The following is a 57,671-nucleotide window of genomic DNA, read 5'->3' on the forward strand; positions in this document are numbered from 1 at the left end:
TTCAGCAAGTACAATCTTCGCAACAGCATTCATCATCATTTTAAAGTCCATTATTTTTTAGAACATAGAAAAGTGAAATGAGAATGTAGAACCTTTTACAAAGGGAAAAACACAATAGCCCAATTTTGAAATTCCAAACCATTAAACCCTGACTCGATTTTCTTTATTGATTATTTGCATACAATAGTAGAAAAAATCAAAGGTTCTGGTGCATTTCAACAGAACATCGCTCCATCAAAAAAAAGGACCTAATCGATTAGGTCCTTTTTGACTTTAGTCTATTCGTTTCAATTTGGTGAGCTATAAACTTAACACTGTGATATTGTTTATTTTTATTAACTTGCTTTCATTTCTGAATCTTGTCCTCTTTTAAGATTAGGTAACTTAGAATCTATCGATAGGAATCGACTTCCATTTAAAACTAGATGAAGTGCAATAATCATAAGAACGAGATCCAGTTCGTACCCTGAAGCTTCTCCATTCCCCATAAAACCTGCAGGGAATTTCACATAAACAATTGCACCAGCCATGATGAATACAAGGAGGGCAGATATTATTCTTGTTCCAAGACCTAATATTAAAGCAATTCCTCCAAACAATTCAATAACACCGACTACATAGGCCATAAATCCCGGTATGCCTATACTTTGAAACCATCCTGATGTGTTCTCCAACCCGCCTTGGAATTTTGACAATCCATGTAGCAAAAATGAAATTCCCAACATAACTCTTAATAAAAAGGTACCGATCTCTTGTTTATTCATGTCACATCTCCTTTTTTTATTTTACACTACAAAGTGTAGTGCAATGTGGTAAAAAAATCAAGTGAAAGTCATCAGACAATCACTATAGTCATTCCCAAAAGTATAAGCAAAACATAAATAGAAACAAAAATCGTAGTAGTTTCAGCCCTCAAAGGAATTTTTTTATGGGGATCGATTAATTGCTGAAGTCTATAGTTAACTGATTCATTGGAGAAGTGGACAAGGACGGGCGAGGATTTATCAGTGTAACCATGTTTAATTAACTTCAACAAAGCAGTACTTATGCCTAATTCAGTCCCCATTTTATTTATCGCATTTTCATCGGCTGATAATTCACTTATTATTTTGTAATTTTTATGACACCATTTTGTAAGTGGGACAAACCATAAAGCATCTGATATCAACTGTAAAATAAATATTACCAGCGGATGATATTTTTTTTGGTGAAAGGCTTCATGCTCTACTACCGCTTCTAGCTCATCCTGGTCCAATAATTTAATTAAACCAGAACTAAACACAATGAATGGCCGACAAAAACCAAGCGTAAACGCAAGAGGCTGATCAGCATTCACAACTAAGATATCATTGTTGACCCGGTTGAATGTTTCATTTATAAACCTTGTCTTTTCAAAATTTTTGGAAAGAAAAAGCTTTTGTTTAAACCTTCTGGATAAGAAATATTGCTCTGCAATTTTGAAAAGGGTGCTCAATATGCTATAGGATATTATTATACTGAGCAGGGTGACGACTACAAAATAGTATACTGAATCTTCCTTGAATAGACTAAAGCAAAATTTAAAAAAGTTGGCTTTAATATTCACACCAAAAAAGATATGTACCAAAAACGCTCCCATTTGGCACCATACTACACAGGCAATTAAAAGACTCAGGCTTATCACAAAATAAGACTTACTCTTCCACATTATAATTTATCCTTTTTTAACGATTGAATTTTTTGTTCCAATTTTTCAATTAAACCTTGGTCAGCATCTTTCATGGCATCCAGCATATGGCTTATGACCGCTCCACCAAATTCATCCAGCAAATTCTCAGTCAGTTTCTTTGACTGCTCTTCTAAAAACTCCGCTTTGGATTGAACTGGGCGAAATAATGAGAGCCTTCCTTCAGACCTCTTTTCAAGAATGCCTTTTTCGACTAAACGATTCATGACGGTCATTACCGTGTTGAAATTGATAGGTTTGTCAAGTTCCAATGATTGCTGAACCGCTTTGATGCTCTGTTCATCTTTATCCCATAAATATTCCATGATATTTGCTTCCAATGGACCAAAGAAACGATTCAGTCCAACTTCATCATATTTAAAATTTTTAATATTCATCCTTTACCACCTCCCACTACAAATTGTAGTGGATATCACTGTTACAATCAAGTTTCATCTGGAATTTGAACGTTTATAAATAAAAACAGTAGGCAAACTGGTTTTTCTTCGAGTTTGACTACAGTCTGAAACGAGCCTTTTACAGGCATGTTTCAATAATTAATAGTAATCCTTTGTCCTCCATTTCCTCAAATTTTTTGACCTTGCTGTTTCTTCTGGTTAACCACCTCTATTACACTCCACTACCTTCTGTAGCAATGTTCTTCCGTTCGTTTTTCCTTTTTAGCGTTTTAGATTAAAAAACGAGCCTTTTGCAGGCTCGTTTCACTAGTTAAACCTTTGTGCAAGTTTCTCTATTTCATGAGAATTATAAAAATGATATCCTTTTGCCGTCGTTTGGGCTGCAGCGTACATTGCAGCAGTTACTTTGTTTGCTTCTATTGCACGATATGGACGTAAAGGGCCTACAAAGAAAAATTTCACAAATGTACTTAGCAACCCAGAAATCTTTTCACCTGCCCTGAATTCCTCACGTTCTCCTAGAAGTAAGGAAGGGCGGAATATATGTACAGTATTCATTTCCAAGCGTTGTAGTGTTCCTTCAACATCTCCCTTAACACGACTGTAAAAAAACTTTGATTTGGAATTGGCTCCCATGGCCGTAATGACTAGTAATTTTTCAACATTCGATGTCTTTGCCATTTTAGCTGCTTCGATTATATAGTCATAATCGACTTTACGAAAAGCTTCCTTCGATTTAGCCTTTTTGATCGTTGTACCCAAACAAATGAAAACATCGGTGACGTTGAATAAATAGGCATACTGGGACAAATTATCGAAATCCACAACATGTCCTGTGCACTTGGGCTCCGTGAATTTCATTTCCCTTCTTGTCAGCAAATGGATTTCACTATAGATTTTGCTGTTGCTTAGCTGTTTAACCAACTGGGTGCCTACCACACCTGTAGCGCCTAAAATCAATGCCGTCTTATTAGTCATGATTTCCCACTTTCCTTCATTAGCTGCTGAATAATATAGGACTAAGATAAATGATGCACTTGATTGAAATCATCAATTATCCAAGAATCGACTTCAAATCTTATCGTACTCAAACATGCATTGAATAAGCGCATTTCATTTGATACGATTGACTCGTTTGACATCAAGCGTAAAATAAAATGAATGACTGCACCATGTGCAACAAGTATAACTTTTTTCTCAGGATACTTCTTATGAATTCCCTGAAGCCCATTCATCAGCCTGTTTCGTAAAGATTCCTGATTTTCCTGACCAGGATATTCTTTATCAATGAATGCTGACGCCCTTTCAGCTGCTGTCATTCCTTCGGCAACGCCAAAGTTTTTTTCAATGAATTCCTTTTTTTCAATGACCGGGACTTCAATATAATGCGAAATGATATCTGCCGTTTCCCTTGCCCTTTTTAGAGGGCTCGAAATAATCACATCCCAAGAAGCCTCTTTTGACAAGAATTCACCACATTGCCGTGCCTGTATCTTTCCTAGTTCATTTAAAGGAATATCAGTCTGCCCCTGCAGTTTCCCTAGTGCATTCCAATCTGTTTGACCATGCCGCACTAAACAGATAGTAGTAATTGTCCTCAAACCCTTCTATGTAGATTGTTATTTTTTCACTTCTTCAATGATGGAGTGTCCTTCAGTCTGATCTAGATCTGACCATTTCCATTTTTCATGCAAGCGTATCCTGCCATCTAGCAATAATTCAGGAGTGGAAAGACAGCTGCCTCCTCTAATTTCACCTTTTTCATTGATATGATTATACCTGAATTCCAAGGAACCATCCATATTGACAAGCCCTATTAAAGTTCCTTTAACAATCTCACCACCATGATAACTTGCTGAAAGAATTGAGCCTTCTTGTGAATAGTGGAAGGAAGTATTTCCCGATACTTCTCCATTTTCAGAATTGACTAGAGCTTTGAAAATCCTACCATCATAATTAAACATCATCATTCCTCCATATGAATTAATAAGGATAATGATACCAAATTAATCAAAAAATGAATATTCAAAAATCTTATAGGATTGTTAATTCTGTGTCCAGAAAATGACACAAAAAATACATAATATTCCCCATTGAATTCCCCTATTATGATGTGGTTAGATTATGGAAGATGTTACTTATGGAATGAACAATTCCCAAGGTGAAACGTCTAATCAAACTGGAAGATGTTGGTGAGGTGCTCAAGTGAAAGAAATACTTCTGATTCTACTATTACAACTTATTTATGTTCCGATTTATACGTTGCGAACCATTTTCTTAGTAAAAAATATTACCATACTTGCCTCGATACTGGGTATCGCAGAAATGTTAATATACGTTTTTGGATTATCCTTAGTATTTGGCGGTGACCAAAGCATACTCGCCATGGTTGTATATGCAGTCGGTTTTGGAATCGGAATAATTTTTGGTACGAAAATTGAGCAAAAACTTGCCATCGGTTTTATTAATGTAACCGTTAATACTCAAACCAAAAATGAACTTTTGGTAGATACATTGAGGAATAACGGATTTGGTGTAACTCTTTATACGGGCGAGGGCAGGGATAGCAACCGTTACCGGATGGAAATCTTGACAAAACGCAATCGGGAACAAGAATTGATAGCAACCGTTGAAAAGTTTGAACCTAAGGCTTTCATCATTTCATATGAACCACGTTATTTTAAAGGTGGTTTTTTATTGGACCGGTTGAAAAATAAAGCAAGCTGAACCGAAATGCAAAAGCCCATCTTGTTATGATGGGCTTTTGCATTATTTCGTTTTTGATTTTCTAATTCTCACTGCCCTCGTTACCGGCTGTTTTTTGATCCACTTTAAGTATTTTTTTAGTGCTTCATCATCTTTTAACAAAGGCACGGTATATAGTCGGATGGCCAGCTCTCGGTTTGAATACAGTGCGTGAATCTGTTTGTGACAAGATTTACAGAGATAGGCAATGGGTAAATGGCTGCCACCTAATTCTCTAGGTGTTAAATGATGGATGGTCAGTTCTATCTCACCCCTGTCACAAAGCTCACAAGTACCCTTCATCTCATTGATCGGCCGTTAAGGCTTAACGGATTTTCCTTCTTCAACAATATGAAACATCAAATGGGCAAGATGATGGATTGGTCCATACTCTTCATTGGCATCATCTTCTTCATCTTCCACTTCCACTTCATCCATGCCTTGTAAATAAAGTGCCATGAACTCATAAAAATCATTTTTAGTAAAAGAGTAACAATCACTTGGATCCTGATTATCTTCTTCATACTGTAAAACTAGATGAGATAAATCACCCTCATCATCTTCAGCATCAAAAAATACAAAATATCCGATATTTGTATCCAGTTCAAATAATCTGCGAAAACCTCGTGATGTTGCTTTTTCAAACTCAGCCGCCGACAATTTTTGCACTTGCATGCTGTCTACATTATCTTCTTGATGAAAGCCCACGATAAATGTGTTCATAATCAAACCTCCTGTTGAATATGGATAACCATTAGTATCCCCATTTAACCGAATTTATTCCATTTATAGATTTGTTTCCAAGACGACCGGGCAATGATCGCTGCCCATGACATCGCAGTGAATATTAGCCTCTATTAAAGATTCCGCCAGACGTTTTGAAACAATGAAATAATCGATTCTCCACCCTATATTCCGCTCCCTAACTTTTGCCATATATGACCACCAAGAGTAGGCCCCTTCCTGGTCTGGATAAAAATGGCGAAATGTATCGATAAACCCTGCATCAAGTAATTCAGTCATCTTTCCACGCTCTTCATTAGTGAAACCGGAATTTCCAATATTGGATTTTGGGTTTTTTAAGTCGATTTCCCGATGTGCAACATTGAGGTCCCCACAAAAGATAACCGGCTTCACCAAGTCCAGTTCACTAAGATAATCTATCATCCCATTTTCCCATTCGAGACGGTAATCAAGCCTTGATAAATCCCTTTTAGCATTTGGGGTATAAACGTTCACCATATAGAAATTTTCGAATTCAAGTGTTATGATCCTGCCTTCCGGCTCCTCGTCCAGCTCCCCTACACCATATTTCACGGAAAGCGGTTTTTCCTTCGTGAAAATGGCTGTACCTGAATATCCTTTTTTCAGTGCATAATTCCAATATTGATGGTACCCTTCCAACTCAAGTGTAATTTGTCCTTCTTGAAGCTTAGTTTCTTGCAGACAAAAAATATCTGCATCCACATCTTTAAAGTAATCTAAAAATCCTTTTTTAACACAAGCTCTAATTCCATTCACATTCCAGGAAACCAATTTCATATTCTCTTAAATTCTCCTTATGGCCAATTAATTTCTTTACATTTCAACTATACTATTTATCTGCTATTTTTCCCATTAGAGTACATTCGAAAACAATCTGGCAAATGATTCTTTTGAACGTTCCAGCAACCCCCGATTGTTATACCTAATAGGATCTAGTTTGTCACTATCCATCATATCCTCTTTGTAGTGAGTGATGAGATCTTCAATGGAACGACTGCCCATTAGAAAGACATTCACTTCAAAATTCAGATGAAAACTCCTCATATCCATGTTTGCCGTCCCTATGGAAGCCATATCACCATCTACGATAATAAGTTTCTGATGTAGAAAACCTTTTTTATACGTGTATACCTCTACACCGAATTGAAGCAGCTCCCCGAAATAGGAGCGACTGCCGTATTGGGTTAAAAACCCATCATTTACTGCCGGAACCATAAGCCTAACTTGTATCCCCTTAATTGCAGCATGTTTAATTGCTGCTTTAATCGCTTGATTTGGTACGAAGTATGGACTTGCAATCCAGATTGATTTTGTGGCGCTAGTAATAAGTGAATAGTAAAAATCACTCATGATTCCCTGTTGTGTATCAGGTCCGCTGGCCACCACCTGGACAGCTCCATCCCCTTGTTCCAATATATTGTTGAATTCTGGACGTTCTTCTAATACATCTTCCCCACTGACATATTCCCAATCCAAAAGGAAAACAGTATGAAGCATATATACCGCTTCACCTTTAAGGACCATATGTGTATCTCTCCAAAATCCAATCGTTTTATTTCGCCCTAAGTATTCCTCTCCTACGTTTAAACCTCCAACAAAGCCAACTTCCCCATCAATGATGATTATTTTCCGGTGATTCCTAAAATTAAACTTTTGATTAAAAAAACCATGTTTCAGTGGTGAAAATGGATAAGCCTTTATCCCTGCATTTTTCATCCGTTTAACTTCATTATTTGAAAGGCTTAAACTACCGGCAGCATCAAAAATGAATAAAACTTCAACACCATTTTTCGCTTTTTCAATAAGGATATCTATAATTTCAGTACCAAGCCTGTCGGAACGAAAAATATAATATTCTATATGAATGAACTTTTCAGCTTTTTTTAACTGTTTAATGATTTCGGTAAACGTTTCGTTACCATTTTTCAACACTTCCGTTTGCGATGATGTACTAATGGTGGTCTCTGATGCATTTTTGGCAAAAGCTGCGAATGATTGCTGGTGATTATTCAAGAACGATAGATCAGGCGAAGATACATGTGTAACAAGACTCTTCCATTCTTCGCGATCTTTTTTCCTTTTACTTCGAAATAAATACCCTTTTAAATAGAGCTGACCTGAAAATAGATAAAACACATATCCAAATACCGGGAAAAACAAAAGTACATACATCCATAAAAGGGTCTCGTGTGCAAATCTATTTTCCAGCATGAGTGAAAACATGGTAATAAACATCACAAAAATATATAATCCAATAAAAAATAGCTTCACGTCGAAGCTAACATGAGTGAACAGGATCATAAAAACTGCAGCAATCAAAATAAATAAAAATACAAATTCCATTCTTCTTCTTTTCATCGTTTCATTCTCCTACACAGCAATATTTTATATATCTAAACATATACCCATATTTGATGGTAAAAGAAACAAAACACTTACGAAAACAATATTCGTAAGTGTTTTGTGTATTACCTATCCAATTATCACTTCATGACAGGAATCAAACTTTCATATAGCTCAATATACTTTCTGGAAGATGATGTCCAACTGAAGTCTAACTTCATTGCACTTTCGGCCATTTTCCTCCATCTTTTCGGCTGGAATTTGTACAGGCCAACAGATTGCTCAATTGTATGAAGCATATCGTGTGCATTATAATTCGTAAAACTGAAGCCATTGCCTTCACCAGTAAATTGATTAAACGGGATGACCGTATCACGAAGTCCGCCAGTTTCCCTCACTAAAGGCAGTGTACCATAACGGAGTGCCAATAGCTGGCCAATGCCACATGGTTCGAATTGGGACGGCATCAGGAATATATCAGAACCAGCATATATCTGTCTTGCTAGCCCCTCATCAAAATATGTATTGACTGATACCTGATTTGGATATTGGTCAGCTAAATGGCGAAATGCCGATTCATATTGCTCTTCACCCGTACCTAAAAGGATGAATTGAACTCCTTGATTCATTATTTCATGAAAAACATGGAGAATAAGATCTATTCCTTTTTGATCAACAAGCCTGGTCACCATGGATAGAACCGGGACCCCATCATTGACAGGAAGATCCAGCGTTTCCTGTAGCTGACGTTTATTCTCCATTTTACCGTCATAGGAATCGAATGGAACTGCAAGATGTTCATCTGCCGCAGGATTATATTCCTCATAATCGATTCCGTTAATGATTCCTTTAAGGTCACCATTTCTTTTGCGTAAAAACCCATCAAGATTTTCCCCAAAATAAGCACTCTGAATTTCTTCCGCATAACTTGGGCTTACAGTTGTGACTATGTTAGAGAATGCTAGGCCGGCTTTCAAATAACTGACATTCCCATGGAATTCAAGACCATCGATATTAAAATATAACTCACTCAAATCGAGTAATTCCGCTAAAACAGCTTTAGGATAAACTCCTTGATAACGTAAATTATGTATGGTAAATATCGTTTTAATATCCTGATAGAATGGATGGTTATGATAATGAGCTTTCAGCAAAACGCTGACAAGGCCCGTTTGCCAATCATGACAGTGTATGACATCCGGTTTTACTTCTAAATAAGGTAAAGCCTCTAAAACTGCACGGGAAAAAAAGGCGAACCTTTCGCCATCATCAAAGAAACCATAACTGCCATGTCTTTTGAAATAATATTCATTATCCAGAAAATAATATGTAATTCCGTTAGCAACAAGTTTTTCGATGCCGCAAAATTGCTGGCGCCAACCGACAGGAACTTCAATACTCGTCATATGTTCCAATTCCTGTTTGAATCGGTTAGGTAGATCCCCGTATTTAGGAAGGATGACACTTACATGGACTCCCTGTTTTTTCAGCGCTTTCGGGAGCGCGCCTATAACGTCTCCGAGCCCTCCCGTTTTTATAAAAGGGGCGCATTCTGAAGCAGCAAATACAACATTCATTGCCGCACCTCCTCTATTAAATTACTTCCGCTTTTTTTATTACAGTAGGCTGTTTTAAACCAATAACTGATTTTTCACTAGTAATTCTCACTTCTTTATCAGTTATGGTATTTTCAACGATAGCTCCTTCTTCAATCACGCCTTTTTGCATGATGATGCTATTTCTTATAATGGCACCCTTTTTCACCTTTACCCCACGGAAAAGTATACTGTTTTCCACAGTCCCTTCAATATCACACCCGTTGGCTATCAATGAATTGGTAACCTTCGAAGAACTTGAATATTTGGTCGGTGCCTCATGTTTGATTTTTGTATAAACATCCCAAGTATCCCCGAAGAAAGAACGGATTACCGAAGGATTCAGGAAATTCATATTACTGGAATGAAAGCTTTCAATGGAATGGATGAATGGCATATCTCCAGTAAAATTGTAGCCTTTGACGGTAAAACGATGAAGATTGGCTTTCACTGCGTCTTTCAAAAAGTCATATTCTCCACTGGCAACACAGCTTTTGATCAAGTTCACCAATAGAGTTTTACTTATGATGAATGTTTCCAGGCAAACATGGTCACCAGGTCTAGGGATGGTATAAAAGCTAATGTCAGTAATGTCTTCATCCGAATCTACCGAGCAGGTGTGATAGATTGGTTTCTCAATCAATTCCCCTACATAATCCTTATATACGACCGTGATATCCGCTTTATGTTTTTTGTGATAATCAAGCACTTCATTAAAATCCAATTTGCATACATGGCTTCCAGGGGAGATGATGACAGTATCTGCCTGTGCACGTTCGAAAAAGCTGAGATGATCATAGAATTGCTTCATATCGCCCGTTACTGTTTCATCCGGATGGATAGGGGGCAAGATATATAAGCCTCCTGACCGCCGATCCAAGTTCCATTCTTTACCTGAGCCAAGATGATCCATAACTGAAAGATACTTTTCTTTTGGAAAAACGGCTACTTTTGATACATCTGCATTAATGAGATTCGACATCGTAAAGTCAATCAAACGGTAGCGTCCGCCAAATGGCACAGATGCTACATTACGGTGAGCAGTCAGATCTTTTAAATGTTGTCTTTCATTGATTAAATTAATAATACCCAACACATTTTCCATAGCCATCTTCCCCTTTTTCTAGTTAAGAGTGATCTTTTTTTTGTTTGGATTGATAATGGTCTGATTTTCACCAATTAAGGTAATATCTGATGTAACCGCTGAATTGCCAACTACGGCACCATCTTCAATAACACAATTGCTGGCTATGATGCTTCTTTCTATATGAACATTTTCACCAATCGTAACATTAGGCATGATGACTGAATCTTTTATGGTTGACCCATAGCCCACCTGTACATTATAGGATAAAACCGAATGTTCAATGTTCCCATGAATCATGCACCCTTCATTGATAAGCGACTGACTGACCTTGGCATCCGGTGATATATATTGCGGCGGGTGATTTGCATTTCGGGCAAAAATTTTCCATTGCTGATCATCCAACTGGAAATTTGGCGTATCCTCCAATAAGTCCATATGGGCCTGCCAAAGGCTTTCGACCGTTCCAACATCTTTCCAATAATCATTAAAACGATAGGCATATAGCTTTTTTCGGTCTTCAAGCATCTTTGGAATGATGTTGCTGCCGAAATCGTTGGAAGAATTTTTATCTTTTTCATCATTTATTAAATAACGTCTTAAGGTTTTCCAATTGAAAAGGTAAACTCCCATGGAAGCAAGATTACTCTTTGGATACTTTGGTTTTTCATCGAATTGAGTGACTTTATCATCATCATTGGTATTCATGATTCCGAAACGACTTGCTTCCTGCCACGGTACTTGAATGACAGCTATGGTCGCCTCGGCATTTTTTTCGATGTGATAATCCAGCATCTTACTGTAATCCATCTTGTAGATATGGTCACCAGAGAGAATCAATACATGTTCCGGATCATAGTTATCAATGTATTGGATATTTTGATAAACAGCGTTTGCCGTCCCTTTATACCATTCACCGCCTTCTTTCCCTTGATAAGGAGGAAGTACGGAAACTCCGCCAACATCAAGATCAAGGTCCCAAACTTTCCCATTACCAACATAATCATTTAGAATCAATGGCTGGTATTGGGTCAGTACCCCAACCGTATCAATACCAGAATGAGTGCAGTTACTTAATGGAAAATCGATGATTCTATATTTACCGCCAAAGGGAACAGCTGGTTTTGCCAAACCGATTGTCAATTCACCTAACCTTGAACCCTGGCCTCCTGCCAATAACATTGCTATCCATTTTTTTGCTCCCATTATTCGTTCACTCTCCCCCGTCTTTTTTTTGTTTGCTTCATAAAAATAGAAATGCCTAATGGAGGTACAGTTATTTCCATGCTGTATGGTTGATTATGGTATGGATCCTTTTTGACATTAATGGGTTCTTCATTGATCTGACCCGATCCTCCGAAAGCTGCTGAATCACTGCTGAAAACCTCAATATATTTGCCTTGGGATGGTACACCTATTTGATATTGAGCATGAGCCTGCGCAGAAAAATTACAGACAACAATGCAATAATCGCCTTTCCGTTTACCTTTTCTCATAAAGGTAATGACACTCTGATTACTATTGTTCGGATCTATCCATTCAAAACCCTCCGGGACATGATCCAATCTCCATAGTGAGGAAGTTTGCCGATAAAAATCCTGGAGAGTTCGGAAGTAATGGGCCAGCTTGTCGTGTGATTCATATTCCAAAAGCAGCCAATCCAATTGTTCCTCATCTTTCCATTCTATGAATTGGCCAAATTCACTGCCCATAAATAGAAGCTTCTTGCCAGGATGCGTCATGAAATACCCAAAGAGTAACCGTAAATTTGCGAATTTCTGCCAGTAGTCACCTGGCATCTTATTCAGTAATGACTTCTTGCCATGAACCACTTCATCATGTGAAAAGGGCAAGACGAAATTTTCTGAAAAAGCATAGAAAAATGAAAATGTTAAGAGGTTATGATGATATGGCCTTTCATGTGTTTCAAGTTTCATATAACGAAGGATATCATTAGTCCATCCCATATTCCATTTGTAATTAAAGCCCAGTCCGCCTATATCGGTAGGAGAAGTTATGAGCGGCCGGTCTGTTGCTTCTTCAGCCATCATTAATGCATTTGGATATTTTTTGAATACCACTTCGTTAAGTTTTTGTAAAAATTGTATGGCTTCCAGGTTTTCCTCACCGCCAAACTGGTTTTTCAGCTTGACCGGCAATGGATTATCATGATTTAAATAAACCATTGACGAAACCGCATCGACACGAACCCCATCAATATGGTATACATCCATCCAAAACATTACATTTGATATAAGGAAACTGACTACTTCCGGTTTGGTAAAGTCAAAATTGTATGTCCCCCATAACGGGCGATCTGCTCTAGTATGATCAATTGGTTCATAGAGAGGCGTACCATCGAAACGGGAAAGTCCATGCGCATCTTTACAAAAATGGGCGGGAACCCAGTCAAGGATTACTCCTATGCCCTTTTGGTGACAAAGGTTAATTAGATATTTAAAATCTTCCGGTGAACCGTAACGGCTGGTTACGGAATAATAGCCCGTGACCTGATATCCCCACGATTTATCAAATGGGTGTTCCATTATGGCCATGATTTCAATATGTGTAAAACTATTATCAATCACATAATCAACTAATCTATCAGCCAATTCACGGTACGAATAAAATTCGCCATCTTCTTTTTGTTTCCATGTTCCGGGGTGCACTTCATAAATGGACATGGGCTTATGATAAATATTTTCCTTTTTCCTATCGGCTATCCACTTCGAATCTTGCCATTCAAAATTATCCAGCCTTTTAATGACCGAGGCTGTATTTGGTCTGACTTCCGAATAAAAGGCATATGGATCGGCTTTTAGGATACGTTTATTTCCAGGTGTATGTATTTCGTATTTATAGAGTTCCCCTTCTTGTAGTCCTGGTACGAACAACACCCAGATACCTGAACGCTCGATCCGTTTCATCGCATGATCTTTTCCGTCCCAATTATTAAAATTACCGACAACTGAAACTTGCTTGGCATGGGGGGCCCAAACGGTGAAGCGTACTCCTTCAATACCTAATGATGTTACAATGTGTGCCCCAAGCATTTTATAGCTTTCATAAAGGGTGCCTTCATGAAACAAATATAAATCGAAATCGCTTGGATAATTCTCTTGCAGCTGGTCCATAATTGTACTCAATAAAACCCCTCCATCAGTATTAACTCGATAGTATTTTACCCATCCTTCCCCAGTTATTATATATATTCGGTAAAAATGGTATTAATCCTTCAAATGGAGGTGAATATATTGTAATAAATGCCCGTTTTTTTAATAAATAAAACATCTTTTCGCGAAAAATAGCCATTTATTGTAAAAATATTATTATTCCAATAAAAGCTCTCCCCATTTTTTGGGAAGAGCTTTATGTTATCATGTATGAATTCTTCATTTTATTTGTTCAGTTCGAATCATCTGAGTCTTCGTCAAGAATAAATACGATAATGAGACTGACCATGCCAAAGGAGTATTCCTGTTTGGAATATTACTGCCTCCTATATATAATTCAGGAACTTCCCAATTTTCCGGAATGATCATTTTCGTTTTATCTATATATTCCTTTACTTTGTTCATCATGCCAAGTTCAAGGTAGCATAAGCCCAACCACGGAAGCCCGAAACACCATTCCGCTTCTTGACCGTCATTATAATAAAGGTCCTTTTCATATCTAATGCAACCATTTGTTCTTTCTAGGCGCTCTGTGACATTTTTCAATATTTTTAGTGCTATTTCACGGTCTACCAGCCGATAAGGATAAATCAAGGATAGAAGGGCTAAATCCGTCTCTTTTGAATAACTTTCCCTTGGAAGCAGGAAACGAAGTGTTTCTTCTCCTTTTTTAATCAGTTCTTCCTTGACGTTTACCAGCATTTTGACTGAATTCAAACCAGCAACACATGCACCTATGCTCGAAGCATGGATTTCGATATTCTCTTCCCACATCCCGTTATCTTCCGCTTGCCAATATTGCAGGCATTCCAAGTAACTGACCAACTTTTGAACGATCATTAAATCACGTTGATTTCTTATCACCTTTTTCCCATGCCTATATCCTTCACCGACCCCCCATAAAAAGGCACCTATCGCATCATTTTGGGCATGGCCCCACTCATCGGGCAGTTCTTTAAGCTCAGTGGAATACCGTGCATGGATATGTTCAAATAGAAACTGGGGTTTCTGTTCCGTATGAATATCTATCTTCCACTCATAGGATTGAAATAAGTCAAATAAAGCATGATATGCTTTCTCGTAACGATTGGACGGATCATTTATAAAAGGTAATACTGTATAAACGACATCCCTTATCCAGACATAATTATAATCATCGGAAACACTTGCAGTATATGCGCCATTAGGAAGCCGCATGCGATCAAGAACCTCTAGGGCACCATTTACATTCATTAATTGAACACCTCCATAGTTATTTGCTTATTCCCATTGTTGACAGACTCCCATTTTCTAAACGTTGGTTGTTTCATTTTTCAATTAAAAGCGCTTTCAATTCAGCTAGCCATAACGACTTTTTCAGAAGTTCATTCACCACAGTTTATGTAATCACTGCCGTTTTTGATAATCAAGCTTCCAATGTTCAATAAAAAAGCGTCATTTGCCTACCCGTAATGAAGTTGCTTTTATGAAATATGTTCTTTGGAAAATAAAAAACCAGTAATGGCAATCCATTACTGGATATATCGGCCTATCATTCAAATCTTTAGTAGTTATTAAAAGAATAATCGTATCATCAATGAAAGCATGCCAATCATTAGCGTACTCCATATACTTCTCGTAAACATGGCAACCAGGAAAGCTGGTAAAAGCTGAGGCCAATTTTAAAGCATTACCCATTATTTAAAAAACCTGTTCCGATAATAGAAGTTCTTGAACCAATGACGCCTCCATTACGGCCACCGCACATGCTTTAGCCAATCTATGCCCTTGGAATCTGCATATTACTAATCAGCATCAAATGAACGATTCTAGGTATGAAAGTCACAATCGAAGCCCCAAGGATATACCTGCTTATTTCCATCTGTCAATTACCATCCCCTATCACTGAAGCTATAACCGTTGCAACTATGACGCCAGTACTGCCAGGAAAGAAGAAACCCTAATGCAACAACGATTAATATGCTGCCAAAAAACGACTGCAAGATCTATAAAAAAGTCTTTTTTACTCAATATTCAAAACTAAGAAGGCCGGTAAACAAGGCTGTCAGGCCAGAAACCGCTTTTGCTAGTAACCAATTTATATCGGCTTCAAGATTGTGACCAAGCATACTAAAATCAAACCGTTTCCTCTTCTGTGCCGTTGTGGCCGCCAACTCCAAATGTTTCATCCGTTAGTAAGTCTCCAAGTTATCAGTTTTTGTTTTCCAACCTTGCTGCCTGAATTAAGGAGCTAATGCAGCAATAGATGACGACTGTTAACAAAAATATACGTAAAAATCATGGCCGAGACCGGATGACTTGAGGCCATAATCCATGCCGCCATGAATTGTCCAGACCCTGCATAGAGTAAAAGCGACATAAGTGCCACTTCAATCATACTTAATCCTGACTTTCTTTCGCGACCCCTTCAGCAAAACCGATACTTAGGTATACAATCCTTTACTCCTTGCCAAAAGCCATCCCCATCATCGGAAAAGTCATCGTTTTTCCAATCCACCCTTATATTAATAAGTGCCTTTAATTGCTTTTCAGCTTGCCAAGCAGAATTGGCAACTCACTATATATTTCGATGATCTCATCTATCGGCATTCTAACTAAGCCGCTGGAAGAAGGGGCAACGAATTCCATGGATTGATTCGATGAAGGTTCTTCTTGCAGTCCCCAAGAGATTTTTCGTAATTGACGGTATTCCTGATAAACACCCTTGCCTACAAAACAGACAAGTCTAGGTTCATACTTTTCAATTTTCCTTTTTAATTGCTGCCTTCCTATTATGTACTCTTCTTTAGTGATATCTTGCGCACCTTTTGTAGGCCTGGAAACGATATTGGTAAAACCATAACCTAAATCCAGTAATGATGAGTCTTCGGTTGGAGCATATTTCCTTGGTGTCAGCCCGGACTCGAAGAGGATTTTCCAAAAGCGGTTGTTTGGATTCGCATAATGATGGCCAGTCTCGCCTGAACGGATGCTTGGATTGAAACCTACGAACAAAACATCCAAATTTCCCCTTAAATGATCAGAGATGCCTTCCATTTTAAAACTCCTTTTCAAATTCATATTTAATAATTGTACAAAACTGAAAAATAATTAACTACCTTTTCCGCCATTTTCACAACATATATCCAAAATTTAAACACGTTTCTTGTAGAATGTGGGATGATTGTTTCAAATTAATAACTCTAATATTGATGACATATGATTCCGCTTTAAATTACAAGCATTTTACACGTTCAAAAAGAAACAGCCACCTTATAGATGGCTGCTTCTTCATATATCTTATTGTGCGTGACTAACGCGAACAAAGCTTATTTGACTTAGTGGAATGGTTATGATATCAAGATTGCCTTCATAACCTGGAGAGGTTTCTGTTAATTGACAAGTATCATCTGTTACTTCAAATAACACTCCCTCGAATAAATCACTGCTCGTTGCCACTTCGACCGTGTTCCCAATGTAATGTCTTAATTGTACATAAAAAATACTAGCTAACAATGCATTCTCCTCCTTATATAGGCTCTCTAACAGAATTGATGGAATTGAACGGAACAAATACTACAGTTCCCGCAGCTTCAGTAATTACGATATAATTTTTTTGAATTGAACTCAATATTCCCGTTACCGGGGCAAAATCAGTTGAAGCCGTTACCGTTCTTCCTAGTAATGCTGCTAAAGCACCTCTTAAATCAGGATCTCCTGAAGTGTCAGGTGTTCCTGGTCTTGGTTTACCATTTTCAACAAGCCATTTATAGTAGAGATAGTCGTAACTATTCTTTTTACATGGCTTCTCACTTTGATTCACACTTTGATTCTCACTTTGATTCACACTTTGATTCTCACTTTGCTTCCCACTTTGCTTCCCACTTTGCTTCTCAGTGCTCATTATTTTACCACCTTTATATTGTCTATTTTATTACCTTCGTCATGGTTCTCTTCTTTTTTCCTTCATCCCCATGCTCTCATTTCTTTACCTTCTCCTTTTTGAAACGGTCCCCCCTTCTTATCTTTCATGCAGCACTGAACTCGTTGTCGATCGATAATGTGAATCCTGGTATGGTTCAAACCGAAAATGAATTTTCGACCTTGCTAATATTTTTGCCTTGATTCGATTTCCCCTGAATTCATTGATCCACCAGATACATTTGATTCCTTTGAGGATCTTGACAATTTGCTGCTGCTTCTATATCGCTTCAAAAGTAGTATATTTATGACTGATGTTTTCGGCTTGGACTAATCAACCTTTTTTTAAATTACTTTACTTTTTTTTGAAGGTTTTACGAAATCATGTCCATTTCTCTAATGAATGAATATGATACGGTTGAGGTGATAACTATGACGAACAAACAAAAAAAGGATTACATAGGCATTGTAATCCCTTCATGTCACAAAAAGTCTGCATTAAAAGCAGAACGTATGGAACAAGCAAAATCCCCTTTTTTCAATTGTTCACTTCCTATTAATAAAGGTTTTTCTGAAGCGGACGATACTAATTGTTGTGCATCAATAAATGAGCCAGGTTCCCACATTAAATTGTTACTTTCACCATTAAATTCAAATAAAATTCATCATCATACAGTTACTGGATCTGATGAATTTTCCCAAAGAGGTAAGGCAGCATGAAATCAATAAGAGTCCTGATGGTGTTAGATACAATGGATGTAAGCGGAACGGAAACGCATGTATTGAGTCTTGTGAAGGAATTACAGTCTAAAGGAATATATACAGCAGTTGTTACTGGAAAAGGCAGCATGATTAGCCGGTTACGAGAAACGGGATGTAAAGTTCACCAAATGAATTTCCCTAAAACATTGACGATTAACTCGAATGAGGAATCTCCATTATTGAATAGCTTGGTAGAATTGTTACGAAAAGAACAGATTACACTAGTGCACGGGCACCAAATTATATCCGGCTACCTCTCTGCAAAGGCAGCTAAGCTCTACAATATTCCCTTCGTCTTCACCCTGCATGGGACATACTTCCAGAAATCGGATATAAAAAGTGTGTTACAGTTTACAGATGCTACGGTTGCAGTTAGTGAACCGGTAAAAGAACATATTCAGCCATTTTTCCCTAAGAATATTTCAGTCATTGCAAATGGAATTGATACAGCCGATTTTTCCCCTTCCCCTTCATTGGAATTAAGAAAAAAAATGAATATTCCCCTTGATGCAAAAGTAATTCTATACTGCAGCAGGATAACACGGCATAAAGCAAAAATCTGCATGCTTTTAATCAAAGCTTGCAGGGATTTAAAATTAAAGGATATCCCCAACCTTCATGTAATCATCATCGGTAACGGCAGCCAGCTCAAGGACATTAAGAATGTGGCTGTGAGCATCCAATCTTTATATAAAGAAGAGTTCATTCATTTCACTGGGGAACAAAAGAATGTGAGAGACTATTATGCACTTGCAGACTATGTTGTAGGTACGGGCAGGGTTGCTTTGGAGGCAATGGCATGTGAAAGACCCGTTATTTCATGTGGAAATCTAGGGTATTTTGGGGAAGTGAATAAGAAAAACTTTCAACAAGCCTGGGAATGCTACTTTGGGGATCACGCTGCAAAACAGACTTGCAGCCAAGCCATTCTTTATCGTGACTTACGCAACCTTCATCAATCAAACGCCGGGGTTCAAACAGGCAGGGATTTAAGGAAATTGGTATTGAAACAATTCGATAGTAAAAAAAATATATTACCGCTAATTGAATTATATGAAAGTACAATTCAATCATTTGAACAGCAGCAGGCCATAAATTAATGGTTCTGCTGCTATTCAATCTCTCCCGATGGCCATCAAGGGTTCTATTAATTCTTTATTAGGGGAATAAACTACATAGAAATTGGAGGCATAGATCTCTCGATTAATAACAGCCAATAAATGATTCTAGAAAATGAATGAATCTATTAAATAGAGTTTAGAACCTTATTAAAATTTAAAGGCGCTCCCATTTGTCAAATGGCTTAACTCGTAGGTATTTATGTACCTACGAGTTTTTATGTTACGTATCGCAAATTCGATTCTATCAAACTCGGGGTTCAGGAAACATTCTGCCGTTGTTCGATATGATCATGTTTTCTCGCATTGGACATCTTATTGATGGTAAGAAGTATTCCAGAAAGCCATATAATCACGATGCCTGTATAAATATATATGTGTGCTTCAATCGGAATCCATGTAGCTAATAATGTTCGTACATTAATCAAGATAATGAAACCACCGACTAAAACACCCATTAATTGAGCAGGAAGCATCCGGACTAACCAGGCTGCAATTGGTGCAGCAACCACCCCACCAATTATCAACGCTACGACCCAAAGCCAATTGACTGCTTCCCATCCAAGCGAAATGATAAAACCAAGACTTCCGAAGAAAGCAATGGCAAATTCACTCGTATCAACAGTCCCTACGGCTTTTCTCGCTGTCATTCCTTTTTTTGACAATAAAACAGGCGTTGCAATAGGTCCCCAACCGCCTCCGCCTGTTGCATCACAAAAGCCTGCAAAAAGGCCTAACGGTATGGATTGTTTTGCGGTCAATGGCCTTACGGTTTCAGTGACCTTTGACGGTTTAAAAATAAATAAAAAGCGGAATAAAACGTATACACCAAGGCCAAATAAAAATATGGCAATATACGGTTTAGCTAATTCGGCTGGCAGGTTGCTCAGGAAACATGCACCTACAAATGCACCAACTGAACCTGGAATGATCAAGCGATAGACCATATTTTTATCCACGTTCCCAAACTTTATATGTGAAGCTCCTGAAACTGCTGTGGTCACTACTTCCGATAAATGTACGGATGCTGATGCTACTGCAGGGGCAATTCCGAATGTCAACAATAAGGAGGTGGAACTCACTCCATACCCCATTCCAAGCGAACCATCGATTAATTGGGCTAAAAACCCGATAAAGGCTAAAACGATTAACTTTTTCATGACATTCCCCTTTTTCAACTAAAATAGAACCTAGATAACATCGACCACCGTTTGCCTGTATAGATCAGTTTGATCTTTAAGACACAAAGAGGCACCTAACCAAAATGAAATAACATGTTGGTTAGGTGCCTTCAGTTTTTCTGATCAGCCCATGATTTTTTTATTCAGCTTCTACTGGCATAAGCCTAGCTAAGAAACGATATCTTTCTTTTAGGGAATATTTATAAATATCCTCTATTGAATCTTTCAATAACTTAGATTTTTCTTCTTTTGAAAAGGAACCACTTTTAATGATCATCCTTGCTTCGAAAAGGAATTCAAGATAATCTTCATAAGATTCATCATATACTTTACCTAGGTCATTCCGAATTTTTTTAGCGAGAGTTGGACTTGCTCCATTTGTAGAAACACTAATGGAAAGCATGCCTCTATTCAATGTGGCCGGTATATGAAAGTTACCCAGCTCATGATTGCTGATTACGTTCACCAGCTGACTTTGGGATGCATTCTCGTACACTCGTTCATTAACTTCCGTAGAATTCGTTGCAACAATGATTAAAAACGCATCTTTATAGTCAGTTTCTTCCACTTCTTTAAGTAAGACTCGAATCTTACCTTCTTTCTCCAACAGCTGAAAATCCGTGCATATCTCGGGGCTTACGACGGTCACTTCGGCACCAGCTTCCAATAAGGGGCCCGCTTTAAAGTAACCTATTTTACCACCGCCGATGATGACACACTTTCTGTTCTCAATATTAAGCGTAATTGGATACATAGGCTCCCTCCCCACTCACTTCTTGAATTCGTTCAGATATTGCTTGTTCGATCTTTGGATGATAACCTAGATATCGGCAAAGAATGATTTTTTGCTTCCCCTTTTTTTGGAGCTTTTTTATACTATTTTCAATCGACTGCATTAAGAGACCGGTAAACAATAGGTAAGGAATGATAAATACTTGGTTTGATCGAGATTCCCCTGCTAATTCCAATGCTTCTCCAAAGCTTGGAGTGGCAGCTGTCAAATAACATTCTTGCACTCGGATTTTAGGAAACCTGTTCCTTAGCAAATCGGCCAGTCTAGACAAATCCCTTTTCACGTCGGGATCACTGCTGCCCCTTCCAACCAATAAAACCAAGGAATCCTCCGTAACCCTTACATTTGTTTCCTCCAACCGTTCCACTAAAATGTCAACCATTTTATCACTGACACCAATCGGCCTTCCGTATTTCAATTCAACGGCAGGGTACCGTTCTTTCATTTGGTTCAATATGACTGGAATATCATGTTTTGCATGTACAGCCGTTAGCAATAGAACTGGAATGGCAATGATTCTCGTCGCACCTTTTTGTACGCATCGGTCGTAGGCCTCTTCTATCGTAGGAGTTTCCAATTCCAGGAAGCAATACTCCTGAATGGAATTCGGCTGTGCTTGCATACAAACTTTAATAAAATCAATGGCTTGGGCTGAAGCTTCTTTAACGCGGCTTCCATGGCAAATATATAAAATGGCTTCCATTAAAAGGCCTCATTCGCCAACAAATTTTCGGTTTGTTTTCCTTCAAACCATTTGATTTTTTCCCGTAAATTAACGACATCGCCCACGACTATCATGCAAGGATTGGAAATCTGTTCGTTATTGGCGGTTTCCACTACATTAGCCAACGTACTGACAGCTGTTCTTTGTGTTTTTAATGTCCCCCAATGGATAAGGGCTACCGGAGTCTCTGGATTTTTTCCATGCTCCAAAAGTTTCCCTTGAATATAGGGCAGGTTTTTAACACCCATGTAAATGGCTAATGTATCGATTCCTTTTGCAAGGGATTCCCATTTGATATTATCCTCTTCATCCTTTTTCCGATGGCCGGTAACAATTGCAAAAGATGAAGCGTGGTCCCTGTGTGTAACTGGGATTCCCGCATAAGCTGTAGCGGCGATTCCAGCCGTAATTCCTGGAACGATTTCAAAACTCACGCCACTTTTGGCAAGGGCTTCCGCTTCCTCCCCGCCTCTCCCAAAGACGAATGGATCTCCGCCTTTCAAACGGGTGACCACTTTTCCCTTTTTTGCATATTTGACCAGGAACCGATTGATGGTATCCTGCTGCAATAAATGATAATCCGGCAGTTTACCGCAATTAATCAGCTCTACACCATCTTTTGCATGATTCAAAAGTTCTTTATTGACAAGTCGATCATATAAAATGACATCAGCTTCTTGAATGCATTTTAATCCTTTTAATGTAATTAAATCTGGATCTCCGGGACCGGCTCCTACTAGATATACTTTCCCCATTTATGCAACCTGCCTTCCCTTAGAGAATCGTTTCGAATTCCGATAAAACGAAACCTGCTCCATTTTTAATTTTCCTTTTTTCATATAATGAGATGTCATCCACTTCAGGCATTTTCAAAAAATGTTTTTCCAGCTCGATATCAACAAGGTCAAACGCCTTTTCATCCGAATCGGCAACAATGATGACATGGATTGGTTTTTCCTTGATAGTGACTTCGAAACGGTATAGATTCATGGATTGCTTACCTTCCCCTATTAAACGGCCACTTCCGTTAATATATCATCTAGCTTACTTTGTAACTGGGATATCCCTACCCTTTCCACAAAATCAAGAAAGGTTTCGGATAGAAGTTTTGTTTGTTTGAAAAATAGGATCAGTTCTTTCAGAACATGATAGAGCTGTTCAGCTTCCACTTTCCCTTTAAGCTTTTCATTGAACTTACCGCCTTCATTCAGCGTTCCCCCGACGTATATCTCAAAAGCTTCGACCATCTTTTTGTCCTGGTTTTTCATTTTTATGCCTTGCAGTCCAATTTCGGCGATGGCTCTTTGACCGCAATTATTCGGACAGCCCACCATATGCATCCTTACAGGAACATCGAGATCTATTTCCTTGTCCAATGATTCAGAAATGGTCCTCATTCGTTCTTTTGTTTCAACGAGTGCCAGGTTGCAATACTCGATGCCTGTACAAGAAACGGAATAACCAATGAATTTTTTTGGGTGGTATGGAAACCTTTCAAAGATGGATTCCTGTTTTAATTCCTCAAGTTTTGCATCCGGCACATTTGGAATGATAAGATTTTGAGAATTACAGTTGCGGATTTCACCATTTCCATATTTCTTCGCAAGTTCGGCAAACTCAATCACTTCGTCTGGATTTAGACGACCAACTGGTATATTGACTCCAACATAGTTCAGACCATCTTGTTTTTGTTTATGGATGCCGTAGAAATAACCTGCATTCCATTCCTTCACCGCACTATCACCCTTTTCAGGAAGCGGACCGGTGTACTCCAGCAATTTTTCCTTGAATTGTTCAGGACCCCAATCAGCTACAAGGAATTTCAAACGCGAGCGATGACGTTTTTCACGGTACCCAAAGTCACGGAATATCGTCGTGATGGCGGCCGCTACTTCGACTGTTTTTTCAGGTAAAATGAATAAGTCAAGTTCTTCTGCCAGCATCGGAACGGAGGATAGCCCACCGCCTACTTTTACGTGAAAACCAACTTCCGTTACTCCATCAATTACTTTAGTAGCCGGATTGAATGAAACACAGTTGATTTCAGCATTTGAGGCATTATGGATATTAGCACTTATGGACATTTTATATTTCCTCGGAAGGTTTGAATAGTCTTCGTTAAGGCGGAAATACTCAAATACATCATAAAGTACCTCGCGTGTATCAAAAAGTTCGTCAGGATCGATGCCTGCCAATGCATTACCGATGATATTACGTGTGATATCACCACATGCACCGGCCGTAGTCATTCCGACCTTTTCCAAACGGTTTAATATATCCGGGACTTGTTCGATGGTCAGCCAGTGGAATTGAACGGCTTGACGGGTTGTAATGTCATATACACCCCTCCCATAATCTTTAGCGATGTTAGCAAGAGTTATCTGTTGATCATAAGTCAGGATACCTCCGGGAATAACGACACGCATCATCCAGTAACCTGCTTCTTTTGGCCGTTGCAGGTATAGACCTGCCCACTTGAACATATCCCAATTCTCTTTAGGGATGGAATCAAAACCATTTACAGCGTAATGTGGAATATCATCGAATATCTTCAATCCATCTTTTTCCAATTTCCAGATTTCCGTTTTATTTTTAGCGATTAGTGGATTTTCCGACCAAAATTTCTCGTAAACCATTACATTTCCTCCTTGATTAGATCGCTTTCTTTGCTGTCAAATAGCCGATTACCTGTTCAACGCACTCTTCAATGCTGTATTGGTCGGATTCTAAAGTGATTTCCGGTTGTTCAGGTTCTTCGTATGGAGAGTCGATTCCGGTAAAATCTTTAATGATTCCTTTACGCGCCTTGTCATAAAGACCTTTTGGATCACGCACTTCGCACTCTTCGATCGGACACTTTATGTATACTTCAATAAACTCCCCTTCATCGAGTAAATCACGTACAATCTGCCGATCTGCCCTGAAAGGTGATATGAAGGCGGTCAATACGAACTGCCCACTATCCACGAATAACTTGGAAACCTCACCGATTCGTCTAATATTCTCGGTTCGATCTTCTTCAGAAAAACCTAAATCTTTATTTAATCCGTGGCGGATATTATCACCATCCAAAACATAACTTCGAATATTCCGATTATATAACTCTTTAGCGACCGCGTTCGCAATCGTTGATTTTCCGGAGCCCGAGAGACCAGTGAACCAAAGAACTGTGCTTTCATGGCCGTTTTGCTTCCGGCGGAGCTCCTTGGTCAATGACGTTTCATGCCAAGTGACATTCGTACTTTTACTCATTAATAATCCCCCTCTTCATGTGGTCCTTCAATTTATGTCCGATCAGTTATAAACTTCATTCTTTTTTAGACCTTCGATCAATACCTCGATGACTTCTTTACGGCTAAAGGTAGCTGGAGGAATTTCTCCGTTACGCAGCATTTCCCTTACTTTCGTTCCAGACAGGATGACATGGTCTTCCTTGCCATGAGGACAAGTTTTAGCGGAAGCCATATTGCCACATTCTTTACAATAAAAACTATGTTCAAAGAATAATAGCGTGATCCCTAACTCATCTGCGTTGAAATTCCCAAAGATTTTTTGAGCATCATATGTGCCATAATAATCGCCCACACCCGCATGATCTCGTCCGACGATAAAATGGGTGCAACCATAATTTTTACGGACCATGGCATGGAAAATGGCTTCTCTAGGTCCTGCATAACGCATGGCAGCAGGGAAAACTGCAAGGGAGACGCGATCCTTAGGATAATATTTTTCAAGCAGCACTTTATAGCTTTCCATTCTTACATCTGCCGGAATGTCATCTGATTTAGTGGCACCTACGAGAGGATTTAAGAATAAGCCGTCGACAATCTCCAATGCTGTCTTTTGAATGTATTCATGTGCACGGTGAACAGGGTTCCTCGTTTGGAAGCCGACAACCGTTTCCCAGCCCTTTTCAGCAAAAGCTTTCCTTGTCTCGACCGGGTCCAAATAATTAGCTTGAAACTGCGGACGCTCTATTCTCTTGATCAACTTTATTTCCCCGCCGGCATATACATCACCGCGGTTATATAAATTTTTCACTCCTGGATGCTTCTCATCATCCGTTTGATAAACTAATGTCGCTTCCAATTGCTTATCTGGTGTGTATATATCGGAAACGGAGAGAACCCCGTATGTTTCACCTTCATGAGTCAACGTTACTTCTTCACCTATAGTAAGGGTTTCGGCAGTTTCTTCGGTCAAAGGCAGCGTAATCGGGATGCTCCATACATGACCGCTGCTAAGCCTCATATCCTTGACTACTGTCTCATAGTCACTTTTTGTAAAGAATCCTTTAATTGGACTGTAGGCACCAGTGCCTATCAATTCAAGATCACTTAAAGCAATTTCATCGATTTCGATCGACTTTGTTATTTTACTAATATCATAATTTGGTTCCCAAAGATCGATTAGTGTTCCTCCGTGCGGTAAACTGATTGTCATGCTAATTTCCCCCTATGGTTTCTATTTATTTAAGATAAATGCAATCCGCATTCCGTTTTTTGAGCTCCTTGCCAACGGCCAGAGCGTAAATCATCTGCATTGAAGGCTGGTGCTGTACATGTTTTACATCCAATGCTCGGATATCCATTATCATGCAGGATATTATATGGAAGTCCGTTTTTATGGGCATAGCGCCAAACATCTTTCCATGTCCAATGTATGAGTGGACATATTTTAACTGACTTGAACTTATTATCCTTATTGATATACTCGGTCGAAGCCCTTGTCTCGGATTGCTCCCTCCGCAGTCCCGAAAGCCATGCTGTTGCCGTTGAAAGCACATCGGTAAGCGGAATGATTTTACGGATGTTACAGCACTTATTTGAATCTCTAACCCATAATTCATCCCCAAATTCCGCTGCTTGTTCCTCAAGCGTCAAGGCAGGTTTCTTCATTTCTATCGAAAGCTTTGGATATCGCTTTTTCACTTGCTCGATCAATTGATAAGTTTCCTCAAAATGAACATCTGTATCAAGGAAAACTATTTTGGCAGAAGGATTGACCTTCGCCAATAAATCCGTAAGCACGATGCCTTCAATGCCAAAACTGCAAGCATAAATCAGTTCGTTTCCATAATGGTCATTCGCCCATTGCAGAACTTCCAAAGCACCTTTTGTCTCACTGTCTTCGGGAAATACAGGGAAATCCCCAGTGTTGAAATTTTCATAGTTTATTAATGCAGCCAACTTTGTAGCCCCCTCTAAAACTTGCTGTATCAGGTTAGAGTAACTGTTGATCAATACCCGTTGTAATATTCTCCAGTTTGTTTGACTCTAGAAAAAAAGAGACGAATCTAACCAATACTCTCTTTATATCAGTTAAACCCGCCTCTAGTTTTTCTAGTCAGCAGATACCTTATTTAATTCTTAATTTTTCATTTCTTTCCATTTGAATGATTTTACCATCCTGGACAATAAGTGTAATGGACCCATATTTCATAGAATTAAGCATTTCTTGAAGTCGTTCAAATATTTCTTCAAGCTGATTCTCTTTATCCAAGCCTGTTCCTCCTTTAAGAAAATCCGCGAATTTCTTATTTTCACCGCTGATCAAATGAATTTCTTAGATTTATATAATTCCAAACAACCTTACATTGTTATGGTTTGCCTACAACTTTCCAAAAAACAAAAATCTTTCCATGATGGAAAGATCCCAAGGTAAATATCTTTACCTTATCTTCCAAAATGATCAACATTTTGTTGGAGGTAGCACCTTGCATCGACCATGCAGGTTGCTGGACTTCAAAGGGCCAATTCCCTCCGTCGCTCTGGATAAGTTTTATTATTTTAAATATTAACATATATTTAATCCTTGTCAATGGAGTTTTCTTATAAAATAACTTGGTTTAATATTATGGATGAACTGTTATTTTTATACACACTATTCCGATTATGATTTTATGTTCATGTAAATATGAAAATAGACTCGTCTTTTTAGATAAAGCCTCCAAAAAAATGAGTCTATTTTCATTAACAAGCCTATAATTGGCGCCAGTCATCATCTGAAAAAATAATTTCTCGAATTCCAGTCCTTTTAAACGAAGGGATTACTCGAATTCATTAATTTCTTAACTGTATCGCTTCTACAAATTCTTGAACTTGACTCTGGACCCGATCAATTAAATTCAAATCATTTATCGGTTTTTCTGAATTCTGTTTATCTATTTCCTTATCAACAAAATAAATGCCCTGCAGCGGCTCGCCTTTTAATATTGAAATTAATGGTTTAAGTGCATAGTCAATCGCCAATAGATGCCTGTTACTTCCGCCAATCATGATTGGCAGTACTGGCTTACCCTTAAAAGCACCTTCTGGCAGCAAATCAATCAAGGCCTTCAATACACCTGTATAAGAAGCCTTATAAACCGGTGAACCAATAATGACACCTCTAGCTGCTTGAATTTTCTCTGAAAGCTTTAAGATATCTTCGCTATTATATTTGCCTTTGAATAAATCATCTGCTGAGAAATCCGTGATTGAGAAATAAGCTGTGGTAAATCCTTCGTTTTCGACTAATGATTGAATATGTTTTAGTGAAATGTCCGTTCTGGACGGAATAGCCGGACTTCCTGATAAAATTACGATATCGCTCATTTAATATACCCCTCCAATATTACATGATTGCCAGATAAAATCTTCGTAAAGCATTTCGTACAGTATGTATTTATCGTAATAGTCTGAAAAATATAAGTCAAATCTTACACTCTGGACATCTACTCTGAATGAAAAAAGAAACGGTCATATTTACGGCTTGATGCTCATGCCCTTAAATATGACCGTTTCATTATGTATGTTTTTGTTTGCCATGAATACCATATACCAAAAGTTGAGCAATGCTCTTAATTCGTTCAGAAGTAAAATATGGCTCCTTTTTCTGCTGGTGGATCTCATAATGTGTAGATAATGCCAATGTGAAAGAAATGATCCCTACATTAAATAGGATAATATCAGAGATATATTGTATCTCTCCACTATCTATTCTCTTCTGTATTTCAATATGCCTGGCATTCGGCTTGAAAATCTGATCTACATATTGCTTCGAAATATCTTGATCGAATTGTGTTTCCCTGAATAGTATCGAAAATTGTTCTTTATTATCAAGAATTTTATTTATCATGGTGCAAACATGATTCTCCACTAGATCATCCGTGGATAGATGGCTAGTCCCATCTTCAGTTTCCTCTTTCTCATCAGGGGTAATTGTTGCTAATAGCAAATCTTTTTTGCTGTCAAAGTATTTGTAAATAGTAGCTTCGGAAACATTGCATGCAGAGGCAATTTCATTCGTTCTTGTCATGTCAAAACCTTTAGTGGCAAAAAGAGTCCGGGCTACATTTATGATTCGTTCTTTCGTTTGCTGCCCTTTTTTCAAAAATATCAACCTTCTTTTATGATGATAAGACCGGTGTCACCAATCTATTTTCCATGATATCCCGATGGTATCAATCGGTCAATATTACCTTTGATTCATTAGAATTCAATATTCCCATATATCATAAATAGAAAACATCGTCTAAATTGGGACGAAGTTTTCTTTTACAGAAAATCACTTAAAGGATGCATAGCCATCATCGACCATGACTACACTTCCATTGATCGCATCAGCTTCCTCTAACGATAATAGATAGACGGCATTTGCAACGGCTTCTGGCTTAATTAATTTACCGCGCATTTGACTTGCATTCAATTTATCGATGATTCCCATATCTTTATAGCCTTGAATGATAGGAGTGTCAACCCCGCCTGGCGCAATGCCCACTACCCGTATGCCATAAGCACCCAATTCCAAAGCGGCGGTCTGTGTCATCATTCTTACAGCTCCTTTAGTCGCCTGATAGGCAAAGGTTCCGTGGGAAGCTAAGTAGCCAAACACAGAAGCGGTATTAATAATGACCCCCTTGTTACCTAGCTCCTTCATTTTCCGTCCTGCTGCCATGATTCCAAAGGCAACTCCGTGTTGGTTCACTCCAATCGTTTTGAAGTAACCCTCCATATCTTGATCGAGGATCATACCGCCTGCACCGATGCCGGCATTATTAAACATGATATCGATCCTTCCGAATGTTTCCGCTGCTTTATTGATTAAGGATTCAACATCTTCCTGCTTAGAAACATCCGTTTTTACAAAAATGGCCTCTCCGCCATCCGCTGTTATCTGTTCAACGGTTTCCTGTCCCATTTCTTCATTAAAATCCGCAACAACGACCTTGTCCCCTTTTGCTGCTAATTTCAAGCATGTGGCTCGGCCAATACCGCTTGCTCCTCCTGTAATAACTGCAACTCTTGCTGTCATATACATTCCCCTTTCAACACCAAATTTAGTGAGTGTTTACTTACTTTTTTTATTATAAAAGTAAGGAATATATAATTCAAGCAATATGTATTTATATAGGGTTTTGAGCTTTCAAAAGTAAAGCTGTCCTATTAATAGGACAGCTTCATTTTTTAACAGGTTTTCAATTCGGCCTTACTTATGGATGTCTTCACCATTTCAATGAAAAGCTGCATAAAACGATCATCACCTGTTAATTCTGGATGAAACGCACTAACGAGGACATGGTCTTGTCTCGCAGCCACTACATTCTCTTCATAAACAGCCAATACTTCTACACCTTCTCCAATTCCATCAGCAAATGGCGCCCGGATGAAAACTGCCTTATAAGGAGTTTCCATTCCTTTGATTGATAGTTCAGCCTCGAAACTATCCTTTTGACGTCCAAATCCGTTCCTTTTCACGGAAATGTCCATTAGTCCAAGATAGGCCTTCTCATCGCCAGTCAATTCATTGGCCGCCAATACCATCCCAGCACATGTACCGAAAATTGGCTTTTTATCTTCGAAGAAAGTTTTGACCGGTTCCATAAATCCATAACGATCCATTAGCTTCCTCATCGTCGTGCTTTCTCCGCCCGGAATGATCAAACCATCGATTTCCAGCAACTGCTCCGGCTTTTTTACTATAACTGCTTGTTCGCCGGCAGCTTTGATTTGATTCAAGTGTTCTTCAACCGCTCCCTGTAATCCCAAAACACCGATAGTTATCATATTACCATCCACGTTCCTGCATCCGTTCTGCTGGAGCTAGTTTGGAAATATCAATTCCTTTCATTGCACTTCCTAACTCTTTGGACAACCGGCCAATCAATTCATAATCCGTGAAATATGTAGTCGCTTGAACGATTGCGGAGGCGAATTTTTCTGGAGTTTCAGATTTAAAAATACCAGACCCAACGAAAACGCCATCTGCTCCCAATTCCATCATCAATGCAGCATCTGCTGGAGTGGCAATTCCGCCGGCTGCAAAGTTAACTACAGGCAATTTACCTGTGCGTTTGATTTCTCTTAAAATTTCATAAGGGGCTCCAAGATTTTTTGCCTCTGTCATTAATTCATCATCACTCATGATGCTCACTTTGCGAATTTGTGACTGTACCTTTCTCATATGACGCACAGCTTCCACAATATTACCTGTTCCTGGTTCTCCTTTTGTACGAAGCATTGATGCTCCTTCACCAATACGGCGCGCAGCTTCGCCTAAATCACGGCAGCCACAAACGAAAGGTACTGTGAAATCACTTTTTAGAATATGATATTCTTCATCCGCAGGAGTCAGCACTTCACTTTCATCGATATAATCCACTCCCATTGATTCCAGGACCCTTGATTCAACGATATGGCCAATCCTTGCTTTAGCCATGACCGGGATGGACACTGCATTCATTACTTCCTCGACAATTCGCGGATCTGCCATTCTTGCTACGCCGCCAGCAGCACGGATGTCGGAAGGAACCCTTTCCAATGCCATGACAGCGACAGCACCAGATGCTTCTGCGATTTTTGCTTGTTCTGCGTTAATGACGTCCATGATCACGCCACCCTTTTGCATTTGTGCCATTCCTCTTTTTACTGTGTCAGTTCCTAATAATTTTTCCATTTTTTTCTTCCCCCTAATATTTGCATTTTTTAGATTTGTTAGGCTTAGTATAAAAAAGAGTTGACCGCATTGAAAGTGTCAGTTTTAATAAATTTAATGGGGTCAGTAAAAATTTATCAAAAAGGTGGCAACAAAATGAATATGCTTTCTTGCGATTTAAATCGGTTAAGTGAAGTACCTTTGTACGAACAATTATATTCATATATTAAAAAAGAAATCATTGAAGGCCGTCTTCTTTACGGCACAAAACTGCCTTCCAAACGGAAATTGGCAGAGTTCCTTCAAATAAGTCAAAATACTGTGGAGACTGCATATGAACAATTGACTGCTGAAGGATACGTTGAAGTCATACCAAGAAAAGGGTACTATATTCAAACATTCGAGGATTTAGAGTATACACAACCTAACGAAGTATCAGTGGAACAAATCAATCATAAAGAAGGGGAATTGCTATATCATTTTCATCCCAGCCAAATTGACACGGAACATTTCCCATTTGAAAAATGGAGAAAATACATGAAAAGCAAAATCGATGAATCACATCAAGATCTTCTATTACTTGGGGATTCTCAAGGGGAATATGAATTACGATGTGAAATTGCCCATTATTTGTATCATGCACGTGGTGTACAATGTGTTCCAGAACAGATCATCATTGGTGCAGGAATGGAAATTTTATTACAGCAGCTTGTCCTGCTATTCGATAAAAATGCCATCTATGGTGTTGAAGATCCCGGGTATCACTTGATTCATCGGATTTTACGCAGCTACCCAAATGAAGTCCATCCACTGCAAATTGATGAAGAAGGCGTAAAGGTGAACCAAATTGAAGATTCAAACATCGACGTTGTGTATGTCACTCCCTCACATCACTTCCCTAATGGGACAATCCTATCCGTTAACAGACGGACGCGATTGTTGAACTGGGCTCAAGGGGCAGCAAACCGCTATATTATCGAAGACGATTATGATAGTGAATTTCGTTATAGTGGAAAAACAATTCCTTCCTTACAAAGTATGGATGCTGGTGATAAGGTGATTTATTTAGGGTCATTTTCAAAATCATTGATGCCATCAATTCGGATCAGTTATATGGTTCTTCCCGCTCCATTGTTACAAATGCATCAAAAGGAATTATCTTTTTACCATTCAACCGTTTCACGGATTGATCAGCATGTGTTGACACAGTTCATGAAGGAAGGGGATTTTGAAAAGCATTTAAATCGGATGAGGAAAGTGTACCGTCGGAAGTTGGATAAAGTGATTGATCTATTTAAACCCCATCAACAAATAAAAATCATTGGAGAGCGGTCAGGATTGCATATAGTCCTCATCGTTAAGAACGGCATGGATGAACAGACACTTATTCAAAAGGCAAACGAAGACCATATTAAAATTTATGGATTATCAACATATTCAATCGAGAAAATTGACGAACATCCTCCAAAAATTATATTGGGCTTTGCAGGGATCCCTGAATCCGAATTGGAAAAAGCCATTCACCTTTTATTGAACTCATGGGGTTTATAAAGAAAAAAGAAGCTCACTTTCGTGAGCTTCTTTAAGCTTGTCGATAAAATGGGATTCGGAAAGGTCTCATTCTGGTTCCTTTCATGATTTTAAACAAGACTTTTATTTGGAATGAAACCATAATGGATTGAACACACTCTTGCCGAATGACTGGTTAGCCGCGAGGAGGCTGGGCAGGAAGTTGGCGGAAGGGATCGGTTTCAATATATGGTCCGCAAAATGAAGGCTCGGGGACCGCAAAATGCGTTGACGGTCGAATAATGTGTGGTGTAGGTCGAATATATTGCGTGTAGGTCGAATATATTGCGTGTAGGTCGAATAATGCACTGTGTAGGTTGAATAACTGCGGTGTAGGACGAATATATTGCGTGAACGGTCGAATAAACTGCGGTGTAGGTCGAATATATTGCGTGAACGGTCGAATAACTGCGGTGTAGGTCGAATAAACTACCTGAACGGTCGAATAAACTGCTTTGGCTAAAAAAACTGCAGACAAACTCGCTTTTATTCGAGTTTGTCTACAGTTTGATTAATTAACTCTAGTGAATCTTTAACTTTTAGATAAATACTGGTCCATCATATCCTTTGGTACCATGCTCCCGCCGGTCGCCCAGATGATATGTGTGGTCTGGTTCATTTTATCCACCAGTTTTTGGTCCATGAGATATTTCTTTCCTTCTGCAGCTTTAAAAAGTTGTATCGGACCGAATGCTCCTGCGAGGGCAGATGGCTCTAAATAATGACCTTCCGTCTCTGCCATTCCCCTGAGCAGATCAAATAACCTTTTATCCTCTATGGTATAGCTACCGCTTAACATGGTCGTCATCATACGGGAAACCAATGCTGAAGGCCTTCCGACAGCAAGACCATCCGCTTCCGTCTTATTATCGATGCCAAAGTCCTGCACCGAGATTTTGTCATGAAGGCCTGTCATCAATCCGAGCGTCATGCATGGTGAATGTGTCGGCTCTGCAAAAAAACAATGTACATTATCTTCAAAGGCTAGCTTGAGCCCATATGTAATACCACCGGGCCCGCCGCCGACTCCGCATGGCAAGTACACAAACAAAGGGTGATCTTCGTCTACTGGTATGGACATATCTTTCAGTTGTTTCTTCAGGCGCGTTGCAGCTGTCGCATAACCTAGCAGTAGATCCATTGAATTTTCATCATCAATAAAATGGCAATCGGGATCAAGTGATGCTTCATTACGACCTTCTTCTACAGCTTTACTATAATCATCATCATATTCCTTTACAATGACTCCAAGACTTGTTAATTTATCCTTTTTCCACTTTTTGGCATCTGCCGACATATGGACCGTTACTTTGAATCCCAGCTTAGCGCTTATTATTCCAATACTCATTCCTAAATTGCCGGTTGAACCGACTGCAATCGAATATTTTGAAAAAAGCTCTTTGTATTCATCACTTGCAAGTATCCCATAATTATCAGTCCGTTTTAATCCACCATGCTTCATTGCTATTTCCTCAGCACGTTTTAAGACCTCATAAATACCTCCGCGAGCCTTGATGGAACCTGATATTGGTAAATGACTGTCACATTTTAGCAAAAGATTCCCAGCCATTTTAGTTCCATAGGATTTTTCCAAGTTTTTTTGCATGGAAGGAATCTCGACTAGTGGTGATTCAATGATCCCCTCCAGTGGTTCGGTTTCTGGAAAGGCTTTAATAATATACTCGGCAAATCTATTTAATCTTTCTTCAGCAGATTTAACTTGTTCAGCTTGGACGATTGGGTTTTCTTGCTTGTTACCGTAATTTGGATTCGTCCAGAAGACTTCGTTCATCTTTATCACATTATTAAGTATAGGATCCTTCGCTTTCCAATCCATGATCGATAAGCCTGCGATTTTATGCATCTCCACAGCAGTCCCTCCCGGAAATGTAGTTTTCATCATCTACTATAACTCAACAAACAGCAATAAAGATTACAATTTTCACTTTTTTACGAATAATCAGCTTAGAAAGTCAAATTCACTTTTAATTTCCCACGCACACTATTAATAAACCAAATTTCCTCAGCGTTATTAAGGTCAGCTTTTGAAATGGGTTTTTCCTTGATCTCCTTCTTCCTGATCAGGTCTTGACGAAATGTTCCAGCAAGCAGACCAGCTTCCACCGGAGGGGTATAGAGGTCACCATTTATCTTCACCACTACATTTCCGTTCGTGAATTCCGTTATGAATCCTTCTTCATTCCAAAGCAAAACATCCTGGAAGTCAGGATTATTCATTTGAAAGCCTTCATATACATCACGATTGGTGGTCTTATGAAATAGAAATGGATTTGCGCTTGATATTGGAGTTTCAGCCAAGATGGCCATAAATTCTGAATCAAGGGGCTTGATTGCTTGTCCAGAGACTTCAATTTCACCATTTTCATGAAGTAATACCCTCACCTTTTGTAACGTCCCTTGATTCATATCCGCATACTTTTGGAGTTGATCTCTAAGATTCAATTCAGGGAACCGGTAATCGAAGTAATCAGCGGATTGTTTCATCCGATCGATATGATCAGTCAACAAATAATATTCGCCATCGCTGAGCTTCATCGATTCCAATAGTTTGTAAGCTGGCCTTTCCACCGTCAATAATTTGGCTTTTAAAAACGCTTCGTCATATTCTTCCGATAACTCGGAATCCCAAGTGATTCCCCCGCCTACCCCATACTCGGCTTTTCCAGTTTCGTTATCGATCATGACCGTACGAATCGGCACATTAAAGATTGCTTCGGATTCAGGTGTGATGAACCCGATTGCACCGCAATAAACATCACGTGGTGAATTCTCGATATCAGCGATGATTTCCATCGTTTTAATTTTAGGTGCCCCTGTTATCGATCCACAAGGGAAAAGGGCCTTGAATATATCGATGATTGTTGTTCCTGGATTCGTATCGGCCGTAATCGTGGATGTCATTTGCCAAACAGTCGGATATTTTTCAATTGCCTTTAGCTGTGGAACCTTGACGCTTCCTGGTTCTGCAATCATTCCCAAATCATTTCTGAGCAGGTCAACAATCATGTAGTTTTCAGCTTGATTCTTTTCCGAGGCTGCTAACCATTCAGCATTAAGCTGATCCATTTTCAGTGTCGTTCCCCGCTTTACCGTTCCCTTCATTGGCCGAGTAATCAGCTGACCATCTTCCCAACGGAAAAACAATTCGGGTGAAGCCGATAGGATTCGATGTGTCCCCACATTCAAATATGCACTATAGTTTGAGCGTTGAGCTCTCTTCAAGCGATCAAAGAAAGCGAAGTCATCTCCTTCGAACCTGGATTGTAAACGCATCGTGTAATTGACTTGATATGTATTGCCTTTCTCGATTTCCGATTTGATCCTTTGAAACCCGGAATGATAGTTATGTGAGTCCGTTTCTGATTGCCATTCAGCTAAATTAAAAGCCCCTGTCATTTTTTCAGGTAATTCTTCTTCAGGTTTATCGAAAATCCCGAACCATAATAATGGCATTTTGGCTCCATCTTTTACTTTAAAAGATTTTTCAAAAGCAGGTGCCGCTTCATAGGAAACGTATCCCGCTGCATAATGCCCCTGTTCTATCGCTTCCTGGACTTTTTGGAATTGGGGAATGACATCCTCAATTGTATGGGCGGTGAACACTTTTTTCGGGTTCATAAAATATAGAGGCCTGCTGTCACCTTGTTTATCTGTGAAGTGAAATATTAAGGATAAAGGATCTTCTCGTTTCATTCTTCTCTCCTGACTTTGTTTATGAAGTAAATCGGTATGTATTTTATAAAAAAGCTTGCAGACACGGAATCTGCAAGCTCATTCTTTGACACTTATTTCATTCCAGTAACTTCTGCAATGATTTCATAAGAACGAAGGCGTGCATCCTGATCATAAATGGCAGAGTTTATAATCATTTCGTCCGCCTGTGTTTCATTTAAAAATGCCTGCAACTGCTCTTTTACCTCTTTTGGATTTCCTATGATGGAAGCGTTCAGCTGCTTCATGACAATGGCCTTTTCATATTCTGTCCAAAGGCCTTCCATTGTATCAACTGGAGGAGCAAGTTGACCGGGCGTGTTACGTATTAAATTCAAGAACTGCTGTTGATAAGAAGTAGCAATCCTTTGCGCTTCTTCTGTAGTATCAGCTGCAAATACATTGACACCAACCATGACATAAGGTTTATCAAGAACGTCGGATGGCTGGAAATTATTGCGGTAACGGGCTAAAGCCGGTTGAGTATTTTCAGGGGAAAAATGGCTTGCAAATGAAAATGGCAATCCCAGCTGTGCTGATAATGCTGCACTGAAGCCGCTTGAACCAAGTAGCCAAATCGGAATATCCTGTCCTTCGCCAGGGATGGCGCGAACACGGTTATGTTTGGAATCCGCATCCAAATAACTACGGAGCTGCGCCAATTGTTCAGGAAAATCCTGACCGTTATTACGTACATCACCCCTGAGTGCCATGGCTGTATATTGGTCGCTTCCCGGTGCACGGCCCAGTCCTAAATCTATTCTACCAGGATACATTGCTTCCAATGTACCAAATTGTTCTGCGATAACGAGCGGTGCATGATTCGGCAGCATAATGCCTCCAGAACCGACACGAATTCTTTCCGTCTTTCCTGCCACATAGCCTATAAGCACTGACGTTGCAGAGCTTGCGATTCCTGGCATGCTATGGTGTTCTGCAACCCAGAAACGATTATAATTCCATTGCTCCACATGCTTGGCTAATTCTACTGTATTTTTAAAAGCTCCCGAAACTGTACCACCTTCAACAATAGAAGCTAGGTCCAGAACGGAAAAAGAAATGTCGCTAAGTTTTTTTGCATGTTGATCAGCATTCATATCTTCATCTTCTTTCTTTCAATTATGATAAATTGGACGCAAAGCCATCATATAGAAAATGCACACAAAATGCACACAAAATGCTCGAAGGAGTTAACTGTTAAGAATTTCCTTGGCAATCAAACGAAACGAATTAAGCCTATCCTCCAACTTATGAGTGATGGTTATCAGCATGATTTCATCTGCTTGATATTTCTCCTGAATCTCCAAAAGACGATACCTTACTTGTGAAGGGGTACCAAAAATCAGTTTTTCATGCATGGTTTCCATCAGTGCTTTTTCTTTTTCAGTCCAATCATGGTTCCTTACCTCTTCTATGCTTGGAACCTGCTTTCTTTCACCATGTCCACTTTGAATTTTCCATAGTATGTTGCTAAGGGCGATTTCTTTCGCATGTTCCTCCGTTTCTGCGCAAATGGCCGAAACTGTAACAATAGTTTTAGGTTCTTTAACAAACCCTTTTGTTTGAAAGTGTTCACGGTACTGATGAAAGCTTTGAACTCCATCATTTTCACTCATGAATTCACCAAATGCGTATGCAGTTCCATTCTCAGCCGCAAGTTTTGCACTTTTCCCGCTTGTTCCCAAAATCCATGGTTCAGGCGGCACCTTTGGGATAGGAGCAGCAGAGACATTTGAAAATGGATGTTCATTCGGAAATTCATCTTTTAGAAAATTCAACAGTTCTTGAACTAGTTCAGGCATTTTGTAAACATTCTGCAGAAAATTATCGGATAATGCCATCGTTGCTTCGGCAGATCCACCAGGAGCACGCCCGATTCCCATATCAATCCGGCCAGGAAAAAGAGTAGCTAGCATATTATAAGTCTCTGCTATACGGTATGGCTTATAATGTGGAAGCAGCACTGCCCCTGAACCAATCCGGATATTTTTTGTTTGTGCACCAATATAGCTTATCAAAACCTCTGGAACGGAACATGCCAATCCCGGGAGATCATGATGTTCAGTTAACCAGATTCTGCTATAACCAAGTCTATCTCCTTCTTGTGCGAGTTGCAGTGAAGCTTGCAAGGCTTCTTGTGCTGATTGTCCTGATGCAATTGGTGATTGATCCAAAATGCTAAGTTTCATTTTGTTACCTCCTTTCTTGTCTTTCGTAGCTTAATGGTAAATCATAACTATTCGAAAGTCCCCTGAAATGCTTGCTTTGTTATTTTAGTTTGCAGCCTTTAGCAAAAAATATAAGGAGTTGAATTCAAATTGGGGAGTATGGAGCTATCATATATTCTAACGAGGTGTTTGCTTTAATATATTATTAACGGCTGGTAGATCAAGGACTTATCACTTTATTCTATCGAGGTATTTTTAAGTATATATATGTAAATGAAGAAAAGCCCTTATTAAGGGCCTTTCCCGAGCTATTCACTTTTTTTGAATTGAGATAGTAATTCATCTGCCATGATTTTTGAATCCAAACGAGCCGCTATATATGGAGGCTGGACCCGATTATTGGACTCTACGGGCAGCCCTAGCCAGACAACTCGTTTATCCAAGATGATAAACGAAAAGGAAACAGGTGAACAAATAAATTGATCAGAGTGGATATCAGGGTTTCTTTTTGCTGAAATGATCGTCAATTTCACTGCAGGGTTTCGTTTCATTAAATATTGCTGCCATTCTTCTGACAAACTGTTCAAATCCGGAACAGCAAAAACCATCTCTAGTTTTGTTGATTCAATATCTTCCTGAAAGTCCCCCAATTTACGGGCATGCATCCATTGTAATTTCGGATGCTGATGTTTTACCCATTTTCCAATGTCTTTCTTTGATACAATCTGATCATTTTGAATTTGATGATCGACAAGCTGACGAAGTGTTTTGCTGCGATAAACGTGTTTGTTAACAAATGAAGTGTCACATACATGTACGAACTTACCCTTAGTCCTTGTTATGGCCACGTTAATGAGCCTTTCACTTTCTCTCCCTGTCAATAACATTCCAGCCCTGTTTTGCGGATAACTATCAACTGTGTCAAAAATCATCATCTCCCGTTCACTTCCCTGGAAACGGTGTACAGTTGCAGCGATGATATCCGCCGTTTGCCGTTCTTTGTCATATAAGTCATCCAATAGTTTTTCCATCAAATCTGCCTGGGCACGATATGGGGCGACATAACCGATTGACCTTGCCCCGCCCACATAAGCTTCATGAATCAGTTGAAAAGATAAAAGCAATTGCCATATATTCATTCTCGAGTGGGATGTCCGTTCAGTGATGCAATATTCCCCTGCTAAGCTAGTATCGAGCAGTGCCGCTGCCTTATTGGCAAATGGTTCCGCCAGCATTATTCCCTCCCTGCTGGTCGCAACACTTTTATGATCGCCAACAAAATTGTTATAGACGACACGATTAGTGAATGCTGAAATATCCGGATGCATGCGGCGCTGTTCCTTTAATAGGAATAAATGGGGATGAAGTTCTCCTTCTTCAACAGACTGGGCGACACCAGCGCGATGAAAAATGTCTTCCTTCAGCCAAAGTTTCACTAGGGAATCACGAGCCGAAGCAATAGGTGGCAATTGTTTGAAATCACCACAAACGATAATATGCTTGGCTAACGCTGCAGCAAAAGCCACCTGAGGTACGTATGCCATACTCGCTTCGTCCAAAATGACCAGATCATACTCCTTTTGATAAACCGTTTCATCATTTGCGGCTTTAGCCAAGGTCGTTCCGATGACTTTTGCTTCTTTTACGAATTGAATCTCTTTTTGGCGGATTTTCTCCAAGACTTTGGCCAGCTTTTTCTCTATCTCAATTAATTGATCTGTATCCCTTTTACTGAAGGACCCTGCCAAGTCATGCTTTAACAGACGTTTCTCTTCGCCAAGCTCTTCTTTTTCTTTAACTAATGTCGGTTCATGTTTACCTAATAATTGCCCTGTAACAATATCATCATGGATGGCTAGTGATTCACCGATTTGAGATCCATAGCGAAGCACATCGCCTTCTTTGAAACGATCTTTCTTTTTAATGAATGACGAAATTTCAGCCATCAAAACATCGACAGCCTGGTTGCTATGGGACAAAACCAGAACTTTTTTATCCTGTAAATAATGATTGGCTACTGTACGAGCCAATGTATAGGTTTTTCCTGTTCCAGGGGGTCCCCAAACAAAAGTGACAGGGTTGAATTTCGAGCGGGCATATAATTCTTTTACGCTGCTTTGTTTTTCAATTAAAGGATGTTTTTGCGGCATGGACGGATCCATCAGGCGCTTGATCCTAAGCCTTTTCCTTTTGCTTCTCTTGATTTCATCCAGGCGGATGATCAATTGCTCAAGCAATTCCCAAGGGTCGTGGTATAAAAAGGCTTCATCGATCATATCGCCTAGCGAACGATCAAAAACAATGATTATACTTTTCCCTTCCGATGAGAGGATTCTCCCCTCTTGCTTAATCCCTCCCCATTCCAGTCGAACGAGGGAACCGACAGGGATTTTTATCGATGAACCTGTTTCGAAATAATAGTTGAAAGAATCGCCACCTGTAAGCAGATGGCCGTTCGAAATCAGGTATTTTGTGCTGCCATATTTTTTCAAATGCAGGATTTCAAGTTGAAGCGCCTGCTGCCATTCTTTTATATAATTAACTGTCGAATTCATTTTTCACTTTCCTCACAAAATATGCCATTGAAGTACAAAGAAACTGGCCCATTGGCTAGGCTCCGAAGTAGAAAATAACGCTGTTACCAAGACTTTTTGCGCGATACCTGTTTCTTAAGCATATAAAATAAGGCCCAATCAATAGATTGGGCCTCTCCTACGCCAATGTTTTAACTATAGCATTTTTCATAAAATCATACCATGGGCTCTTTTGGAAGAAATGGTTTAGATTAGCCTTCTGTCAACTCAGTGAATTGGTCGACAAGATTGCTGAAAATCTTCATTGCGTTTTCGATTGGATCAGGTTTAGTTAAATCTACGCCTGTTTTCTTAAGCAGCTCCAATGGGAAATCGGAACTCCCGCTTTTCAAGAAGGTCAAGTAACTTTCAAGTGTTTTTTGGTCCCCTGAGAGGATTTTATCAGCGATGGTGATGGCTGAAACGTAACCAGTAGCATATTTGTAGACATAAAATGGACGATAAAAGTGTGGGATACGTGACCAGCCATACTTCACTTCTTCATCGAAAATTATTTCATCTCCATTATAAGCACGAAATATTGATTCATAGGCTGTATTAAAAACCTCGGCATTTAGAGGTTCATCATTTTCAGCTTTTTCATGTACGACCTTTTCGAACTCCGCAAACATTACCTGTGTGAAGAATGTTCCTTTAAAACTATCTATGAAATGGTTAAGTAAGTGTTTTTTCTTCTGCACGTCTTTTGTAGTCTTAATCAAATGGCGAATCAAAAGGATTTCATTCACAGTGGAAGCAACTTCAGCGACAAAAATGGAATACCCAGCACTTATTTGCGGTTGATATTTTGAACTATAGTATGAATGCATTCCATGTCCAGATTCATGTGCAAGTGTAAACACACTGTCTAAATCATCACGGTGATTTAATAAAATGAAAGGATGAACACCATAAAGTCCTAAATTGTAAGCACCTGACCGTTTTCCAGGTGTTTCCCTTACGTCGATATATCTTTTTTCCTTAAAGGTTTTCAGGATTGTGATATATTCTTCGCCAAGAGGTTTCAGTGCTTCAACCATCAAAGAAAAACCATCATCGTAAGAAATCTCCTCTTTAGCGCCTTCGACTAATGGCACACTTAAATCATAGGCACGCAATTCCTCTACACCAAGCAATTTTTTTCTTAAATGAATATATTTATGCATGGGCCCGATATTTTGTTTAGTAGACATAATCAAATTATCATAAACCTCTTTTGGAACTTGATCTCCAAATAGAGATTTTTCCAAGGCTGATGGATAATTTCTTAGTTTTGAAAGATTCACATTATTCTTGATTGCAGTGGAAAGTGTGGAAGCGATTGTATTCTTCAATTGTACATATGGCTGATAATAGGCGAAATAAGCCTCTTTTCTTTTATCGCGATCATCGTCTTCAATCAATTTGGAATACATTCCCCTTGTCAGCTCTACCCTCTCGCCGTCTTCATTTGTAACTTCCCCAAATTTTATATCAGCATTGTTTATCATCCCGAACGTTTTTTGAGGTGCTGAAAAGGCTTCGCCTATTTGGGAAAGTACCTCTTCTTGTTCTTTCGTTAACACATGGGCTTTATAGCGGAAGGAATCAAGTAAATCCTCCTCAAAATATTTCAAACCCTCGATTTCATTTATGTACCCTTTTAATGTGTGTTCTTCCAGGCTCAAAAGAAACGGCATGAAAAATGCAGAAGCATTACTGATTTTCTGCCCTAACTTACCAGCCCGATCCAATAATGCTTGTGATGAGGTTACCCGAGTATCCAAATCAGCTTGCAGCATGGCAAATACATATAGCTTGTTATAAATGTACCCAAGTTCCTCACTTAATCGTAAATAATCGAACAAATCTTGAGCTGACTGAATCCGACCATCATAAGTTTTTAATTTTTCTGCCATCTTCAGGACTTCTTGATAATCTTTTTCCCAGATAGTTTGATCATCGTAAATATCCTCTAAGTTCCATGTTTCTTCTATTTTTATTTCGTCACGTGATTTAAACGTTTGCATATTATCTGCACTTCCTTTCATCCTTAATAGCTTACCCTTTATTATAATCGACTTTCAGAAAAATCTGCATAGAAAAACCAGTATGCTAAAAATACATACTGGTTTTTCTTTTTACAATTAGAATTTTGCTGCAGTTTCAGCAACTTTCGCCAATCCTTCTGCAACGATATCCTGAGAGCGATCTGGATATTGATTATGTCCCTCGATTACAACTGTTTCTGGGTTTGTTATGCCCCATAAGTTTAAATTCATCGTTACGTATTTCTCTGCCATTTCAGCAGCATCCATTCCAGGCAATGCATAATCTGATCCGCGTGCATTAAGTAACGCCACTTTTTTACCACCAGCTAAACCGACTGGGCCTTCAGCTGTATATTTGAATGTTGTTCCCGCTTGAGCAAGATAAGAGATATAAGTTACCAATGGTGCCGGAACCGTTGCGTTCCATAGCGGGAAGGCAAATACCACTTTGTCGGCAGCAAGGAATTGATTCAAGTATTGTTGCACGATATCGGCAATCTCCACTTCTTCTTCAGTCAATTCCATGCCTTGGTTGCGTTTATATAGGGCAGTGATCGCTGTATTTCCGTAGTAAGGTAAGTTCAGTTTAAATAAATCCAATTCAGTTATTTCATCGTTACTATTTGCTTCCTTATATGTGTTCAAAAACGTTTCATACATTTTGACACTGATTGCTTGATCCGCTGGACGGTCATTTGATTTAACAAATAATACTTTAGACATTTTTGTTCCCCCAATTGTTATTATTGTTTGTTTTTTTAAAAATAGCATTTAATCCATATATCTCGAATTAACTGCAATTGCTACTTTCACATTATAAATCTGAAAATCTTATAAGGCAAGAAATATGTTTTTTATTTTGCGCGCCTTTATTTTTTTATCCCGAGGCTTTCTAAGCAGGACGCGAAAAAAACCGAGAGCAATTTGCCCTCGGTTAAGTTAACTCTTTATGATGGAAGGGGCACTTACCTTTTATCGGTTCTATATCATCCCCTATGAAAAATTGTTTCCATTCATTATGATTTACATCTCCAAAGTGACTGATATCCGGATGTTTAGGAAGGTTATCCCATTTCTCCACTCGTTCACGAACCTTTTCACGTGACATGATTCCCCCTTTTTCCGTTCCCTCCAAGCCCTCAAAGATCATCCGGGGTTGGAATCCAAGTACAAGGCTATTTCCTAAATCACGCGTTTTACGCTGTTTATAAGCAGGTGCATTACCAAAGACAAAGATTGGTTCCCCTGCAAAATGATAGTCCCATAAATAATGCTCGGGATCTTTCGGCTTTTCAATTGGCCAAGGCTTTTCATCCGCTTTATGTAAGTATTGCAGGATATCCCAAAACCTTTTACGGTAAAATTCTATATCACCCTCTATTGATTCAGGCTCCATAAAGACGAAAAGACCGTGCCTGATATATGGTGGTTCCTGAAATAAATCAAGAAAACTTTCCACTGCTTTTGGGAGATTGGACCAATCTTTCTGTGTGATATAAGCATACCGAAGTTCCCCTTTATTTTCAGCTTTCATACCAAAATAACAAGGAAAGGTTTTATCGGTCACTGTATTATGGAATGTTTGATATTCCTTAATTAGCCATTGCGGCACTCGATCGGGATTTGTCATATCTTCTTTTGTTAACAAACTTGAATTAGCAGTCAGCATCATTTTTCTCCTTAAATCGTTTTATTATATGTTACCCGCTTTAAATAAACTAAAACTTCTACGTACCTGTGCACCCTATATAATTACTTCTTTATTTAAGGGATTATGACTTCCTCCAGGTTCATCGGAATTCAATTAAAAACATTCGATCTGCATGTTAATCATTTTCTTTACAATAGGATAACCTAAGAAAAAAATAGGAGTGGTGCTTAATGGCAAGGAGAAGGAAAATTCTAGTATCTGAAGCGAGAAAAGGACTAGATGATTTAAAAGCCAAAGTTGCTGGTACAAAGAATCCCGAAGAAGCAAAGTTTGAAGTGGCAAAGGAAATTGGCGTACCACTGAAAAAAGACTATAACGGTGAACTGACATCCAAGCAGAATGGAAAAATAGGCGGAAAATTAGGCGGAGGCATGGTCAAGGAACTTGTAAAGATGGCACAGGAAAACTTACGGAAAAAACATTAACAAGATTCGATCCCGTTTGTTAGTGCTCCCCTTTAAAAGCTCATATATAGAAACTGGACTTAACACGTTGGATGGCATTAAACCATAAAAAAGCCAACCTTAACGGGCTGGCTTTTTTAAAATTAACTAATTCTCACGGGTGAAACTCTTGAAACTACTGACATTATTAATTCCTCCGACATCGGGTAATTAGTGGCAGCTGGATCCGTCCTTACTGCTTTAAGAATTCTTTCCATATCGGATTGGTTAATTTCATAGGCGCTGAAGTCAGAGGGCAGCCCAAGATCGGATAGGAAAACACGGAGCTTTTCCACCACTTTCACTAAGGTTCTTTTTGAATCTTCATCATGGATTTTCACACTAAAGGCTTCGGCTATCAAATGGGCCTTTGGAAGATATAAATCCGGGGTTGATTCCATTACGACCGGTAATAACACAGCATTGGCCAATCCATGAGGAATACGGAATAACGCCCCATATGCGTGGGCAAAGTTATGAACCGGGATCGCATTCAATGCACTACAAAATGCAGTGATTCCCATCATGCTTCCATGAAGCATTTCCATTCTGGCCTCAATATTTGTTCCGTCCTTTACGGCCCCCGGTAAATTTCTATCAATAACTCGGATGGCCTGAAATGCATAAGCATCGGTTATTGATGTAGCCGCAGGTGAAACGATCGCTTCCATTGCATGTGTCAATGCATCTGCACCAGTAAACGCCGTAATGTCACTCGGCAGTCCGACTGTTAACTCAGGATCTAGAATGGCAACATCCGAACTTAAAAAAACATTGTATATATTCATTTTTACTTTTTTATGTTCATTATATATGACTGCTATCGGAGATACTTCAGAACCGGTTCCTGCTGTTGTGGCTACGGAAATATGCGGGATATTCATGGATTGGGCTTTTGGAAAACCCTCATACAGATTGTCGCTTGGAATTGCATCTTTAATATCCGTAATTCCTTTGTATAATCCGAATTTCAATGCCTTTGCGGTATCAATGACACTCCCTCCACCGATGGCAAGTATGGCATCGGCATTCACTTCGCGTGCATATTTCAATGCTTCATTTACACATTCACTCGCCGCGTCTTGTGTAACACCCAGAAACTGTCCAACTATTTCAGCTCTGGCACCTAAATTCTCCTGATCAAAAGTTTCGGCAACTTTATTAACGACACCTGCATTTTCCAAGCCCGCATCACTTACGAGTAGAATCCTTTTGGCCCCGAGACCATTGAAAAGGTTTGGGATGAGTGAACGAGTGTTAGTGCCACTGTAAACCGAAGTCCTTAGCCAAAAATTCGAATGAGCGTTTACTTTCATACAGATCACCTCAGATATATAAGTTTATATTCATAGTTAAGGATTGTTTATACCCTATCTCAAAGTTCCTGATGGCCATTCATTAACAAACATACTAAATAGTAAGCTTGTATCTTTTACCGGCTTTACAAAACCCCATATTCCTTTTCGTTACTTTGATAGATTTCTTCAATCCCCTTCCCTTTTGCCCTGGCTAAAATCTCCATCCGCACCGTTAATTGTTTCATGGTAAAATTCAATATAGCTTGTTGGTCATTGCCAAATGGATTTCCTAACCGATCATATCCCTCCGTATTTAACGCGATGGCCAGAGGAGAAAGTTCCTCCATTCTCTTTTCAACCTGTTTAAAGATATGTGGATGTTCACTGATGATTCTCTGCAGCAGGAAGGTCCCATAAGCAATATGGCGTGATTCATCCTTCTTCAAAAGACCCACGCCTTTTAATAAACCAGGCATCATTTTATTAGCTTCAAGCGTCTGATAAAAACCGAAATATCCAGTTTCTGCAAGAACACCCTCGGTAAACATATTATAAACAGTGGCTGCTTCTGCCAATGCTTCAGGGGATTGGTCGGATAAAAGTTTCTCCATCGCTTCAGGCAATATTTCGTAAAAAATCGATTTATAAGTGTCTGAATGATAAACTGTCAAATCACCCGTTTCACCAACCTGATCTAATGTATAACGAAAGAACTCCATATGCTTCGCTTCCTCGAACAGAAATGTCGTTAAGTACATTTCTTCTTCAATCCTGCCTTCTTTGGCTATCGTCATAATGAGAGGCAGCAAATCCAAAGTCACTGCTTCTTCCCCGCCTTGAAAAAGTGAAATGATCCGTAATAACACTTGCCTTTCAATATCAGTAAATGACTTCCAATCTTCTTTATCCTGGCTGAAATCAATGTCACGAGGATTCCATATACCGAATCTTTTGGCCTTTTGATAAAGTTTAAATGGCAGGGTATCTTCTCTAAAACTCCGGCTGGTGGTCGTTAAATTCTTTCTTTTCATGGTAATGCCTCCTTAAAATTAAGAACTTTAAACTTTTGTATCCAAGGATTTATTAAATTTGTAAGAGTTTTCATTATATTGTAAGATATTAGTAGCATTTATCCTAGCACTGAAAATGTAGGGAGGAATAAAGTCGAATGCTTGAGGAAACTATGATGAATCATGTAAAAAAGATTTCCCATCAAAAAGATATGGCAAATAAAGCACAAATGATCTTAAAGGGCTGTGTGGATTTTTTTTCATTTCAACGCGCTTCTTTATTCAGTTACTCATGTTTAACAGGAATGGGTGAAGGAATATGTGCATGTACGAGTGAAGATACCTTTTCATTACATAATGTTAAAGAAAATATTCATGATATATATCCCATCCACCAAGCAGTCATCCATAACAAACCCATATACTTAACCATCCAACATGCGAAATCCTCCATCCCCGCAAAATACGTTAAAAGGTTTTCCATCTCTTCATTGGCTATCATTCCGGTAATTGTGAATGACATGGCCATCGGTTTAGTGTTGGTTGATCCCATTCACGCTAACGAGCCTGTTACCAAGAATGATTTAATGAAGCTTTCCCATTATTTAAAATTGGCCGTCGGTTCGACATTGGATTCCGCCCCTCCCACTTACCTTCTAAGCAAACGTGAAGTGGAGGTCCTTCAATATTTAGCCAATGGATTGGGATTAAAGCAAATGGCACCAAAGATGAGCGTTAGTGAATTTACAGTCAGAGATCATATTTCTTCTGCTATCAGGAAATTGGGAGTGAATCACCGGACCGAGGCCGTCGCTGTTGCCATAAGGCACAAAATGATTATGTGAAACAAAAAAAAACCTTCAAAGAAGGTTTCAGACTGTAAACAAACTCTATAAAATCGAATTTTTTTACGGTTTGTACAATTTGAACGTTGATTTCCTCTCCAGGCACTCACTTTTCCGGCAGGCGTCACGTACCCTCCGTTCCAATCAACTTTGTTTTAACTTTTAAATAGAACCCTTTTGCCTAAAGTCTTCATTTGAGGTGATGAGGATGCTTTCTAAAACATGATTCTATTCAGCGAAAACACGGAGGTCTCGTTGAGCCTCAATACATAATTTTAGGCCAAAATTCAAAGGGAATTTCAAAAGGGGTTCGGAATTTTTAAATTCCGAACCCCTTTTGTTTAAGTCTCATTGAGTCACTTTTTCTTCTACTTTCGTAGTCCAATTCAACTCGTCTGCGACTTTACCTGTTTGGACACCTGTCAGTGTATCATAAAGCTTTCTGGAAAGTTCGCCAGTTTCCCCGCTTTGAACAATCATTTCTTCACCATTCCACAAAAATTCACCAATTGGTGATATGACCGCGGCTGTTCCCGTTCCAAAGGCCTCTTCCAAGTGACCTAATTTATGGGCTTCATGGACTTCCTCCATCGAAATGCGTCTTTCCGACACGGGAAGACCCCAATGTTTCAGCAATTCTATAATGGAATCACGAGTAATACCCGGAAGGATGCTTCCATTTAAAGCAGGGGTGATGATTTCACCATTAATTTTGAAGAAAACATTCATGCTTCCAACTTCTTCGATATACTTTTTCTCCACTCCGTCTAACCAAAGAACTTGGGCATAACCCATCTTTTCTGATACTTCCTGGGCTTTTAGGCTCGATGCATAATTACCGCCCGTTTTGGCTTCACCTGTACCTCCATTAACTGCACGTGTAAAAGCTGACTCCACTGCAATTTTAACTGGATGGATGCCTTCTTTATAATACGAACCTACTGGTGACATGATGATGATGAACTGATACTTATTCGATGGAGATACTCCAAGATAAGGCTCAGTAGCTATAATGAATGGTCTGATATATAAAGATGTCCCTTCTACCTGGGGAACCCAATCCTTATCAACGCTAATTAAAGTCTTTAAGGCCTTCAACGCGAAATCAACGTCGACATCCGGTATGCATAATCGGCTATTCGAACTATTTAAGCGTTGGAAATTCTTTTCCGGACGGAATAAGATAATGTCATCCTCTGGTGTTGCATATGCCTTCAATCCTTCAAAAACGGATTGACCATAGTGAAAAATCATAGCTGACGGCTCCAATGAGAGCGGTTGATAAGGAACAATTCTTGGATCATGCCACCCTTGCCCTTGTGTGTAATCCATAATAAACATATGATCGGTAAACTGCTTACCGAACTCAAGCTGGTCCGCTTGTGGTTTTTCTTTCTTTGTTGTACTAAGCGTGATTTGCATGTCATGTTCCTTCATTACCAAAACCCCTTGTTGATTAAATTTACAAGATTTCACTTCCATAAAATCTATCTTTAATTAGTTTACTCCTATAAGGAATCATAGTTCAAGCCTTTAAGACGAAATTTTCGGAATTTTTTAAAATAAATGGGTTTTTCTTTGATTTCCAGACTATGATTCCTGAAAAAAGAATCAATTATTCCTGAAACCACTAAAAATATCAATTCCGGGTGGTACGCTAAGATGTCTTGAATATTAGATTAATTTTATCAAAATAATCACTATAAAGCCAATGAGAATAATTCTGTTTCATCGCAACTTAAGAGTAAATTCAATCGTTTCCCTTTTTGTAACCAGGAAAATCGATAAATGAAAAGACTTTTGGCAGATTCGTGAATAAAACACCAAAGCTAATACCTGCAAACCTTATATGTATATTAAAATCCTTAGAATATATAACATTTTTAATCCGAATCCATAAAGTGTTTTTTCCCAACTCTAAGCACAGAGGAAAATTTTACTTGAAATTCAATTTAGTAGTTTACTACTAAATAATATTCTTATATACTTATCCCACAAGATAGATAAAACGCATGCAAAACGATATATTATAGATAAAACGCATGCAACTTTCTTATTTTTTAACGAAAAGGGGTAACAACATGACAAAAAACAGATGGTTAATCGCTTTATCCGCTATCGCCATTCACCTTTCCATTGGTGGTGCATACGCATATAGCGTTTACAAAAAACCATTAGTCGAGACTATGGGGTGGTCAGAAACTGAAGTAACGTTAGCATTCACAATAATGATGGCGCTTGCAGGAACTTCTGCTGCCTTCTTTGGCAAATTCGTAGAAAAAAATGGTCCAAGGAAGTCAGCAATGGTCGCTGCCGTATTATTCGGTTTAGGTCAAGCTGGTTCCGGTTTAGCAGTAATGGTCGATTCACTTCCGCTTTACCTAATGACATATGGGGTTTTAAGTGGACTTGGTATGGGGATTGGGTACATTTCACCAGTATCCACTTTAGTCAAATGGTTCCCAGATCGCAGGGGATTGGCAACAGGAATGGCAGTATTAGGTTTCGGTGCCGGAGCACTCATTACAGCCCCAGTAGCTGCAAGTCTTATGGAATCCGTTGGCATTTATACTACATATTATATTTTAGGCGCAGGCTATTTCATATTGATGTTCTTAGGAGCATCCTATATTGCACCTCCAAAGGCCAACTGGCTACCTGAAGGAATGAAGAAAGATATTGAGTCCGGTAAGAAAGAACTGAAGAAAGACCTAAGGCAATTAACTGCAAAAGAAGCGGTTAAAACTAAACACTTCTGGATGTTATGGTCCATGAAACTGATAAATACAAGTGCAGGGATCATGATGATTTCGGTAGCTTCACCTATGGCTCAAGACGTTGTTGGTCTGTCTGTAGCAGGTGCAGCAACATTAGTCGGTATTATGGGAATCTTTAATGGCGGAGGAAGACTTGGCTGGGCAGCAGCATCGGATTATATTGGACGTCCAAATGTTTTCGTCATTTTCTTCATCATTCAAATCGGAGCGTTCCTTTTACTTCCTACCACTACAAATACACTATTGTTCCAAGGACTCATCTTGCTGGTCGTGAGTTGTTATGGAGGAGGATTTTCAAATCTCCCAGCATTTGCCGGGGATTTATTTGGAACTAAGGAAATTGGGGCCATCCACGGTTACCTTTTAACTACATGGTCTCTAGGCGGGGTTTGCGGACCTATGTTAGTTACCGCAATCAGGGAAAGTACGAACAGTTACATCCCAGTATTCTATGTTTTCGCAGCATTAATTGCGATAGCATTTGCCATCTCCATCTGGTTGCGTCTGGACATTAAAAAAATGCAAACAGAACAGAAACAAGGAGTAACGAACACATTCAGTAAAATATCCTAATTTAAAACCTTGTAAAAAGGCATTATCAAGTAAAGTTCCATAACCGGAATTTACCTTTGATGATGCCTTTTTTGTTTTGGCCTAACCGGCGGCTGCTTTTAAAAAACTTACGGATATCTTCCGGATCGATGTCTTTTTGGAACTTTTTACGATTTATCATCCCAACAGGATTTCTTGCTGGTGCAGTTTTGCGCATTGCTTAAACTTAACCGCAGTAGTCTAGGGAAATGCATTCATTGGGCATATCGACTTATGAACGTGAGGACAGGTAAAAGTCAAAATGACCAAATATTTTTTTAAAGTTGACTTTCATATTTCAGTGAAAGTTTGTTTTTGTTTGCTTGCCGCTATATTAACAGACTGTATTCCCATTTAATTCTGGTCAGCTATATCGAAAAAAGTTGAATGATCATTTTACACCAAACAATTAGAACAAGTTATTTAGTTTAACATTAAGCTAAATCAGGGAATCAAGTAAGAGATGGAATTAGGGGGGATTGTCTTGTGGATCAATAAACCGTTTTTCAAATATGCATGCGCGATCATTTTGATCATTTTGATTATTTTTTTACTAGGTAAGATTGATTATGTTCTGCAGCCGCTACAAAAAATCATTGCTGCGATGTTTTTCCCTATTATTGTGGCTGGGCTTTTATACTATATATTACGTCCGGTCGTTAACTTTTTAACTGAATTTATCCCGAGGTCAGCTAGCATCTTTACCGTTTTTTTAATTATATTTAGTATGATTGGGATGGTAGGTTACTTTGGCAGTCCTGTAATCGTTGACCAATTTCAAAAATTATCTGAAAACCTCCCCAGCAAAGTCAAGGCATTGTCTAAAGAATCTGAAGTCATGATTGAAAAAAATGATTTTGGCATGGTCAATATGGAAGAATTGAAAGAAAAAGCGGTCACACATTTGAAAGATTACTCCGAAAAACTCATAGTGAATGTCAATACCATTTTTTCCACGATCACTAGTGTTTTAACAGTATTGGTCATTACACCATTCATTTTATTCTATTTCTTGAAGGATGGAGATAAATTAAGACCATTTCTATTAAAATATATTCCGACCGATGTAGAATCAGAGGGAAACACGATTTTAAAAGACGTCGATAAAACCCTTTCAACTTATATTATCGGTCAATTCATCATATCAATCGTCATTGGAACTTTGATGTATATTGGCTACCTTATTATCGGTCTCGATTATGCACTTGTACTAGCCCTATTCGCCATGATTTTTACCGTTGTACCATTCCTTGGTCCATTAATAAGCATCATCCCTGCCCTCTTCATTGCCTTACAGCAAGACATTGGGTTGGCAGTGAAAGTACTCATTGTCCTTACCGTTGTTCAACAGGTCGAAGGGCACTTGGTTACACCGAATGTTATGGGAAAACGCCTTAACATTCACCCACTTACCATTATCTTATTGCTGCTTGCTGCAGGATCAATATACGGTTTCATTGGCATTTTAATCGCTATCCCCACGTATTCCGTAGTAAAAACAATCATAGGGAATTTCAGGAAGTTTTATAGCTTACGGAAAAGGGTTGCATAATCAGGAATGGTTGTCTACACATTTAATTAAAGACGCTTGAAAAATAAAACAAAAATCATTCATCAACTTTTCAAACTGTAGACAAACTTTAGGATAAGCGAGTTTGCCTGCAGTTTTTTGATTTTCAAAACGTTCCAGTTCATCCACATATAACAGTAAAAAACAAGAAGGATAACCTATTCTTGATTTTAAATCTCTTTCGTGCCTCTTTTTATAGACAAACTAAAAACGTTGATAATTCTATCAACGTTTGTTTAATAATTTTTTAACAAAGCGCTTGAAAAACGCTTTGAAGCTTTTCTTTTTGATAACTTGCTGGGCATGAAATTTCTTCTCGATATGAATTTCCTCTTTGTTTATGGCATTATTTTCTGCCAATACCAGACCCAAATCGGAGTTGTGATCTTTGTTTAGGACAATTTTATAAGGAATATTATGACTCATTGCCAATTTAATATATTTCCCTAAATATTGATAGTCCATCTGACCATTTAAAAACAAATTTGAACGGGGATACTGCTTCATCATCTGCTCTATCTCCGGATATACATTCGTTTCAAAGACTTGGCTTTTTTTTAGTACGATGACGACGCGCTCCCGTAATGTGCCCAGAAATTCCCTTCGTTCACCAGGCTTTATTTCTTTTGGACCATGGATTCCTTGTTCTAGATAGTCCTCCACATTTAGGCGTGACAATTCTTTTCCACCTCCGCTTTCACTTCAATAATGTATGTAATATGGCCAAAAATAGTGCCCATCATTCTTTAGGTATGCAAACAATCAGAAAGTACTCTGGGTTTAAAATACCCATTGTTAGTTTACCCCCACTTTAAAAAATTGTCACTTTAGCCCCACTTCATGCATAGGATAGTATATGTGTAAAAGTAGGTTGCTTAAATGAGGGACGGGGAAAAACATGAGGAAATTAATTGTATTTATATTGATATTCGCCTTTACTTTTGTTGGGTTCAGTAATACTTCAGGTGCGGCAGCAAGACAACTGATTATCATCAATAAAGCCAATAATCAGCTTGCCTATTACGAAAATGATAAGTTGGTGAGGGTATTCATCGTAGCGACAGGAAAGAAAGCCTCCTACACTCCTGAAGGAAAGTTCAAGGTAGTGACAAAGATTGTGAATCGTCCCTATTATAAAGGCAACATTAGAGGCGGAGACCCAAAAAACCCTCTAGGTAAAAGATGGCTGGGGATCAATGCAAGGAATACACCAGGAAATACGTACGCAATACATGGCAATAATGATTCTACAACCATTGGGAAATATATAAGTGCCGGTTGTATTCGGATGTATAACAATGAAGTTCAGTGGCTGTACGATAGGGTGAGAATGAACACTGTAGTCTTGATTGCCAGTTCGAATAGATCATTTGCCACCATAGCTGCCACGAATGGATATAAAGTGAGCGGATCTGTGAGCCTACCTGTAAATACCAACTCCACCCTAAAAAAAGGAAGCAGTGGCCCCCATGTAATTGAACTGCAAAAAAGATTAACTAAACTTGGATTCAGCACTAAAGGAGTGGATGGGTCATTTGGAAAAAACACCGAAACGGCTGTAAAAAAATTCCAAAGCTCTAAAAAGCTTACTTCTGATGGGATCGTCGGACCAAAAACGAAAAAAGCGCTTGGACTTAAATAATTTTCATTGCCGATATCCACTTTTAGAGGATATCTTTTTTTGTGCTTCAACTTTCCAACCTATACATTATTACCCATATCGTCTTTAATTTCCCACCACCGGTTATTGACTTTATGTTATAATTTATACATCAACAGCTAATCATAATCGCACTGTCATTACATAAAAGGAGGTAATACAAATGTACGATGAAATTCTCGTTAATTCCATTAAAGCAATTTTTGTTATTGGCACCATCTCGATGTTTGTGATATTAGGATTCGTAAAAGGACGCCGGTTTTAACTTTATCCAATTCTTTAAAATATCCTCACTTGCCTGATTACTTGTATTTTTTTCATACCGGTACTCAGGTTATTTTTAGTCAGAAAAAAAGCATATCCTCTCTGGGCATGCTTTTCCTTACCAATTATCCGTTTTATCTAAAAGTTGATCGATGTCAAATGTATCAAGATGGAATGGAACTGACTCTTCTGCTATCGCTTCAGTGGCTAACAATAATTGGTCGATATCGATAATGGCCAAAACAGTCCTCTCCCTTTTTTAATGGTCTTTACCCTCATTTTTAATACTTTAAACAATTCGTTCAAAAGAAATTTTATTAGAGGGTATCCTTAAAATTTTACATTCGACATTTATTTAAGATGCAGTGAATCTTGTTCAGATCCTTCCGGAGAAAGCGTATGTATCAATTTAACCAGCTTATAAAAGGTCCCGCTGCAGATTGTTACCTCGGGCAGATTATGAAATATTGATTTTTTATTAATATGATAATTGTCTTTCTCAGGCGAATACACAATTATTTTCTTATTTAAAGATAAAGCATAGCCAAGCTCATATAGATTACCTTTTCCTGCGGTTAGGAAGATCAGCATGAAATCGGCTTCCTCAATCCCCTTTTTCTCATATTCTCCAATGCCGTCCGTTATTTGGTTTTTCTCATCATTCGTAATTAAATTCAAGTCATTCACACATGTAAACCCTTTTGAAGTCAATTTCTTGATCAATGATTTGGCTTGCTTCAAATTTTTTTCGTCTGATGCTATATAATATTTCACACATACACCTCCAAAATATATAACTATTGATACTTTTTACCTACGTTACCTATACTATACATATTCGTTATAAAGAACGCAATATCCTTTCCCCAAAATTAAAAAATAATTAAATCGAAATTTCAAACGAAACAAAAAACCATCATTCCTCTACAGGTCATGATGGTTACAGACTGAAGACATACCCTATGAAAATCGAGTTTGCCTACTGTTTTTTTAGGGGTTTGTGCAATTTAAACGTTAATTTCCTCTCCACCAGGCTCTCGCTTTTCCCGCAGGAGTCTCGCACACCCGCTCCAATCAACTTTGTTTACTTTTAGATAACTTGAGGTGATGGGGATGCTTTCTACTGGATAAATACTTGGGCGTCCTACTCTGAAAACATATTTTTTTTACCAAATCATAAATGAAAGTGAAGCCAATCCGGAGTATTT

General features: G+C 38.8%; 57 protein-coding genes, 1 pseudogene and 1 riboswitch. Of the genes and pseudogenes, 9 read left to right on the top strand and 49 right to left on the bottom strand.

Annotated elements, in window-relative coordinates:
* Positions 1 to 335: 335 nt before the first annotated feature.
* The 6 genes from ACWF5P_RS14445 to ACWF5P_RS14470 all read right to left on the bottom strand — a co-directional run bounded on the left by ACWF5P_RS14445 (position 336) and on the right by ACWF5P_RS14470 (position 4,088).
* Positions 336 to 764, bottom strand: coding sequence for a DoxX family protein (locus ACWF5P_RS14445; protein WP_101225360.1), 429 nt, complete (start codon positions 762 to 764; stop codon positions 336 to 338).
* A 71-nt stretch (positions 765 to 835) separates the two neighbouring features.
* The gene (locus tag ACWF5P_RS14450) at positions 836 to 1,687 is read right to left on the bottom strand and encodes a M56 family metallopeptidase (RefSeq protein WP_230175913.1); all 852 of its coding nucleotides are present in this window, start codon (positions 1,685 to 1,687) and stop codon (positions 836 to 838) included.
* Positions 1,687 to 2,103, bottom strand: a complete 417-nt coding sequence (locus ACWF5P_RS14455; RefSeq protein ID WP_101225362.1) for a BlaI/MecI/CopY family transcriptional regulator — start codon at positions 2,101 to 2,103, stop codon at positions 1,687 to 1,689. The genes ACWF5P_RS14450 and ACWF5P_RS14455 overlap by 1 nt, the downstream gene beginning before the upstream one ends.
* Positions 2,104 to 2,430: 327 nt before the next feature.
* A complete protein-coding gene (locus tag ACWF5P_RS14460) occupies positions 2,431 to 3,102 on the bottom strand; it encodes an NAD(P)H-binding protein (protein ID WP_452444998.1) in 672 nt (223 codons plus the stop codon).
* Between the two features lie 41 nt (positions 3,103 to 3,143).
* Positions 3,144 to 3,716, bottom strand: a complete 573-nt coding sequence (locus ACWF5P_RS14465) for a histidine phosphatase family protein (RefSeq protein WP_434169670.1) — start codon at positions 3,714 to 3,716, stop codon at positions 3,144 to 3,146.
* A gap of 27 nt (positions 3,717 to 3,743) precedes the next feature.
* Positions 3,744 to 4,088: a n-acetylglutamate synthase gene (locus ACWF5P_RS14470; RefSeq protein WP_434166999.1), complete on the bottom strand. Its 345-nt coding sequence runs from the start codon at positions 4,086 to 4,088 to the stop codon at positions 3,744 to 3,746.
* Positions 4,089 to 4,329: 241 nt separating this feature from the next.
* On the opposite strand from ACWF5P_RS14470, the gene ACWF5P_RS14475 reads away from it, so the two are divergent.
* Positions 4,330 to 4,851, top strand: a complete 522-nt coding sequence (locus ACWF5P_RS14475; RefSeq protein WP_101225365.1) for a DUF2179 domain-containing protein — start codon at positions 4,330 to 4,332, stop codon at positions 4,849 to 4,851.
* A 42-nt stretch (positions 4,852 to 4,893) separates the two neighbouring features.
* Here the strand turns inward: ACWF5P_RS14475 and ACWF5P_RS14480 are convergent, their stop codons facing one another.
* The 14 genes and pseudogenes from ACWF5P_RS14480 to ACWF5P_RS14545 form a co-directional block, all read right to left on the bottom strand.
* Positions 4,894 to 5,172, bottom strand: a complete 279-nt coding sequence (locus ACWF5P_RS14480; protein WP_101225366.1) for an HNH endonuclease — start codon at positions 5,170 to 5,172, stop codon at positions 4,894 to 4,896.
* 15 nt (positions 5,173 to 5,187) lie between these two features.
* A complete protein-coding gene (locus tag ACWF5P_RS14485; protein WP_230175911.1) occupies positions 5,188 to 5,592 on the bottom strand; it encodes a cytosolic protein in 405 nt (134 codons plus the stop codon).
* Positions 5,593 to 5,655: 63 nt separating this feature from the next.
* Entirely contained in the window at positions 5,656 to 6,411 is a 756-nt protein-coding gene (locus ACWF5P_RS14490) for an exodeoxyribonuclease III (RefSeq protein ID WP_452444999.1), read from the bottom strand.
* A 75-nt stretch (positions 6,412 to 6,486) separates the two neighbouring features.
* On the bottom strand, positions 6,487 to 7,992 hold the full coding sequence (gene cls / locus ACWF5P_RS14495; RefSeq protein ID WP_452445000.1) for a cardiolipin synthase: 1,506 nt from the start codon (positions 7,990 to 7,992) through the stop codon (positions 6,487 to 6,489).
* A 125-nt stretch (positions 7,993 to 8,117) separates the two neighbouring features.
* Complete coding sequence (gene glgA / locus ACWF5P_RS14500) at positions 8,118 to 9,554, bottom strand: glycogen synthase GlgA (RefSeq protein WP_452445001.1); 1,437 nt, start codon at positions 9,552 to 9,554, stop codon at positions 8,118 to 8,120.
* A gap of 16 nt (positions 9,555 to 9,570) precedes the next feature.
* On the bottom strand, positions 9,571 to 10,677 hold the full coding sequence (gene glgD / locus ACWF5P_RS14505; protein ID WP_260357730.1) for a glucose-1-phosphate adenylyltransferase subunit GlgD: 1,107 nt from the start codon (positions 10,675 to 10,677) through the stop codon (positions 9,571 to 9,573).
* Between the two features lie 18 nt (positions 10,678 to 10,695).
* On the bottom strand, positions 10,696 to 11,862 hold the full coding sequence (locus ACWF5P_RS14510) for a glucose-1-phosphate adenylyltransferase (protein ID WP_311735942.1): 1,167 nt from the start codon (positions 11,860 to 11,862) through the stop codon (positions 10,696 to 10,698).
* Complete coding sequence (gene glgB / locus ACWF5P_RS14515) at positions 11,862 to 13,790, bottom strand: 1,4-alpha-glucan branching protein GlgB (protein ID WP_434169671.1); 1,929 nt, start codon at positions 13,788 to 13,790, stop codon at positions 11,862 to 11,864. Before glgB ends, ACWF5P_RS14510 begins: the two co-directional genes overlap by 1 nt.
* A 258-nt stretch (positions 13,791 to 14,048) precedes the next feature.
* Positions 14,049 to 15,062: a glycoside hydrolase family 15 protein gene (locus ACWF5P_RS14520; RefSeq protein WP_434167003.1), complete on the bottom strand. Its 1,014-nt coding sequence runs from the start codon at positions 15,060 to 15,062 to the stop codon at positions 14,049 to 14,051.
* Positions 15,063 to 15,835: 773 nt separating this feature from the next.
* Positions 15,836 to 15,997: a hypothetical protein gene (locus ACWF5P_RS14525; protein ID WP_434167004.1), complete on the bottom strand. Its 162-nt coding sequence runs from the start codon at positions 15,995 to 15,997 to the stop codon at positions 15,836 to 15,838.
* A gap of 62 nt (positions 15,998 to 16,059) precedes the next feature.
* Positions 16,060 to 16,209, bottom strand: a pseudogene (locus ACWF5P_RS14530) (AzlC family ABC transporter permease); the annotation flags it as partial.
* A 137-nt stretch (positions 16,210 to 16,346) separates the two neighbouring features.
* On the bottom strand, positions 16,347 to 16,865 hold the full coding sequence (locus ACWF5P_RS14535; protein ID WP_434167005.1) for a uracil-DNA glycosylase family protein: 519 nt from the start codon (positions 16,863 to 16,865) through the stop codon (positions 16,347 to 16,349).
* A 243-nt stretch (positions 16,866 to 17,108) separates the two neighbouring features.
* Complete coding sequence (locus tag ACWF5P_RS14540) at positions 17,109 to 17,324, bottom strand: hypothetical protein (protein ID WP_434167006.1); 216 nt, start codon at positions 17,322 to 17,324, stop codon at positions 17,109 to 17,111.
* A gap of 13 nt (positions 17,325 to 17,337) precedes the next feature.
* Positions 17,338 to 17,712, bottom strand: coding sequence for a hypothetical protein (locus ACWF5P_RS14545; protein WP_434167007.1), 375 nt, complete (start codon positions 17,710 to 17,712; stop codon positions 17,338 to 17,340).
* Positions 17,713 to 18,161: 449 nt separating this feature from the next.
* Here ACWF5P_RS14545 and ACWF5P_RS14550 point away from each other — a divergent pair, with 449 nt between their 5' ends.
* Positions 18,162 to 18,449, top strand: coding sequence for a hypothetical protein (locus tag ACWF5P_RS14550; RefSeq protein WP_402937141.1), 288 nt, complete (start codon positions 18,162 to 18,164; stop codon positions 18,447 to 18,449).
* Positions 18,446 to 19,591 (top strand): glycosyltransferase, encoded by a 1,146-nt coding sequence (locus tag ACWF5P_RS14555; protein ID WP_434167008.1) that lies wholly within the window; start codon positions 18,446 to 18,448, stop codon positions 19,589 to 19,591. The genes ACWF5P_RS14550 and ACWF5P_RS14555 overlap by 4 nt, the downstream gene beginning before the upstream one ends.
* Before the next feature lie 278 nt (positions 19,592 to 19,869).
* On the opposite strand, the gene ACWF5P_RS14560 is transcribed toward ACWF5P_RS14555, so the two are convergent.
* From ACWF5P_RS14560 to pdxS, 15 genes are all read right to left on the bottom strand, one after another.
* The gene (locus ACWF5P_RS14560) at positions 19,870 to 20,769 is read right to left on the bottom strand and encodes a sulfite exporter TauE/SafE family protein (protein WP_452445002.1); all 900 of its coding nucleotides are present in this window, start codon (positions 20,767 to 20,769) and stop codon (positions 19,870 to 19,872) included.
* 160 nt (positions 20,770 to 20,929) lie between these two features.
* Positions 20,930 to 21,544: an NAD(P)-binding protein gene (locus ACWF5P_RS14565; protein ID WP_434167009.1), complete on the bottom strand. Its 615-nt coding sequence runs from the start codon at positions 21,542 to 21,544 to the stop codon at positions 20,930 to 20,932.
* Complete coding sequence (locus tag ACWF5P_RS14570) at positions 21,525 to 22,286, bottom strand: CbiX/SirB N-terminal domain-containing protein (RefSeq protein ID WP_434167010.1); 762 nt, start codon at positions 22,284 to 22,286, stop codon at positions 21,525 to 21,527. The genes ACWF5P_RS14565 and ACWF5P_RS14570 overlap by 20 nt, the downstream gene beginning before the upstream one ends.
* A complete protein-coding gene (gene cobA, locus ACWF5P_RS14575) occupies positions 22,286 to 23,062 on the bottom strand; it encodes a uroporphyrinogen-III C-methyltransferase (protein ID WP_402937146.1) in 777 nt (258 codons plus the stop codon). Before cobA ends, ACWF5P_RS14570 begins: the two co-directional genes overlap by 1 nt.
* Positions 23,063 to 23,081: 19 nt before the next feature.
* Positions 23,082 to 23,297: a DUF3906 family protein gene (locus ACWF5P_RS14580; protein ID WP_101225386.1), complete on the bottom strand. Its 216-nt coding sequence runs from the start codon at positions 23,295 to 23,297 to the stop codon at positions 23,082 to 23,084.
* A gap of 20 nt (positions 23,298 to 23,317) precedes the next feature.
* A complete protein-coding gene (locus ACWF5P_RS14585; RefSeq protein WP_434167011.1) occupies positions 23,318 to 24,943 on the bottom strand; it encodes a nitrite/sulfite reductase in 1,626 nt (541 codons plus the stop codon).
* 16 nt (positions 24,944 to 24,959) lie between these two features.
* Positions 24,960 to 25,559, bottom strand: coding sequence for an adenylyl-sulfate kinase (gene cysC / locus ACWF5P_RS14590; protein ID WP_230175904.1), 600 nt, complete (start codon positions 25,557 to 25,559; stop codon positions 24,960 to 24,962).
* Positions 25,560 to 25,601: 42 nt separating this feature from the next.
* Positions 25,602 to 26,750, bottom strand: a complete 1,149-nt coding sequence (gene sat / locus ACWF5P_RS14595) for a sulfate adenylyltransferase (protein WP_101225389.1) — start codon at positions 26,748 to 26,750, stop codon at positions 25,602 to 25,604.
* A gap of 29 nt (positions 26,751 to 26,779) precedes the next feature.
* Positions 26,780 to 27,484, bottom strand: a complete 705-nt coding sequence (locus ACWF5P_RS14600) for a phosphoadenylyl-sulfate reductase (RefSeq protein ID WP_434169672.1) — start codon at positions 27,482 to 27,484, stop codon at positions 26,780 to 26,782.
* 181 nt (positions 27,485 to 27,665) lie between these two features.
* The gene (locus ACWF5P_RS14605; protein WP_072273036.1) at positions 27,666 to 27,809 is read right to left on the bottom strand and encodes a YezD family protein; all 144 of its coding nucleotides are present in this window, start codon (positions 27,807 to 27,809) and stop codon (positions 27,666 to 27,668) included.
* A 170-nt stretch (positions 27,810 to 27,979) separates the two neighbouring features.
* A riboswitch (SAM riboswitch) is annotated at positions 27,980 to 28,088 on the bottom strand.
* 281 nt (positions 28,089 to 28,369) lie between these two features.
* Positions 28,370 to 28,903, bottom strand: a complete 534-nt coding sequence (gene ssuE, locus ACWF5P_RS14610) for an NADPH-dependent FMN reductase (protein WP_434167012.1) — start codon at positions 28,901 to 28,903, stop codon at positions 28,370 to 28,372.
* Positions 28,904 to 29,093: 190 nt separating this feature from the next.
* Entirely contained in the window at positions 29,094 to 29,681 is a 588-nt protein-coding gene (locus tag ACWF5P_RS14615; protein WP_101225392.1) for a TetR/AcrR family transcriptional regulator, read from the bottom strand.
* A gap of 174 nt (positions 29,682 to 29,855) precedes the next feature.
* Complete coding sequence (locus ACWF5P_RS14620) at positions 29,856 to 30,602, bottom strand: SDR family oxidoreductase (protein WP_434167013.1); 747 nt, start codon at positions 30,600 to 30,602, stop codon at positions 29,856 to 29,858.
* 152 nt (positions 30,603 to 30,754) lie between these two features.
* Entirely contained in the window at positions 30,755 to 31,354 is a 600-nt protein-coding gene (gene pdxT / locus ACWF5P_RS14625; RefSeq protein WP_260357991.1) for a pyridoxal 5'-phosphate synthase glutaminase subunit PdxT, read from the bottom strand.
* Position 31,355: 1 nt separating this feature from the next.
* Positions 31,356 to 32,243: a pyridoxal 5'-phosphate synthase lyase subunit PdxS gene (gene pdxS, locus ACWF5P_RS14630; protein ID WP_101225395.1), complete on the bottom strand. Its 888-nt coding sequence runs from the start codon at positions 32,241 to 32,243 to the stop codon at positions 31,356 to 31,358.
* Between the two features lie 135 nt (positions 32,244 to 32,378).
* Between pdxS and pdxR the strand changes: the two genes are divergently transcribed.
* The gene (gene pdxR, locus ACWF5P_RS14635) at positions 32,379 to 33,773 is read left to right on the top strand and encodes a MocR-like pyridoxine biosynthesis transcription factor PdxR (RefSeq protein ID WP_452445003.1); all 1,395 of its coding nucleotides are present in this window, start codon (positions 32,379 to 32,381) and stop codon (positions 33,771 to 33,773) included.
* Positions 33,774 to 34,323: 550 nt separating this feature from the next.
* On the opposite strand, the gene ACWF5P_RS14640 is transcribed toward pdxR, so the two are convergent.
* The 8 genes from ACWF5P_RS14640 to ACWF5P_RS14675 all read right to left on the bottom strand — a co-directional run bounded on the left by ACWF5P_RS14640 (position 34,324) and on the right by ACWF5P_RS14675 (position 45,963).
* A complete protein-coding gene (locus ACWF5P_RS14640; protein ID WP_452445013.1) occupies positions 34,324 to 35,655 on the bottom strand; it encodes a D-serine ammonia-lyase in 1,332 nt (443 codons plus the stop codon).
* 101 nt (positions 35,656 to 35,756) lie between these two features.
* Positions 35,757 to 37,505: an aminodeoxychorismate synthase component I gene (gene pabB, locus ACWF5P_RS14645; protein ID WP_434167015.1), complete on the bottom strand. Its 1,749-nt coding sequence runs from the start codon at positions 37,503 to 37,505 to the stop codon at positions 35,757 to 35,759.
* A gap of 92 nt (positions 37,506 to 37,597) precedes the next feature.
* Entirely contained in the window at positions 37,598 to 38,620 is a 1,023-nt protein-coding gene (locus ACWF5P_RS14650; RefSeq protein ID WP_230175897.1) for an LLM class flavin-dependent oxidoreductase, read from the bottom strand.
* 93 nt (positions 38,621 to 38,713) lie between these two features.
* Positions 38,714 to 39,712, bottom strand: a complete 999-nt coding sequence (locus ACWF5P_RS14655; RefSeq protein WP_230175896.1) for an LLM class flavin-dependent oxidoreductase — start codon at positions 39,710 to 39,712, stop codon at positions 38,714 to 38,716.
* 287 nt (positions 39,713 to 39,999) lie between these two features.
* Entirely contained in the window at positions 40,000 to 42,246 is a 2,247-nt protein-coding gene (locus tag ACWF5P_RS14660; protein WP_101225400.1) for an AAA domain-containing protein, read from the bottom strand.
* A 230-nt stretch (positions 42,247 to 42,476) separates the two neighbouring features.
* Positions 42,477 to 44,273: an oligoendopeptidase F gene (pepF, locus tag ACWF5P_RS14665; RefSeq protein WP_452445004.1), complete on the bottom strand. Its 1,797-nt coding sequence runs from the start codon at positions 44,271 to 44,273 to the stop codon at positions 42,477 to 42,479.
* 117 nt (positions 44,274 to 44,390) lie between these two features.
* Positions 44,391 to 45,065 carry an FMN-dependent NADH-azoreductase gene (locus ACWF5P_RS14670; RefSeq protein ID WP_452445005.1) on the bottom strand — a complete coding sequence of 225 codons (675 nt, stop codon included), beginning with the start codon at positions 45,063 to 45,065 and terminating at the stop codon, positions 44,391 to 44,393.
* 163 nt (positions 45,066 to 45,228) lie between these two features.
* A complete protein-coding gene (locus tag ACWF5P_RS14675; protein ID WP_101225402.1) occupies positions 45,229 to 45,963 on the bottom strand; it encodes a YqcI/YcgG family protein in 735 nt (244 codons plus the stop codon).
* A 212-nt stretch (positions 45,964 to 46,175) separates the two neighbouring features.
* Between ACWF5P_RS14675 and ACWF5P_RS14680 the strand changes: the two genes are divergently transcribed.
* Positions 46,176 to 46,430: a small, acid-soluble spore protein, alpha/beta type gene (locus tag ACWF5P_RS14680; RefSeq protein WP_434167019.1), complete on the top strand. Its 255-nt coding sequence runs from the start codon at positions 46,176 to 46,178 to the stop codon at positions 46,428 to 46,430.
* A gap of 122 nt (positions 46,431 to 46,552) precedes the next feature.
* On the opposite strand, the gene ACWF5P_RS14685 is transcribed toward ACWF5P_RS14680, so the two are convergent.
* Together ACWF5P_RS14685 and ACWF5P_RS14690 are read right to left on the bottom strand one after the other, a co-directional pair.
* A complete protein-coding gene (locus ACWF5P_RS14685; RefSeq protein WP_434167020.1) occupies positions 46,553 to 47,764 on the bottom strand; it encodes an iron-containing alcohol dehydrogenase in 1,212 nt (403 codons plus the stop codon).
* A 125-nt stretch (positions 47,765 to 47,889) separates the two neighbouring features.
* A complete protein-coding gene (locus ACWF5P_RS14690) occupies positions 47,890 to 48,777 on the bottom strand; it encodes a R2-like ligand-binding oxidase (protein WP_434167021.1) in 888 nt (295 codons plus the stop codon).
* Positions 48,778 to 48,914: 137 nt separating this feature from the next.
* Between ACWF5P_RS14690 and ACWF5P_RS14695 the strand changes: the two genes are divergently transcribed.
* Complete coding sequence (locus ACWF5P_RS14695) at positions 48,915 to 49,601, top strand: response regulator transcription factor (RefSeq protein WP_101225406.1); 687 nt, start codon at positions 48,915 to 48,917, stop codon at positions 49,599 to 49,601.
* Between the two features lie 348 nt (positions 49,602 to 49,949).
* Here ACWF5P_RS14695 and ACWF5P_RS14700 read toward each other — a convergent pair whose 3' ends face one another.
* Positions 49,950 to 51,038, bottom strand: a complete 1,089-nt coding sequence (locus ACWF5P_RS14700; RefSeq protein WP_452445006.1) for a branched-chain amino acid aminotransferase — start codon at positions 51,036 to 51,038, stop codon at positions 49,950 to 49,952.
* Between the two features lie 644 nt (positions 51,039 to 51,682).
* Here ACWF5P_RS14700 and ACWF5P_RS14705 point away from each other — a divergent pair.
* Positions 51,683 to 52,951: an L-lactate MFS transporter gene (locus ACWF5P_RS14705; RefSeq protein ID WP_230175891.1), complete on the top strand. Its 1,269-nt coding sequence runs from the start codon at positions 51,683 to 51,685 to the stop codon at positions 52,949 to 52,951.
* Between the two features lie 502 nt (positions 52,952 to 53,453).
* Positions 53,454 to 54,521, top strand: coding sequence for an AI-2E family transporter (locus ACWF5P_RS14710; RefSeq protein ID WP_101225409.1), 1,068 nt, complete (start codon positions 53,454 to 53,456; stop codon positions 54,519 to 54,521).
* A 243-nt stretch (positions 54,522 to 54,764) separates the two neighbouring features.
* Here the strand turns inward: ACWF5P_RS14710 and ACWF5P_RS14715 are convergent, their stop codons facing one another.
* The gene (locus ACWF5P_RS14715; RefSeq protein WP_452445007.1) at positions 54,765 to 55,217 is read right to left on the bottom strand and encodes a YueI family protein; all 453 of its coding nucleotides are present in this window, start codon (positions 55,215 to 55,217) and stop codon (positions 54,765 to 54,767) included.
* Between the two features lie 220 nt (positions 55,218 to 55,437).
* Between ACWF5P_RS14715 and ACWF5P_RS14720 the strand changes: the two genes are divergently transcribed.
* Positions 55,438 to 56,181, top strand: coding sequence for a L,D-transpeptidase family protein (locus tag ACWF5P_RS14720; protein ID WP_452445008.1), 744 nt, complete (start codon positions 55,438 to 55,440; stop codon positions 56,179 to 56,181).
* 400 nt (positions 56,182 to 56,581) lie between these two features.
* Here the strand turns inward: ACWF5P_RS14720 and ACWF5P_RS14725 are convergent, their stop codons facing one another.
* Positions 56,582 to 56,704 carry a hypothetical protein gene (locus ACWF5P_RS14725; protein ID WP_272492815.1) on the bottom strand — a complete coding sequence of 41 codons (123 nt, stop codon included), beginning with the start codon at positions 56,702 to 56,704 and terminating at the stop codon, positions 56,582 to 56,584.
* A gap of 110 nt (positions 56,705 to 56,814) precedes the next feature.
* On the bottom strand, positions 56,815 to 57,237 hold the full coding sequence (locus ACWF5P_RS14730) for a nucleoside 2-deoxyribosyltransferase (RefSeq protein WP_452445009.1): 423 nt from the start codon (positions 57,235 to 57,237) through the stop codon (positions 56,815 to 56,817).
* Positions 57,238 to 57,671 lie beyond the last annotated feature (434 nt).

This window comes from Peribacillus sp. NPDC055009, assembly GCF_053608705.1.

Bases quoted from the DNA above. Each gene is read 5' to 3' on its own strand.
- ACWF5P_RS14445 (WP_101225360.1), bottom strand. From the start codon at position 764: ATGAATAAACAAGAGATCGGTACCTTTTTATTAAGAGTTATGTTGGGA.
- ACWF5P_RS14450 (WP_230175913.1), bottom strand. From the start codon at position 1,687: ATGTGGAAGAGTAAGTCTTATTTTGTGATAAGCCTGAGTCTTTTAATT.
- ACWF5P_RS14455 (WP_101225362.1), bottom strand. From the start codon at position 2,103: ATGAATATTAAAAATTTTAAATATGATGAAGTTGGACTGAATCGTTTC.
- ACWF5P_RS14460 (WP_452444998.1), bottom strand. From the start codon at position 3,102: ATGACTAATAAGACGGCATTGATTTTAGGCGCTACAGGTGTGGTAGGC.
- ACWF5P_RS14470 (WP_434166999.1), bottom strand. From the start codon at position 4,088: ATGTTTAATTATGATGGTAGGATTTTCAAAGCTCTAGTCAATTCTGAA.
- ACWF5P_RS14480 (WP_101225366.1), bottom strand. From the start codon at position 5,172: ATGAAGGGTACTTGTGAGCTTTGTGACAGGGGTGAGATAGAACTGACC.
- ACWF5P_RS14485 (WP_230175911.1), bottom strand. From the start codon at position 5,592: ATGAACACATTTATCGTGGGCTTTCATCAAGAAGATAATGTAGACAGC.
- ACWF5P_RS14490 (WP_452444999.1), bottom strand. From the start codon at position 6,411: ATGAAATTGGTTTCCTGGAATGTGAATGGAATTAGAGCTTGTGTTAAA.
- cls (WP_452445000.1), bottom strand. From the start codon at position 7,992: ATGAAAAGAAGAAGAATGGAATTTGTATTTTTATTTATTTTGATTGCT.
- glgA (WP_452445001.1), bottom strand. From the start codon at position 9,554: ATGAATGTTGTATTTGCTGCTTCAGAATGCGCCCCTTTTATAAAAACG.
- glgD (WP_260357730.1), bottom strand. From the start codon at position 10,677: ATGGAAAATGTGTTGGGTATTATTAATTTAATCAATGAAAGACAACAT.
- ACWF5P_RS14510 (WP_311735942.1), bottom strand. From the start codon at position 11,862: ATGGGAGCAAAAAAATGGATAGCAATGTTATTGGCAGGAGGCCAGGGT.
- glgB (WP_434169671.1), bottom strand. From the start codon at position 13,790: ATGGACCAGCTGCAAGAGAATTATCCAAGCGATTTCGATTTATATTTG.
- ACWF5P_RS14520 (WP_434167003.1), bottom strand. From the start codon at position 15,062: ATGAATGTAAATGGTGCCCTAGAGGTTCTTGATCGCATGCGGCTTCCT.
- ACWF5P_RS14525 (WP_434167004.1), bottom strand. From the start codon at position 15,997: ATGAAACATTTGGAGTTGGCGGCCACAACGGCACAGAAGAGGAAACGG.
- ACWF5P_RS14535 (WP_434167005.1), bottom strand. From the start codon at position 16,865: ATGGAAGGCATCTCTGATCATTTAAGGGGAAATTTGGATGTTTTGTTC.
- ACWF5P_RS14545 (WP_434167007.1), bottom strand. From the start codon at position 17,712: ATGAGCACTGAGAAGCAAAGTGGGAAGCAAAGTGGGAAGCAAAGTGAG.
- ACWF5P_RS14550 (WP_402937141.1), top strand. From the start codon at position 18,162: ATGACGAACAAACAAAAAAAGGATTACATAGGCATTGTAATCCCTTCA.
- ACWF5P_RS14555 (WP_434167008.1), top strand. From the start codon at position 18,446: ATGAAATCAATAAGAGTCCTGATGGTGTTAGATACAATGGATGTAAGC.
- ACWF5P_RS14560 (WP_452445002.1), bottom strand. From the start codon at position 20,769: ATGAAAAAGTTAATCGTTTTAGCCTTTATCGGGTTTTTAGCCCAATTA.
- ACWF5P_RS14565 (WP_434167009.1), bottom strand. From the start codon at position 21,544: ATGTATCCAATTACGCTTAATATTGAGAACAGAAAGTGTGTCATCATC.
- ACWF5P_RS14570 (WP_434167010.1), bottom strand. From the start codon at position 22,286: ATGGAAGCCATTTTATATATTTGCCATGGAAGCCGCGTTAAAGAAGCT.
- cobA (WP_402937146.1), bottom strand. From the start codon at position 23,062: ATGGGGAAAGTATATCTAGTAGGAGCCGGTCCCGGAGATCCAGATTTA.
- ACWF5P_RS14580 (WP_101225386.1), bottom strand. From the start codon at position 23,297: ATGAATCTATACCGTTTCGAAGTCACTATCAAGGAAAAACCAATCCAT.
- ACWF5P_RS14585 (WP_434167011.1), bottom strand. From the start codon at position 24,943: ATGGTTTACGAGAAATTTTGGTCGGAAAATCCACTAATCGCTAAAAAT.
- cysC (WP_230175904.1), bottom strand. From the start codon at position 25,559: ATGAGTAAAAGTACGAATGTCACTTGGCATGAAACGTCATTGACCAAG.
- sat (WP_101225389.1), bottom strand. From the start codon at position 26,750: ATGACAATCAGTTTACCGCACGGAGGAACACTAATCGATCTTTGGGAA.
- ssuE (WP_434167012.1), bottom strand. From the start codon at position 28,903: ATGAGCGATATCGTAATTTTATCAGGAAGTCCGGCTATTCCGTCCAGA.
- ACWF5P_RS14620 (WP_434167013.1), bottom strand. From the start codon at position 30,602: ATGACAGCAAGAGTTGCAGTTATTACAGGAGGAGCAAGCGGTATTGGC.
- pdxT (WP_260357991.1), bottom strand. From the start codon at position 31,354: ATGATAACTATCGGTGTTTTGGGATTACAGGGAGCGGTTGAAGAACAC.
- pdxS (WP_101225395.1), bottom strand. From the start codon at position 32,243: ATGGAAAAATTATTAGGAACTGACACAGTAAAAAGAGGAATGGCACAA.
- pdxR (WP_452445003.1), top strand. From the start codon at position 32,379: ATGAATATGCTTTCTTGCGATTTAAATCGGTTAAGTGAAGTACCTTTG.
- ACWF5P_RS14640 (WP_452445013.1), bottom strand. From the start codon at position 35,655: ATGCATAAAATCGCAGGCTTATCGATCATGGATTGGAAAGCGAAGGAT.
- pabB (WP_434167015.1), bottom strand. From the start codon at position 37,505: ATGAAACGAGAAGATCCTTTATCCTTAATATTTCACTTCACAGATAAA.
- ACWF5P_RS14650 (WP_230175897.1), bottom strand. From the start codon at position 38,620: ATGAATGCTGATCAACATGCAAAAAAACTTAGCGACATTTCTTTTTCC.
- ACWF5P_RS14655 (WP_230175896.1), bottom strand. From the start codon at position 39,712: ATGAAACTTAGCATTTTGGATCAATCACCAATTGCATCAGGACAATCA.
- ACWF5P_RS14660 (WP_101225400.1), bottom strand. From the start codon at position 42,246: ATGAATTCGACAGTTAATTATATAAAAGAATGGCAGCAGGCGCTTCAA.
- pepF (WP_452445004.1), bottom strand. From the start codon at position 44,273: ATGCAAACGTTTAAATCACGTGACGAAATAAAAATAGAAGAAACATGG.
- ACWF5P_RS14670 (WP_452445005.1), bottom strand. From the start codon at position 45,065: ATGCTATTTTTAAAAAAACAAACAATAATAACAATTGGGGGAACAAAA.
- ACWF5P_RS14675 (WP_101225402.1), bottom strand. From the start codon at position 45,963: ATGCTGACTGCTAATTCAAGTTTGTTAACAAAAGAAGATATGACAAAT.
- ACWF5P_RS14680 (WP_434167019.1), top strand. From the start codon at position 46,176: ATGGCAAGGAGAAGGAAAATTCTAGTATCTGAAGCGAGAAAAGGACTA.
- ACWF5P_RS14685 (WP_434167020.1), bottom strand. From the start codon at position 47,764: ATGAAAGTAAACGCTCATTCGAATTTTTGGCTAAGGACTTCGGTTTAC.
- ACWF5P_RS14690 (WP_434167021.1), bottom strand. From the start codon at position 48,777: ATGAAAAGAAAGAATTTAACGACCACCAGCCGGAGTTTTAGAGAAGAT.
- ACWF5P_RS14695 (WP_101225406.1), top strand. From the start codon at position 48,915: ATGCTTGAGGAAACTATGATGAATCATGTAAAAAAGATTTCCCATCAA.
- ACWF5P_RS14700 (WP_452445006.1), bottom strand. From the start codon at position 51,038: ATGAAGGAACATGACATGCAAATCACGCTTAGTACAACAAAGAAAGAA.
- ACWF5P_RS14705 (WP_230175891.1), top strand. From the start codon at position 51,683: ATGACAAAAAACAGATGGTTAATCGCTTTATCCGCTATCGCCATTCAC.
- ACWF5P_RS14720 (WP_452445008.1), top strand. From the start codon at position 55,438: ATGAGGAAATTAATTGTATTTATATTGATATTCGCCTTTACTTTTGTT.